This is a genomic window from Pseudomonas sp. CFBP 8771 (assembly GCF_014841695.1).
Taxonomy (GTDB): Bacteria; Pseudomonadota; Gammaproteobacteria; order Pseudomonadales; family Pseudomonadaceae; genus Aquipseudomonas; species Aquipseudomonas baltica.
Genome location: NZ_JACYUJ010000002.1, coordinates 56,954 through 114,624 on the forward strand (window position 1 = coordinate 56,954; position 57,671 = coordinate 114,624).

The 57,671-nt window shown below is 62.8% G+C and carries 50 protein-coding genes and 1 pseudogene (2 of these 51 running past the window's edge); 24 read left to right on the forward strand and 27 right to left on the reverse strand.

What is annotated here, in order from left to right; translation table 11 throughout:
* Both IFT80_RS04805 and IFT80_RS04810 read right to left on the reverse strand, forming a co-directional pair.
* Positions 1-771 carry the 5' portion of a hypothetical protein gene (locus IFT80_RS04805; protein ID WP_192136891.1) on the reverse strand. 126 nt of this gene lie to the left of the window's left edge, so the window shows 771 of its 897 coding nt (coding positions 1-771); it begins with the start codon at positions 769-771; its stop codon lies beyond the left edge, outside the window.
* A gap of 162 nt (positions 772-933) precedes the next feature.
* On the reverse strand, positions 934-1,419 hold the full coding sequence (locus tag IFT80_RS04810; RefSeq protein ID WP_192136892.1) for a TlpA disulfide reductase family protein: 486 nt from the start codon (positions 1,417-1,419) through the stop codon (positions 934-936).
* A 101-nt stretch (positions 1,420-1,520) separates the two neighbouring features.
* Here IFT80_RS04810 and arsC point away from each other — a divergent pair, with 101 nt between their 5' ends.
* From arsC to IFT80_RS04855, 9 genes are all read left to right on the forward strand, one after another.
* Positions 1,521-1,874 (forward strand): arsenate reductase (glutaredoxin), encoded by a 354-nt coding sequence (gene arsC, locus IFT80_RS04815; RefSeq protein ID WP_122479196.1) that lies wholly within the window; start codon positions 1,521-1,523, stop codon positions 1,872-1,874.
* Positions 1,871-2,476 (forward strand): NAD(P)H:quinone oxidoreductase, encoded by a 606-nt coding sequence (wrbA, locus tag IFT80_RS04820; protein ID WP_185793874.1) that lies wholly within the window; start codon positions 1,871-1,873, stop codon positions 2,474-2,476. Before arsC ends, wrbA begins: the two co-directional genes overlap by 4 nt.
* Before the next feature lie 51 nt (positions 2,477-2,527).
* Positions 2,528-3,268, forward strand: coding sequence for a type I pantothenate kinase (locus IFT80_RS04825; protein WP_192136893.1), 741 nt, complete (start codon positions 2,528-2,530; stop codon positions 3,266-3,268).
* Positions 3,269-3,281: 13 nt separating this feature from the next.
* On the forward strand, positions 3,282-3,953 hold the full coding sequence (locus tag IFT80_RS04830; protein ID WP_122479199.1) for a DNA-3-methyladenine glycosylase I: 672 nt from the start codon (positions 3,282-3,284) through the stop codon (positions 3,951-3,953).
* A gap of 314 nt (positions 3,954-4,267) precedes the next feature.
* The gene (locus tag IFT80_RS04835; RefSeq protein ID WP_122479200.1) at positions 4,268-5,332 is read left to right on the forward strand and encodes an ABC transporter substrate-binding protein; all 1,065 of its coding nucleotides are present in this window, start codon (positions 4,268-4,270) and stop codon (positions 5,330-5,332) included.
* Between the two features lie 205 nt (positions 5,333-5,537).
* A complete protein-coding gene (locus IFT80_RS04840) occupies positions 5,538-6,380 on the forward strand; it encodes an ABC transporter permease subunit (RefSeq protein WP_122479201.1) in 843 nt (280 codons plus the stop codon).
* On the forward strand, positions 6,367-7,164 hold the full coding sequence (locus IFT80_RS04845; RefSeq protein WP_122479202.1) for an ABC transporter permease: 798 nt from the start codon (positions 6,367-6,369) through the stop codon (positions 7,162-7,164). Before IFT80_RS04840 ends, IFT80_RS04845 begins: the two co-directional genes overlap by 14 nt.
* A 1-nt stretch (position 7,165) precedes the next feature.
* The gene (locus IFT80_RS04850; RefSeq protein WP_192053882.1) at positions 7,166-8,155 is read left to right on the forward strand and encodes an ABC transporter ATP-binding protein; all 990 of its coding nucleotides are present in this window, start codon (positions 7,166-7,168) and stop codon (positions 8,153-8,155) included.
* A gap of 24 nt (positions 8,156-8,179) precedes the next feature.
* Positions 8,180-8,833, forward strand: a complete 654-nt coding sequence (locus IFT80_RS04855) for an HAD family hydrolase (protein WP_192136894.1) — start codon at positions 8,180-8,182, stop codon at positions 8,831-8,833.
* On the opposite strand, the gene IFT80_RS04860 is transcribed toward IFT80_RS04855, so the two are convergent.
* Positions 8,821-9,417: a tRNA-uridine aminocarboxypropyltransferase gene (locus IFT80_RS04860; RefSeq protein ID WP_192136895.1), complete on the reverse strand. Its 597-nt coding sequence runs from the start codon at positions 9,415-9,417 to the stop codon at positions 8,821-8,823. The genes IFT80_RS04855 and IFT80_RS04860 overlap by 13 nt on opposite strands.
* A 147-nt stretch (positions 9,418-9,564) precedes the next feature.
* Here IFT80_RS04860 and IFT80_RS04865 point away from each other — a divergent pair, with 147 nt between their 5' ends.
* On the forward strand, positions 9,565-10,023 hold the full coding sequence (locus IFT80_RS04865) for an FAD/FMN-containing dehydrogenase (RefSeq protein WP_192136896.1): 459 nt from the start codon (positions 9,565-9,567) through the stop codon (positions 10,021-10,023).
* An 11-nt stretch (positions 10,024-10,034) separates the two neighbouring features.
* Here the strand turns inward: IFT80_RS04865 and IFT80_RS04870 are convergent, their stop codons facing one another.
* Both IFT80_RS04870 and IFT80_RS04875 read right to left on the reverse strand, forming a co-directional pair.
* Positions 10,035-11,360 (reverse strand): ATP-binding protein, encoded by a 1,326-nt coding sequence (locus tag IFT80_RS04870; protein WP_192136897.1) that lies wholly within the window; start codon positions 11,358-11,360, stop codon positions 10,035-10,037.
* A complete protein-coding gene (locus IFT80_RS04875) occupies positions 11,357-12,040 on the reverse strand; it encodes a response regulator (protein WP_122479207.1) in 684 nt (227 codons plus the stop codon). Before IFT80_RS04875 ends, IFT80_RS04870 begins: the two co-directional genes overlap by 4 nt.
* 483 nt (positions 12,041-12,523) lie before the next feature.
* Between IFT80_RS04875 and IFT80_RS04880 the strand changes: the two genes are divergently transcribed.
* Entirely contained in the window at positions 12,524-13,339 is an 816-nt protein-coding gene (locus IFT80_RS04880; protein ID WP_192136898.1) for a TlpA disulfide reductase family protein, read from the forward strand.
* A gap of 385 nt (positions 13,340-13,724) precedes the next feature.
* Here IFT80_RS04880 and asd read toward each other — a convergent pair whose 3' ends face one another.
* From asd to leuC, 5 genes are all read right to left on the reverse strand, one after another.
* Positions 13,725-14,837: an aspartate-semialdehyde dehydrogenase gene (gene asd, locus IFT80_RS04885; RefSeq protein ID WP_122479209.1), complete on the reverse strand. Its 1,113-nt coding sequence runs from the start codon at positions 14,835-14,837 to the stop codon at positions 13,725-13,727.
* 66 nt (positions 14,838-14,903) lie between these two features.
* Positions 14,904-15,986, reverse strand: a complete 1,083-nt coding sequence (gene leuB / locus IFT80_RS04890) for a 3-isopropylmalate dehydrogenase (protein ID WP_192136899.1) — start codon at positions 15,984-15,986, stop codon at positions 14,904-14,906.
* A gap of 58 nt (positions 15,987-16,044) precedes the next feature.
* The gene (locus tag IFT80_RS04895) at positions 16,045-16,803 is read right to left on the reverse strand and encodes a class I SAM-dependent methyltransferase (RefSeq protein ID WP_192136900.1); all 759 of its coding nucleotides are present in this window, start codon (positions 16,801-16,803) and stop codon (positions 16,045-16,047) included.
* 121 nt (positions 16,804-16,924) lie between these two features.
* The gene (gene leuD, locus IFT80_RS04900) at positions 16,925-17,566 is read right to left on the reverse strand and encodes a 3-isopropylmalate dehydratase small subunit (RefSeq protein ID WP_192136901.1); all 642 of its coding nucleotides are present in this window, start codon (positions 17,564-17,566) and stop codon (positions 16,925-16,927) included.
* Positions 17,563-18,996, reverse strand: a complete 1,434-nt coding sequence (gene leuC, locus IFT80_RS04905) for a 3-isopropylmalate dehydratase large subunit (protein WP_192053873.1) — start codon at positions 18,994-18,996, stop codon at positions 17,563-17,565. Before leuC ends, leuD begins: the two co-directional genes overlap by 4 nt.
* Positions 18,997-19,132: 136 nt before the next feature.
* Here leuC and IFT80_RS04910 point away from each other — a divergent pair, with 136 nt between their 5' ends.
* Positions 19,133-20,044 (forward strand): LysR family transcriptional regulator, encoded by a 912-nt coding sequence (locus IFT80_RS04910; protein WP_122479214.1) that lies wholly within the window; start codon positions 19,133-19,135, stop codon positions 20,042-20,044.
* On the opposite strand, the gene IFT80_RS04915 is transcribed toward IFT80_RS04910, so the two are convergent.
* Both IFT80_RS04915 and ybaK read right to left on the reverse strand, forming a co-directional pair.
* Positions 20,021-20,815: a PhzF family phenazine biosynthesis protein gene (locus IFT80_RS04915; RefSeq protein ID WP_192136902.1), complete on the reverse strand. Its 795-nt coding sequence runs from the start codon at positions 20,813-20,815 to the stop codon at positions 20,021-20,023. The genes IFT80_RS04910 and IFT80_RS04915 overlap by 24 nt on opposite strands.
* A gap of 93 nt (positions 20,816-20,908) precedes the next feature.
* Positions 20,909-21,379 (reverse strand): Cys-tRNA(Pro) deacylase, encoded by a 471-nt coding sequence (gene ybaK / locus IFT80_RS04920; protein WP_185793884.1) that lies wholly within the window; start codon positions 21,377-21,379, stop codon positions 20,909-20,911.
* A 296-nt stretch (positions 21,380-21,675) separates the two neighbouring features.
* Between ybaK and IFT80_RS04925 the strand changes: the two genes are divergently transcribed.
* The 4 genes from IFT80_RS04925 to glpD all read left to right on the forward strand — a co-directional run bounded on the left by IFT80_RS04925 (position 21,676) and on the right by glpD (position 26,734).
* Positions 21,676-22,515 (forward strand): MIP/aquaporin family protein, encoded by an 840-nt coding sequence (locus tag IFT80_RS04925; RefSeq protein ID WP_185793885.1) that lies wholly within the window; start codon positions 21,676-21,678, stop codon positions 22,513-22,515.
* 55 nt (positions 22,516-22,570) lie between these two features.
* Entirely contained in the window at positions 22,571-24,073 is a 1,503-nt protein-coding gene (gene glpK / locus IFT80_RS04930; RefSeq protein WP_122479712.1) for a glycerol kinase GlpK, read from the forward strand.
* Between the two features lie 125 nt (positions 24,074-24,198).
* On the forward strand, positions 24,199-24,954 hold the full coding sequence (locus tag IFT80_RS04935) for a DeoR/GlpR family transcriptional regulator (RefSeq protein WP_043187404.1): 756 nt from the start codon (positions 24,199-24,201) through the stop codon (positions 24,952-24,954).
* A 241-nt stretch (positions 24,955-25,195) separates the two neighbouring features.
* Positions 25,196-26,734, forward strand: coding sequence for a glycerol-3-phosphate dehydrogenase (gene glpD / locus IFT80_RS04940; RefSeq protein WP_192136903.1), 1,539 nt, complete (start codon positions 25,196-25,198; stop codon positions 26,732-26,734).
* 67 nt (positions 26,735-26,801) lie between these two features.
* Here glpD and IFT80_RS21755 read toward each other — a convergent pair whose 3' ends face one another.
* The 4 genes from IFT80_RS21755 to IFT80_RS04955 form a co-directional block, all read right to left on the reverse strand.
* On the reverse strand, positions 26,802-26,927 hold the full coding sequence (locus IFT80_RS21755) for a PA1414 family protein (protein WP_286916280.1): 126 nt from the start codon (positions 26,925-26,927) through the stop codon (positions 26,802-26,804).
* A gap of 149 nt (positions 26,928-27,076) precedes the next feature.
* Entirely contained in the window at positions 27,077-28,003 is a 927-nt protein-coding gene (locus tag IFT80_RS04945; RefSeq protein ID WP_192136904.1) for a DMT family transporter, read from the reverse strand.
* Between the two features lie 229 nt (positions 28,004-28,232).
* A complete protein-coding gene (locus IFT80_RS04950; protein ID WP_185793888.1) occupies positions 28,233-28,625 on the reverse strand; it encodes a transcriptional regulator in 393 nt (130 codons plus the stop codon).
* 141 nt (positions 28,626-28,766) lie between these two features.
* Positions 28,767-30,110 carry a DEAD/DEAH box helicase gene (locus IFT80_RS04955; RefSeq protein WP_163007604.1) on the reverse strand — a complete coding sequence of 448 codons (1,344 nt, stop codon included), beginning with the start codon at positions 30,108-30,110 and terminating at the stop codon, positions 28,767-28,769.
* Between the two features lie 183 nt (positions 30,111-30,293).
* Between IFT80_RS04955 and IFT80_RS04960 the strand changes: the two genes are divergently transcribed.
* The 3 genes and pseudogenes from IFT80_RS04960 to IFT80_RS21845 all read left to right on the forward strand — a co-directional run bounded on the left by IFT80_RS04960 (position 30,294) and on the right by IFT80_RS21845 (position 33,866).
* Positions 30,294-31,559 (forward strand): mechanosensitive ion channel family protein, encoded by a 1,266-nt coding sequence (locus IFT80_RS04960; RefSeq protein WP_192136905.1) that lies wholly within the window; start codon positions 30,294-30,296, stop codon positions 31,557-31,559.
* 426 nt (positions 31,560-31,985) lie between these two features.
* Positions 31,986-33,011, forward strand: a pseudogene (locus IFT80_RS21840) (HAMP domain-containing protein); the annotation flags it as partial.
* A gap of 69 nt (positions 33,012-33,080) precedes the next feature.
* The gene (locus tag IFT80_RS21845; RefSeq protein ID WP_425311994.1) at positions 33,081-33,866 is read left to right on the forward strand and encodes a methyl-accepting chemotaxis protein; all 786 of its coding nucleotides are present in this window, start codon (positions 33,081-33,083) and stop codon (positions 33,864-33,866) included.
* A 59-nt stretch (positions 33,867-33,925) separates the two neighbouring features.
* On the opposite strand, the gene IFT80_RS04970 is transcribed toward IFT80_RS21845, so the two are convergent.
* On the reverse strand, positions 33,926-34,207 hold the full coding sequence (locus IFT80_RS04970) for a hypothetical protein (protein WP_122479223.1): 282 nt from the start codon (positions 34,205-34,207) through the stop codon (positions 33,926-33,928).
* Positions 34,208-34,370: 163 nt separating this feature from the next.
* Complete coding sequence (locus IFT80_RS04975; protein WP_244652329.1) at positions 34,371-35,255, reverse strand: hypothetical protein; 885 nt, start codon at positions 35,253-35,255, stop codon at positions 34,371-34,373.
* Between the two features lie 252 nt (positions 35,256-35,507).
* Between IFT80_RS04975 and IFT80_RS04980 the strand changes: the two genes are divergently transcribed.
* Positions 35,508-37,451 (forward strand): methyl-accepting chemotaxis protein, encoded by a 1,944-nt coding sequence (locus IFT80_RS04980; protein WP_192136907.1) that lies wholly within the window; start codon positions 35,508-35,510, stop codon positions 37,449-37,451.
* 155 nt (positions 37,452-37,606) lie between these two features.
* Here IFT80_RS04980 and IFT80_RS04985 read toward each other — a convergent pair whose 3' ends face one another.
* The 5 genes from IFT80_RS04985 to IFT80_RS05005 form a co-directional block, all read right to left on the reverse strand.
* On the reverse strand, positions 37,607-39,937 hold the full coding sequence (locus IFT80_RS04985; RefSeq protein WP_244652339.1) for a TonB-dependent receptor: 2,331 nt from the start codon (positions 39,935-39,937) through the stop codon (positions 37,607-37,609).
* 167 nt (positions 39,938-40,104) lie between these two features.
* Positions 40,105-41,052: a FecR domain-containing protein gene (locus tag IFT80_RS04990; protein ID WP_197975767.1), complete on the reverse strand. Its 948-nt coding sequence runs from the start codon at positions 41,050-41,052 to the stop codon at positions 40,105-40,107.
* Positions 41,049-41,561 (reverse strand): sigma-70 family RNA polymerase sigma factor, encoded by a 513-nt coding sequence (locus IFT80_RS04995; RefSeq protein ID WP_122479226.1) that lies wholly within the window; start codon positions 41,559-41,561, stop codon positions 41,049-41,051. The genes IFT80_RS04990 and IFT80_RS04995 overlap by 4 nt, the downstream gene beginning before the upstream one ends.
* Positions 41,562-41,912: 351 nt before the next feature.
* Positions 41,913-43,103 (reverse strand): sugar transporter, encoded by a 1,191-nt coding sequence (locus tag IFT80_RS05000; RefSeq protein WP_122479227.1) that lies wholly within the window; start codon positions 43,101-43,103, stop codon positions 41,913-41,915.
* On the reverse strand, positions 43,103-43,969 hold the full coding sequence (locus tag IFT80_RS05005) for a carboxylate/amino acid/amine transporter (protein WP_192057546.1): 867 nt from the start codon (positions 43,967-43,969) through the stop codon (positions 43,103-43,105). Before IFT80_RS05005 ends, IFT80_RS05000 begins: the two co-directional genes overlap by 1 nt.
* Positions 43,970-44,181: 212 nt before the next feature.
* Here IFT80_RS05005 and IFT80_RS05010 point away from each other — a divergent pair, with 212 nt between their 5' ends.
* From IFT80_RS05010 to IFT80_RS05020, 3 genes are all read left to right on the forward strand, one after another.
* Complete coding sequence (locus IFT80_RS05010) at positions 44,182-45,123, forward strand: LysR family transcriptional regulator (RefSeq protein WP_122479229.1); 942 nt, start codon at positions 44,182-44,184, stop codon at positions 45,121-45,123.
* 154 nt (positions 45,124-45,277) lie between these two features.
* Positions 45,278-45,841, forward strand: coding sequence for a peptidylprolyl isomerase (locus IFT80_RS05015; protein ID WP_122479230.1), 564 nt, complete (start codon positions 45,278-45,280; stop codon positions 45,839-45,841).
* 61 nt (positions 45,842-45,902) lie between these two features.
* A complete protein-coding gene (locus IFT80_RS05020; RefSeq protein ID WP_122479715.1) occupies positions 45,903-47,732 on the forward strand; it encodes an ABC transporter ATP-binding protein in 1,830 nt (609 codons plus the stop codon).
* Between the two features lie 317 nt (positions 47,733-48,049).
* Here IFT80_RS05020 and IFT80_RS05025 read toward each other — a convergent pair whose 3' ends face one another.
* Positions 48,050-49,174, reverse strand: a complete 1,125-nt coding sequence (locus IFT80_RS05025; protein ID WP_192136910.1) for a GNAT family N-acetyltransferase — start codon at positions 49,172-49,174, stop codon at positions 48,050-48,052.
* 278 nt (positions 49,175-49,452) lie between these two features.
* Here IFT80_RS05025 and IFT80_RS05030 point away from each other — a divergent pair, with 278 nt between their 5' ends.
* Entirely contained in the window at positions 49,453-50,736 is a 1,284-nt protein-coding gene (locus tag IFT80_RS05030; protein ID WP_122479232.1) for a putative porin, read from the forward strand.
* Between the two features lie 82 nt (positions 50,737-50,818).
* Here IFT80_RS05030 and IFT80_RS05035 read toward each other — a convergent pair whose 3' ends face one another.
* The 3 genes from IFT80_RS05035 to fadD1 form a co-directional block, all read right to left on the reverse strand.
* On the reverse strand, positions 50,819-51,940 hold the full coding sequence (locus IFT80_RS05035) for a beta-ketoacyl-ACP synthase III (protein WP_192136911.1): 1,122 nt from the start codon (positions 51,938-51,940) through the stop codon (positions 50,819-50,821).
* 76 nt (positions 51,941-52,016) lie between these two features.
* Positions 52,017-55,928, reverse strand: a complete 3,912-nt coding sequence (hrpA, locus tag IFT80_RS05040; protein WP_192136912.1) for an ATP-dependent RNA helicase HrpA — start codon at positions 55,926-55,928, stop codon at positions 52,017-52,019.
* 101 nt (positions 55,929-56,029) lie between these two features.
* A protein-coding gene (gene fadD1 / locus IFT80_RS05045; protein ID WP_122479235.1) for a long-chain-fatty-acid--CoA ligase FadD1 crosses the window boundary here: on the reverse strand, positions 56,030-57,671 show its 3' portion. It continues 56 nt past the right edge of the window; only the last 1,642 of its 1,698 coding nucleotides appear in the window; its start codon lies beyond the right edge, outside the window — the gene reads right to left on this strand; the stop codon is at positions 56,030-56,032.

Consider the following 57,671-nt stretch of genomic DNA (forward strand, 5'->3'; position numbering starts at 1 on the left):
CAACCTCATTGCAAGCACGGCATTTTCGAGAATTATAGTCCTTTTTTCCAAATCTGCTATCTGATCACGTCCCAGACCTGCAAGGAGCTGACCTTTCAACGAAGAGATCTCATCTCCTACATAGCTATCCCTGATAGACAGGCTTTTTCTGGGAGACGATGTATCCATATCAAAGACAACGAACAGCAAGCTTGCCAACACGAGAGGTATGCACGCGATCAGGAAGGCTGCAACCGATTTGAAGACCCATCTTGAACGTTGCTCGTTGACCAATGCGTTATGAGTTGCGCACCGTACGTAGGTTTCGGAAATATAAGACTCCGTTTCATGTATGGGGTCTACCAGATCAAGTTGTTCGGCATGGCCGACCTGGCAATTATATTTCTTGACCTCACTGTTATAGCCTACTTGATCGTCATGGTATTTTTTGACTTCAGCGGCATACGGCATTCGATTGAACTCCGACCCACTGAATGCCCTGCAATTGAAGTAAACAGAAACCGAGATAATGACAATCACCAATAGAATCAAAGAAGCGATCACATAAGCAACGACAGGACTTTCAGTGAAGTCCAGAAATCTAGCCAAATACGCAGATACGGACAAGAGCGCGAAGATGGCAGTGAATATCAACTGGGTCTTGATGGAAATACTGTTCTTTATGTCCTCTTCATAGGCATACATTTTCTCATAAGTAACTTCTATGCTTCGATCCTTCAAAATGATTATCCCTAATCGGTCATTGCATCCATGGACGGACTCGATCTTCATGATCGATTTCCCCTCGCGGGGGCATCTGTGAATACTAGCACCCGCATGCCTGGGCTCAAGGCACGCAGGCAGCATCCATCAGCTGTGCGAAGCCGCGCATGAGTCATGCCAACCCCTTACAGCCGGATTGCAACATCAGATAAATCCCCTACCTGCGGCTTCTCAGCCTTCGCCGCGTTGCAGGCTCGTCAGGCGCGCCTTGATGCCGGCGGCGGTTTGCTCACCCAGCAATTGTTCGCGCACCTTCCCTTGGGCATCGATGAGGTAGGTGACGGGCAAGGCCTGGCTGCGGGGCAGCTCGAAGCGCGGTGCCGGATCCTGGGCCAGCACCGTGAAGTCGATTCCCAGGGTCTTCGCGGCGGCGCTCAATTCGTCGCCCTGCAGGTTGTCGAAATTCACCCCGATCACGCGCACGCCCTGCCCTTCCAGGCTCTGCGACAGCGCATTGAGTTCGGGGATCTCGCGGCGGCACGGCCCGCACCATACGGCCCAGTAGTTGATCACCAGCCATTGCTTGTCCAGCGTCTTGGCGCCGACCTGCGTGCCATGCTGATCGGGCCCGTAGTCGCCGCCGCAACCGCCCAGCAGCAGGGCGGCCAGCAACAGGCCAGCCAACGGCGCGAGGTGGGTCTTGATACGCCAGTTCATGGGTCTATCCTTCCTTATTCCCGAGGCCATGCGAAAAAGGCGACCGAATACCGCCACGTGGTTAGAATACCCGCCACTGGATGCCGGAGGCGACTTTTCCCATGACCCAACTGACCCTTTACCACAATCCGCGCTGCTCCAAATCACGCGCGGCGCTGGAGCTGCTGCACGCCCGCGGGCTTGCGCCCGTCGTGGTGCTCTATCTGGAAACGCCTCCCGATGCGGCCACCTTGCACGCCCTGCTGGGCAAGCTGGGCGTCAGCGCCCGAGCCTTGCTGCGCACCGGCGAAGAGGAATACAAGACCCTGGACCTGGCCGACGCGACGCTGGGCGAAGAACAACTGGTGCAAGCCATGGCCAGCCACCCGAAACTCATCGAGCGTCCGATTCTGGTCAACGGTGAGCGCGCGGTGATTGGCCGGCCACCGGAAAACGTCCTGGAGATTCTTGCGTGAACACACCTTACATCCTGGTGCTCTATTACAGCCGCCACGGCGCGACCGCCGAGATGGCCCGACAGATCGCCCGCGGCGTCGAGGCCAGCGGTCTTGAGGCACGTCTGCGCTGCGTGCCGGCGATCTCCACCGAGTGCGAGGCCGTCGCACCGTCAATTCCCGAGCAAGGCGCGGTATACGCCAGCCTCGACGACCTGAAGAACTGCGCCGGCCTGGCCTTGGGCAGCCCGACGCGCTTCGGCAACATGGCCGCGCCGCTCAAGTACTTCCTCGACGGTACCAGCAGCCTGTGGCTCAGTGGCGATCTGGTCGGCAAGCCGGCCGGGGTATTCACTTCCACCGCGAGCCTGCACGGCGGCCAGGAAACCACCCTGCTGTCCATGCTGCTGCCCTTGCTGCACCACGGCATGCTCGTCACCGGGCTGCCCTATAGCGAGTCGGCACTGGTGGAAACCCAGGGCGGCGGCACCCCGTATGGCGCCAGCCACCACGCCGGTGCCGACGGCAAGCGCCTGCTCGACGAGCACGAAAAGACCCTTTGCCGGGCGCTGGGCAAGCGTCTGGGCCAGACCGCACAACTGTTGAGCACACCGCGTGGCTAAGTTGAATCTCGGGTTGAATCGCAGGTTGAATCGCACGATGGCGGGTCACGCTTGAGTATCCACACCTACACCAAGTACCCCGCCACAGCCCTCGGCGACGAGTCGCCGCTGGCCTGGATCAGCGAACACATCCGCAAGCATTATCAAGGCCATCGGCACACCTTCGTAGTGGCCATCGCCGGCAGCGTCGCCGTGGGCAAGAGCACCCTGTCCACGCTGCTCAAGGAGCGGTTCGAGTGCTGGCCGCAAGCACCGCGGGTCGAGGTGGTCAGCACCGATGGTTTTCTGTATCCCAACCGGATTCTGGAACAGCGCCAGTTGATGCCACGCAAGGGCTTCCCGGAAAGCTATCGCACCGACGACTTGAAGGCGTTTCTGCATGACCTCAGGCAAGGTGCGCGCGGTTTGCAGGTGCCGGTCTATTCCCAGGTGCTCAAGGACATCGATACGCACTTCCACCTGATCGACCAGCCCGACATTCTCATTCTGGAAGGCCTGAACATCCTGCAGCTGGACCACGCCCACGACTTTTCCATCTACCTGGATGCGCCTACTGCGGACATTCGTCACTGGTACATGGAACGCTTCATGAGCCTGACCACTCTATCGGGCGACGCTGCACAGGCGCGCGCCGACTATTTGTGGGAAGAGGTCAACCTGAAGAACCTCACGGAAAACATCCTGGTGACCCGCGATCGGGCGCAGATGATTCTGCACAAGGCACCGGACCACCGCATCGACGAGGTCTGGCTGCGCGAAGGCGACCTGCCCGTGCATTCATCCAGCAGTTGAGGACACCGGTTCCATGCATGACTACAAGTGGCTGAACGAGTACTGCCTGAATCGCTTCGGCTCGCAGAAAGCGCTGGAAGCGCGTTTGCCGACGGCCAAGTCTGCGGCGCAGCTGCGCAAGATCAGCGCCGACCGCTACCTGTCCACCATGGCCCTGAGGGTCTTCCGCGCAGGCTTGAAGCACAGCCTGGTCGACTCGAAATGGCCTGCCTTCGAAGAGGTGTTCTTCGGCTTCGATCCGGAGAAAATCGTGCTGATGGGCGCCGAGCGCCTGGAACGGCTGATGCAGGACACGCGCATCATCCGCCATTTCGGCAAACTCAAGAGCGTGCCGCGCAACGCCCAGATGATTCTCGACGTGGCCATGGAACACGGCAGTTTCGGTGACTTCATCGCCGATTGGCCGGTAGAGGACATCACCGGGCTGTGGCAGTACATCGCCAAGCATGGCAATCAGATGGGCGGGTTGTCGGCGCCACGCTTCCTGCGCATGGTGGGCAAGGACACCTTCATTCCCAGTTGGGACGTGGTAGCGGCGCTGAGCGCCCAGGAGATCGTCGACAAGGTGCCCAGTTCCAAACGCGATCAGGCGGCGGTCCAGGCGGCATTCAATCAGTGGCATGCCGAAAGCGGTCGACCGATGTGCCAGCTCTCGGCGATGCTCGCCTTTACCGTGAACCACTGATGCACTGATGCATCCGTTTGGTTGCAGGGCCCGGCTCGCGGTCCTGCTCTGCTGCTGTCCCGCGACAGCGTGTCCGTGCATACCCTTGTGTACATGTCCGCTTGCAACTGCCTTTCCTTAGCACCGATCGAAGCGGCAAATCTCGTCTACGCTTAGCCTCCAAGGGCACGACTGCCCTGGGCATGCCTGTGGCCGACGTGCTCGACGTCAAAATGTCATGAGCGTCACCTACGTTGGCTCGGGTATTGCTGAATCCAGATCAATCCAGTCGTCGACAGTCCCCTCGTTTTGATAGGCGCCCATAGGAGCACCGGATGAAAAAGCTTTTCCTGGCCACACTGTTAGGTTCGAGCATCGCGTTGTGCAACCTTGCTTCGGCCGCAGATACCGATCTGCAAACCCTTGAAGCCGCGGCCAAGACCGAAGGCATGGTCAACAGCGTCGGCATGCCCGACGCCTGGGCCAACTGGAAGGGCACCTGGGACGACCTGGCCAGCAAGTACGGCCTCAAGCACATGGACACCGACATGAGCTCGGCGCAAGAGGTGGCCAAGTTCGCCGCCGAGAAAGACAACGCCAGTGCCGATATCGGCGATGTCGGTGCAGCATTCGGCCCCATCGCCACGAAACAGGGCGTGACCCAGGCCTACAAGCCTTCCACCTGGGCGCAGATCCCCGACTGGGCCAAGGATGCCGATGGCCACTGGATGCTAGCGTACACCGGCACCATCGCGTTCATCGTCAACAAGCAACTGGTCAAACCCGAAGATGCCCCGAAAAGCTGGGCAGACCTGAAGAACGGCAAGTACAAGGTGGCCATCGGTGATGTCAGCACCGCGGCCCAGGCAGCCAATGGCGTGCTGGCGGCGGCAATCGCGTTCAAGGGCGATGAAAGCAACCTGGCGCCGGGCCTGCAACTGTTCACCGAACTGGCCAAGCAGAAACGCCTGTCCCTGGCCAACCCGACCATCCAGACTCTGGAAAAAGGCGAGATCGAAGTGGGTGTGGTCTGGGACTTCAATGGCCTGAGCTATCGCGACCAGATCGATCCGAAACGCTTCGATGTGCTGATCCCTTCGGATGGGTCGGTGATTTCCGGCTACACCACCATCATCAACAAGTACGCCAAGCACCCGAATGCCGCGAAGCTGGCCCGCGAGTACATCCTCAGCGATGCCGGGCAGATCAATCTGGCGCGCGGCTACGCCCGGCCGATCCGTGCCGACCACATCAAGCTGCCGGATGATGTCGCGGCCAAGCTGCTGCCGGCCGAGCAGTATCGCCATGTCACACCGATCAAGAATCCGGACGTCTGGGAGGCAAGCTCCAAGGCCCTGCCACAGCAGTGGCAGGAGCAGGTGATCTTCGAGATGCAGTGATCGCCTGAGGTGCATCAGGTAGGGCCTCTTCGCGGGCAGAGCCCCACTCCCACAGGGGCAGGAGCGTAATCCCTGTGGGAGCGGGGCTCTGCCCGCGAAGAGGCCAACACCGATCACCTCCGATACCCCGCAACATCTGTAGGAGCGGTCAGCGGCCGCGAAGCCGCCAACGCCGACATCCCTGACACCCCGGAGCCATGCAACAGTGACCACCCCCACCCGCGGCAGAACCCTGGCCCTGCTACTGCTGGTGCCCTTCGCCCTGTTCTTCTTCGTCTTCCAGATCGCTCCACTGGCCTGGGTGGCCATCCACAGCGTGCAGACCGACGCCGGTTGGAGCCTGGACAACTTCAGCAAAGCCTTCGGCTCGCGGTTCTATCGCCAGGCCATCCAGTTCAGCCTGGAAATCAGTTTCTGGTCGAGCCTGTTCGGCATCGTCATCGCCGTCATCGGCGCCAGTTCACTGCGCCGGGTCGACTCACGGCTACGGGATTTCGTCAGCGCCTTCGCCAACATGACCAGCAACTTTTCCGGCGTACCGCTGGCGTTCGCCTTCATCATCCTGCTGGGTTTCAATGGCGCGATTACCATGATGCTCAAGCAAAGCGGCCTGATCGACGATTTCAACCTGTACTCCAAGACTGGCCTGATCATCACCTACACCTATTTCCAGATCCCGCTGGGCGTACTGCTGCTCTACCCCGCTTTCGACGCGTTGCGCGAAGACTGGCGCGAGTCCGCTGCCCTGCTCGGGGCCAACGGCTGGGCCTACTGGCGCCACATCGGCCTGCCGGTGCTGACCCCTGCGCTGCTGGGCACCTTCGTCATCCTGCTGGCCAATGCCCTGGGTGCCTACGCCACGGTGTACGCGCTGACCACCGGCAATTTCAACGTGCTGCCGATCCGCATCGCCGCCATGGTGGCCGGCGACATCAGTCTGGACCCCAACCTGGCCAGCGCCCTGGCCATGATTCTGGTGGGGCTGATGACCCTGGTCACCCTTGTCCATCAATGGCTGTTGCGCAGGAGCTACCATGTCGCGCGCTGAACTCGACGCACCCGGCCTCTACCACCGGGCCGTGGTCTGGCTGCTGTTCCTGATTCTGCTGCTGCCGTTGGCCGGTACCCTGCTGTACTCGGTCGCCACCAGCTGGTCGGCATCGATCCTGCCCAGCGGGCTGACCTTCAAGTGGTACCTGCAGCTGTGGGGCGACCCGCGATTCCTCCAGGCCTTTGGCCAGTCGCTGGTGGTCTGCGTCGGTGCGCTGGTGCTGTCGGTGCTGGTGATCCTGCCGCTGCTGTTCGTGGTGCACTACCACTTTCCGCGGCTGGATGCGCTGATGAACATTCTCATCCTGTTGCCCTTCGCCGTGCCCCCGGTAGTGTCCTCGGTGGGCCTGTTGAACCTGTACGGCTCGGGACCGCTGGCCATGGTCGGCACACCCTGGATCCTGATCGGCTGCTATTTCACCGTGGCCCTGCCGTTCATGTACCGCGCCATCACCAACAACCTGCAGGCGATCAACCTGCGCGACCTGATGGACGCAGCGCAGCTGTTGGGCGCCAGCACGTTCCAGGCGGCTGTTCTGGTGGTGCTGCCCAACCTGCGCAAGGGCCTGATGATCGCCCTGCTGCTCTCGTTCTCGTTCCTGTTCGGCGAGTTCGTGTTCGCCAACCTGCTGGTGGGCACCCGCTACGAAACCCTGCAGGTCTACCTGAACAACATGCGCAACAGCAGCGGCCACTTCAACAGTGCGCTGGTGATCTCCTATTTTCTTTTCGTGTTGCTGCTCACCTGGGGTGCCAATCGCTTGAACAAGGACAAAGACTGATATGAGCTTCGTCAGCGTCGAAAGACTGGATAAGCGCTACGGCACTACCGAAGTATTCAGCGATATCAGCTTCACCGTCGAGCGAGGCGAATTCATCACCCTGCTCGGGCCCTCCGGCTGCGGCAAGTCGACCCTATTGCGCGCCATTGCCGGGCTGACCCCGATCAATGCCGGCACAATCCTGCTCGATGGCCAAAACCTTGCTCCGCTTGGCCCGCAGAAGCGCGATATCGGCATGGTCTTCCAGAGCTATGCCCTGTTTCCCAACATGAACGTGGAACAGAACGTCGCGTTCGGCTTGCGCATGCAAAAGGTCAAGGGCGCCGAAAGCACACGCCGCGTGGCCGAGGTACTGGCGCTGGTGGAGCTGGGTGAGTTTGCCGGGCGCTATCCCCATCAGTTGTCCGGCGGCCAGTGCCAACGGGTCGCCCTGGCCCGCTCGCTGGTCACCCGCCCGCGCCTGTTGCTGCTCGACGAGCCCCTGTCGGCCCTGGATGCACGTATCCGCAAGCATCTGCGCGAGCAGATCCGGCAGATCCAGCGGGAACTGGGCCTGACCACGATTTTCGTCACCCACGACCAGGAAGAGGCGTTGACCATGAGCGACCGCATCTTCCTGATGAACAAGGGTCGTATCGTCCAGAGCGGCGATGCGCAAAGTCTGTACACGGCGCCGGTCGATGCGTTCGCTGCCGGTTTCATCGGCAACTACAACCTGCTCGATGCCGCCCAGGCCAGCGCCCTGCTGCAGCGGCCGATCCACACCCGCGTGGCGATTCGCCCGGAAGCCATCGAACTGGGGATTGACGGTGCCCTGGACGGCGAGATCCGCAGCCATAGCCTGCTGGGCAACGTAATCCGCTACCGGGTGCAGGCCCACGGCGTGCAGTTGCTGGTGGACGTGCTCAACCGTACCGCCGCCGACCTGCTGCCCGACGGCCAAAGGGTGTCCCTGACGATTGGGCCCGACGCACTTTGTGAGGTAGCCTGAGCGTCTTTCCACGGGAGGTTCCACATGGCTCTAGCGATTTTCGATCTCGACGAAACCCTGATCCACGGCGATTGTGCTTCGCTCTGGAGCGAACAGATGGGTCGCCTCGGCTGGGTCGATCCCGAGTCCTTCATGCGCCGCGACCACGAGCTGATGCAGGCCTACAACGACGGTCGGCTGGCCATGGAAGACTACATGGCGTTCAGCCTGGAGCCGATGCTCGGGCGCACGCCGGAAGAGGTCGAACACCTGGTCGAGCCGTGGGTGGAAGATTTCATCGAGCCGATCATTTTCAGCGACGCCACCCGCACCATCGCCGCCCACCGCGCGGCCGGTGACCGCATCCTGATCATTTCCGCCTCGGGCATTCACCTGGTCGGGCCCATCGCGGCGCGGCTGGGCGTCGACGATGTGCTGGCCATCGAGCTCGAGCTCAAGCACGGCACCTACAGTGGCAATACGGTGGGCGTACTGACCTACCGCGAGGGCAAGATCAAGCGCCTGCGCGAATGGATGCACGACGAGGGTGAAACCCTGCAAGGCGCAAGCTTCTATTCGGACTCACGCAACGACCTGCCGCTGCTGCTGGAAGTACCGTCGCCTCATGCGGTCAACCCCGACCCGGTGCTGCGCGAGCATGCCGAAAAGGCCGGCTGGCCGATCCATCAATGGCGCTGATGGTTGCGCCGATAGACCTCTTCGCCCATGGCAGCGATCTGCCCGTCGATGAGCGCGTCGAAAGGCTTGAGCAATGCCTGGAAGGATGCCGGTGATTCGAGCACTTCCAGCGCCTGGGTGATGGCTTCGAGGGTCGATAATGCGCCGGGGCCGGGTGCCTTGCGCAAGCGATAGCGCGAAGGCTCGGCGGTTGCCAACTGAACCCTGGGCAATGCGGCCAGTAACGGATTGAGGTGCAGCAGTTTGCGTGCCTTGCGCCAGGTACCATCCGGTACCACCAGTAGCCTGGGCTGGGCGCAGGGCTGGTAAGCGCTCAATGCTTCGCTGTGTTCCCCGGGAAACAGCAGGCAGGGCTGATAGCCCGGCTGGGCCAGCCACCGGGACAGGTCTTCGAAGATTTCGCCGACTCTGATTTCGCACTGCTGCAGGCCCAACGCAGCCAGGCGCGCGGTGTTGAGGGCGTGATCGACCTCGCTGGGGTGCTGCAGGATCAGCACCCGCGTATGGCTGGGCAGGTTCGGGATCAGGGCGCACAGGCAGTGGGCCAGGGGGCGGTGGCAGCGCGGGCATTGGGGTCTGGACATGCGCAATTGTGCCACGGCGCGGCGAACAGGCAACACCTTGCTCGATCGACCAGCACGGAAAAAGTCACCCATGGTGCCGCTAAACCTTTGTACCCACGTGGCCGATCCGCTCTAATGTAAACCCCACTGTCCCAGGACCTTGCCGCAATGAAATACTGCTGCGCATTACTTCTCAGCTTGCTGTCCCTTACTGCCCAGGCCACGGAGATCGGTGAACGCCTGGGTCCGTGGACCCTGCTCGACCAATTCGAACAACCCTACTCGCTCAGCGACCAGACCCAGTTGATCATCGTCGCACGCAGCATGGACGCCGCCCAGTTGATGGGGACTGCCATGGAGAAGCGGCCCAAGGAATTTCTCGAATCACGGCATGCGGCCTACATCGCGGATATCGAGCACATGCCTTCGGTGGCCAAGTGGATCGCCATCCCGGGCATGAAGAAACTCAACTACCGCATCCTGCTGGACGAAGAAGGCCGGGTGGCGCCGCGCTACAACGGTGATCGGGAAACCGTGCAGTGGTTGGAACTCAAGGATGGCGTAGTGGTGGACATCAAGACCTTCAATGACCCGCAGCAACTGGCCAGCGCGCTCTCGGCGCGCTGAGCCACTGCCGCTCACACCGGCCGGACCGGAATCCTGAAAATGGCGCGCAGGCCGTCTTCGCCACTGTCGAAGTCCAGGCTACACCCGCAACGCTGGGCGATGGCCTGAACGATCGCCAGGCCCAGCCCGCAGCCGGCACTGGCGCGGCTGCGCCAGAAACGCTGGGTAAGGTGTTGCAAATCTTCGGCACCGATGCCAGGGCCGAAGTCGCGCACCGTGAAGCAGACCCAGCCAGGCTCGGTGGCCAGCGTCAGCCACACCGGCGCCCGCTCGGGGCTGTGCCGCAGGGCGTTGTCGATCAGGTTGCGCAGCGCCTGTACCGCGAGGGTCGACGGCATGCCCAACGCAATCGACGGCAACTGCGGCGGCATGTGCAACTCGACCCGCCAACGATCCGTCTGACTGGCATCGCCGATGGCCAGGCGCGCCACATGTTCGGCACTGCACGGTGCGCCATCGTCGAACGACAGACTGCCCTCGACTCGCGCCAGCAGCAGCAACTGCTCGAGCGTGCGCTGCAGCCGGTCGGCGCCTTCCTCGGCGTGCGCCAGAGCCTGCTCATGGGCAAGGCCGGTGGTCATGCGGGCCACCTGCAAGTGGGTCTTGATCGCGGTCAGCGGGCTGCGCAACTCATGCGCCGCATCGCCTGTCAGTTGTCGTTCGCGCTCGAGGGTGCGACCGATGCGCAGAAACAGCTGGTTCTGGGTGTCCAGCAACGGCTGCAGTTCGCTGGGCAGCGACTTCAGCACCAGCGGGTCGAGGGCATCGACATCGCGCTTGCGCAGCGCCTCGCACATCCGGTTGAGAGGCGCCAGGCCCTTGCCGATACCCAGCCAGAGCATCGCGATGCTGCCGAGCAGGGCCATGAGCACCGGCGCGGAGGCAGCCAGCATGACCGAACGGTTCAAGGCTTCGCGTTCCAGTTCGCGGTCGGCGGTGGTGATTCGCACATCGTCACGGGCCAGGGTAAAACTGCGCCAGTGCTCGCCATCGATGGCCTGATCGTGAAAACCGGTGCGCTGATCGTCCAGCACCTGGTCGGCATTGCTGTGGCTGCGGGCAAGGATTTCGCCGCGCAACGAGCTGATCTGGCAGGCGATGCCATCAGGAATGCTCCATTGGTCGGCACTGAAGCGGGTGCCTTCGCCCTGTGCCGCAAGCGGTTGCGGCAAACGGTCTACCATGCCGGCGACCATGCGTGCCGAGGCCACCAGACGCTGGTCCAGAGAGAACATCATCTGGCTGCGCAGATCGCGGAACATCCAGGTGGCGGCGAGTGCCCAGATGACCACGAAGGCCGCGCCGAGGATCAGGCTCAAACGCAGACGCAGGCTCATGGGGCCTCTTTTGGTTCGGTGTGGGCCGGGCCCAGGCGGTAGCCCAGCCCGCGGACGGTTTCGACGATGCCGTTACCCAGCTTTCGGCGCAGGTGGTGAATGTGCACGTTCAATGCATTGCTTTCCACTTCGTCACTGAAGCCGTAGACGCTGTCCTTGAGCTGTTCGCCGGAGAGGACGCGGCCGCGGTTCTGCAGCAGGGCGTACAGCAGCGCCTGTTCGCGGCGGGACAGGTCGATGGCCTGGCCGGCCAGCCAGGTCTGCCGGGTGCTGGGATCATGCTGCAGCGGGCCATGTTCGATCATGTTCAAGGTGCGGCCAGCCACGCGGCGCTGCAGGGTGTGCAGCCGCGCGCACAGTTCGCGCAGGTCGAAGGGTTTGAGCAGGTAGTCGTCGGCGCCTGCCTGCAACCCGGCGACCCGGTCGCTGACGCTGTCGCGGGCGGTCAATACCAGCACCGGCAGAGCCACCCCACGCTGGCGCAGGCGGTGGAGCAGTTTGATACCGTCTTCGTCGGGCAGACCCAGATCCAGCACCAGCACATCGAAGCTGGCTGCCTGCAGCATGGCCTGCGCGGCCGAGGCGGTGGCCACCCGGTCGACGTTCAGCCCCTGGGCATTGAGCCCGGCGACGATGCCGCTGGCGATCAGGTCGTCGTCTTCGCAAAGCAATACGTGCATGACAGCGCTCGAAGAATAAAGGCCGCACAGTGACGGGCCGTGATTAACACAACATTATGCCCCTGATACAGGGTAGGAGCGGTCATTGGCCGCGAAAAACGCACCGCGGTGCATCTGTGCGAACTGCACTGGCCCTTCGCGGCCACGGACCGCTCCTACAATGCGCTGAACAGCGCCCCCCTGTAGGAGCGGCCATCGGCCGCGAAGCTGGCGCTGCGGTCTGTCTGATATACCGTGCCGCCCTTTCGCGGCCACGGACCGCTCCCACAATGCGCTGAACAGCGCCCCCCTGTAGGAGCGGCCATCGGCCGCGAAGCTGGCGCTGCGGTCTGTCTGATATACCGCGCCGCCCTTTCGCGGCCACGGACCGCTCCTACAGGGAGATATCGAGTGCACACAGTGACAGTGGCCTGGAGCTGGTTAACCATCGGTTAACCTTGATGCAGCCATACTTGTCGGATCACTTCATCAGGATCTGTTGTCATGCTGAGCCTTGCCGTAGGGCCTTTCGCCCTTTCCCTGCATCACCTGCTGATATTGCTGGCGCTGGGCTTGGCCAGCCTCGTGGGCTGGCAGCTGGCGCGCAAGGGGTTTGGCAGCAATCCAGAAGCGCTGATATTTCGCCTGTTCCTGCTGTGCCTGGTGGTCGCGCGCGGGGCTTTCGTGCTGCGCTATTGGGCGCAGTATCGGCAGGATCTCTGGCAGATTCCCGATATCCGCGACGGTGGCTTCCTGCTGTGGCCCGGGCTGGCGGTCAGCGGTCTGACGGCGTTGGTGTATGCCTGGCGGCGCCCGTTAATACGCCGCACGCTGGGCTGGAGCCTGGCCAGCGGCCTGTTGTTCTGGACGCTCGCCAGCGTCGGCAGCCACGGGTATCAGCAGGCGCGGCACTCGCAGTTGCCCGAGGTCACCTTGCACACCGCCACAGGCCAACCCGTAGCGCTGCGCAGCTACGATGGCAAACCTATGGTAATCAACCTCTGGGCAAGCTGGTGCCCACCCTGCAGACGAGAAATGCCTGTGCTGCTGGAAATGCAGAAACTTCACCCCGAGGTGCGTTTTCTGTTCGTGAACCATGGCGAAACCGCGCAGATCGTGGCGAGCTTCGCCGGGACGACGGGGCTGGATTTGACTCAGGTGCTATTCGACAGCCAAGGCGAACTGGGCCGCGCGCTGGGTTCGGTCGCGCTGCCGACCACGCTGTTCTACAGCAGCGAAGGAAAGCTGCTGGGCAGCCATCTCGGCGAATTGTCGAAAGCCAGCCTGCAGCATGCGCTGGAAACCTTTCCAGCCCAATAAGCACACCACCCCACCACAACCCCCGTAGCAGCGGCGCAAGCCGCGTCGGCGGTGGATGCGGCAATCCTGGACGAACGCGTTGGATCCGGACGCGGCTCGCGCCGCTGCTACAGAGATCCAACCCCCCGTAGCAGCGGCGCAAGCCGCGTCGGCGGTGGATGCGGTAATCCTGGACGAACGCGTTGGACCCGGACGCGGCTCGCGCCGCTGCGACAGAGATCTAACCCCCCGTAGCAGCGGCGCAAGCCGCGTCGGCGGTGGATGCGGTGATCCTGGACGAACGCCGTTGGACCCGGACGCGGCTCGCGCCGCTGCTACAGAGATCTAACCCCCTGTAGCAGCGGCGCAAGCCGCGTCGGCGGTGGATGCGGTCACGCTGGAGGAATCAGCGCTCCAGCAGGATCCGCAGCATGCGACGCAGCGGCTCGGCGGCGCCCCACAGCAGTTGGTCGCCGACGGTGAACGCGCCCAGGTACTGCGAGCCCATGTTCAACTTGCGCAGGCGCCCGACCGGGATGTTCAGCGTGCCGGTAACCTGTGTAGGCGTGAGTTCCTGCATGCTCGCTTCGCGGCTGTTCTGCACCAGCTTGACCCATGGGTTGTGCTGGCTGATCAGCCCTTCGATGTCCGCCATCGGCACGTCCTTGTTCAGCTTGATGGTCAGCGCCTGGCTGTGGCAGCGCATCGCACCGATACGCACGCAGATACCATCCACCGGGATCGGGCTCTTGAACCGTCCAAGAATCTTGTTCGTCTCGGCCTGGGCTTTCCACTCTTCACGGCTCTGCCCATTCGGCAGTTCCTTGTCGATGTAGGGGATCAGGCTGCCAGCCAGTGGCACACCGAAGTTCTCGGTCGGGTAACCCTCGCCACGCATGGCTTCGGCGACCTTGCGATCGATGTCGAGAATGGCGCTGGCCGGGTTGGCCAGGTCATCGGCAACCGAGGCATGGGTGCTGCCCATCTGCCTGATCAGCTCGCGCATGTTCTGTGCGCCGGCGCCCGAAGCCGCCTGGTAGGTCATGGCACTCATCCACTCCACCAGACCGGCCTCGAACAGCCCGCCCAGGCCCATCAGCATCAGACTCACGGTGCAGTTGCCACCGATGTAGTTCTTGGTGCCGGCATCCAGTTGCTGGTCGATCACCCGGCGGTTGACCGGGTCGAGCACGATCACTGCGTCATCCTGCATGCGCAGGCTGGAAGCCGCGTCGATCCAGTAACCCTGCCAGCCGGCCTCGCGCAGCTTGGGGAATACCTCGCTGGTGTAGTCGCCACCCTGGCAGGTCAGAATCACGTCGAGTGTCTTCAGCTCTTCAATGCTGTAGGCATCCTTGAGCGGGGCAATGTCCTTGCCGACCGCCGGGCCCTGGCCGCCGACATTGGAAGTGGTGAAAAACACCGGCTCGATCAGATCGAAGTCCTGCTCTTCCAGCATCCGCTGCATAAGCACGGAACCGACCATACCGCGCCAACCGATCAGACCTACACGTTTCATCGCAACTACACCTTCTTGAAAAGTGGGCCGCTGCTGTCGATGGAAAGTCGCAGCGGGCCCAAGAGATTACAGATTCCGCAGCGCGGCGACTACTGCATCGCCCATTTCCTGCGTACCGACCCGTGTGGTGCCCTCAGACCAGATGTCGCCGGTGCGCAAGCCCTGATCCAGCACCAGGCTGACCGCCTGCTCGATGGCAGCGGCAGCATCGTGCTGGTTGAAGCTGTAACGCAGCATCATCGACACCGACAGAATGGTCGCCAGCGGGTTGGCGATGCCTTGCCCGGCGATGTCCGGCGCCGAACCGTGGCAGGGCTCGTACATGCCCTTGTTGTGGGCGTCCAGCGAGGCCGAAGGCAACATGCCGATGGAGCCGGTAAGCATCGACGCCTCATCGGAAAGAATGTCGCCGAACAGGTTGTCGGTGACCATCACGTCGAACTGTTTCGGCGCGCGCACCAACTGCATCGCGGCGTTGTCGACGTACATGTGGCTCAACTCGACATCGGGGTAATCCTTGCCGATCTCCTCGGCTACTTCACGCCACAGCTGGCTCGACGCCAATACGTTGGCCTTGTCCACCGAGCACAGCTTCTTGCCGCGCACCTGGGCCATGTCGAAGCCGACGCGCACGATGCGGCGGATTTCGCTCTCGCTGTACGGCAGGGTGTCGTAGGCCTGGCGCTCGCCGCCTTCCAGCTCGCGCATACCACGCGGCGCGCCGAAGTAGATGCCGCCGGTCAGCTCACGGACGATGAGGATGTCCAACCCGGCAACGATTTCCGGCTTCAGGCTGGAAGCATCGGCCAGTTGCGGGTAGAGAATGGCAGGACGCAGGTTGGCGAACAGGCCCAACTGCGAGCGAATCTTCAGCAGACCGCGTTCCGGGCGAATATCGCGCTCGATCTTGTCCCATTTCGGCCCGCCCACCGCGCCCAGCAGCACCGCGTCGGCGGCACGGGCACGTGCCAGGGTCTCGTCGGCCAGCGGCACGCCATGCTTGTCGATGGCAGCGCCGCCGATCACGTCGTGGGCCAGTTCGAAGCCCAGCTGGAACTTGGCGTTGGCCAGTTCCAGCACCTTGACCGCTTCGGCCATGATTTCCGGGCCGATGCCGTCGCCTGGGAGAATCAGAATCTGCTTGCTCATGCGTTCCTCGTTAATTCCGGTAATACGGCATGCCCTCGGGCGGGCCGTGAATGAATGCTCAACGCTGGGCCCACAACACCAGCACGTCGGTACTGAACGAGCCATTGTCGTCGATCTGGTAATACTCGCGCACCTCGGCGCCCACGGCTTGCTGCAAGGCGCGGATGGCCGCGCGCATGACCTCGGGCGTGCGCATGCGCTCGACCCACGAGGCGTATTCAAGGCGCAGGCGCTGGCGAGTGTGCCCGCGTACCTGCAGGCCCGCTTCATTGACCTGGCTCAGCCATTCGCCGGCACTGTAGTCGCGCACATGGCTGGTGTCGCGCAGCACTTCGACACTTTGCAGATGGGTATCGAGCAGCGGGCTGCCCGGCGACATCACGTCGATGAAGCAGGCCACGCCACCGGGTTTGAGCACACGGCGCACTTCGCGCAGGGCCAGGCCGAGGTCGCTCCAGTGATGCGCCGAATAGCGGCTGAACACATAGTCGAAGGCGGCGTCGGCGAACGGCAGCCGCTCGGCCGGGCCGAGTTCGGTGCTGACATTGCCCAGCCCCCGCTCGCTGGCAGCGCTGGCGACCACGTCGAGCATCTGTTGCGACAGATCATAGGCCACCACCTGCTTGACCAGTGGCGCGCAATGAAAACTGACGTGGCCGGCGCCACACCCCAGGTCCAACAGCCGAGCCTGGGACTGGCCCGCCAGCTCCGCCTGAAGCAGCGCAAATTCCGCGCCCTGGGCGTGAACGGTGCTGCTCAGGTAGGCCGAAGCCTGTTCACCGAACTGTTTCTGCACGACTTGGGTGTGCTGGGTCATGGGCTAGGCTTCCTTGTGCCTGGGTTTTCGGTGGCCTTGCGGGCCTCTTCGCTCGTAGAGGACTCGCCGCCCATGTGGGAGCGGGCTCTGCCCGCGAAGAGGCCAAACCTGCCTACATCAATCAATCACGAAACAACCAAGGCTGGCTGGCCCGATGCTTGGCCTCGAACGTCGCAATCGCCTCACCGTCCTGCAAGGTCAGGCCGATATCGTCCAACCCATTCAACAGGCAGTGCTTGCGAAACTCGTCGATCTCGAAGCTGTAGACCTTGCCGCTCGGGCTGGTCACGCTCTGGGTCGCCAGGTCCACGGTCAACTGGTAACCCGGCGCGGCCTCGACTTCCTTGAACAGCTCATCGACTTGCTCATCACTGAGGATGATCGGCAGCAAGCCGTTCTTGAAGCTGTTGTTGAAGAAGATATCTGCATAGCTCGGCGCGATCACGGCGCGAAAGCCATACTCATCCAACGCCCACGGCGCATGCTCGCGGCTGGAACCGCAACCGAAGTTCTCCCGCGCCAGCAGCACGCTGGCACCTTGGTAGCGCTGGTGATTGAGGACAAAATCCTTGTTCAATGGACGCTTGGAATTGTCCTGGTAAGGCTGACCGACATCCAGGTAGCGCCATTCGTCGAACAGGTTCGGGCCAAAGCCGGTGCGCTTGATCGACTTCAAGAACTGCTTGGGAATGATCTGGTCGGTGTCGACGTTGGCACGATCCAACGGAGCGACCAGGCCGGTGTGTCGAGTGAAGGCTTTCATGCTGCGTCCCCCTGGATCAATTCACGAACGTCGACGAAACGACCGACGACGGCGGCTGCGGCGGCCATGGCCGGGCTGACCAGATGGGTACGCCCACCGGCGCCCTGGCGGCCCTCGAAGTTGCGGTTGGAGGTCGATGCGCAGTGCTCGCCCGACTCCAGCCGGTCCGGGTTCATCGCCAGGCACATGGAGCAGCCCGGCTCACGCCATTCGAAGCCCGCCTCGAGGAAAATCTTGTCCAGGCCTTCGCGCTCCGCTTGCGCCTTGACCAGGCCCGAGCCTGGCACGACGATGGCCTGCTTGATGGTCGAGGCCACCTTGCGGCCCTTGGCGATCACTGCGGCGGCGCGCAAGTCTTCGATGCGTGAATTGGTGCACGAGCCGATGAACACGCGGTCGAGCTGAATGTCGGTGATCGCCTGATTGGCGGTCAGGCCCATGTATTTCAGCGCGCGCTCGATGGAACCGCGCTTGACCAGATCCGACTCGCGCGCCGGGTCCGGCACGTTCTGGTCAACGGCCAGGACCATTTCCGGCGAGGTCCCCCAGCTGACCTGCGGCTTGATCTGCGCGGCATCCAGGCGCACCACGGTGTCGAAGTGGGCATCGGCGTCGGACACCAGCCCTTTCCACGACTCCACCGCCTTGTCCCAATCGGCGCCGCTGGGCGCGAACGGCCGACCCTTGACGTAGGCGACGGTCTTTTCATCGGCAGCCACCAGCCCCACGCGGGCGCCGGCCTCGATGGACATGTTGCAGATTGTCATGCGGCCTTCCACCGACAGGTCGCGAATGGCGCTGCCGGCAAACTCGATGGCATGGCCATTGCCGCCGGCGGTGCCGATCTTGCCGATCACGGCCAGCACGATGTCCTTGGCGGTCACGCCAAACGGCAAGGTACCTTCGACCAACACCTGCATGTTCTTCATTTTCTTGGCCACCAGGCACTGCGTGGCGAGCACGTGCTCGACCTCCGAGGTACCGATGCCATGGGCCAGGGCACCGAAGGCACCGTGGGTCGAGGTATGCGAATCGCCGCAGACCACGGTCATGCCGGGCAAGGTCGCGCCCTGCTCCGGGCCGATGACATGGACGATACCCTGGCGTACGTCGTTCATCTTGAATTCGGTGATGCCGTACTCGTCGCAGTTGTCGTCCAGGGTCTGCACCTGCAGACGCGACACCTGGTCGGCGATCGCGCCGATGCCGCCCTTGCGTTCCGGGGTAGTCGGCACGTTGTGGTCGGGCGTGGCAATGTTGGCGTCGATGCGCCACGGTTTGCGGCCGGCCAGGCGCAAGCCTTCGAACGCCTGGGGCGAAGTCACTTCGTGGATGATGTGACGGTCGATGTAGATCAGCGCCGAGCCATCGTCGCGCTGCTTGACCAAATGCGAATCCCAGAGCTTGTCGTAGAGCGTTTTGCCGGCCATCAGACGTTTCCTCATCAGTCTTGCTGTCTTTTCTATGCCTATAACCGCTTGGCTTGTAGGGGTGATGCTATGAGGTTATCTTGAATAACTCAAATTCATAATTTTCATACTTTGGATAACCAAAAGGAATTCGCGCATGGACCTGGCCAGTCTCAATGCCTTTATAGCCATCGCCGAAGTGGGCAGTTTTTCCAGGGCCGGGGATCGGCTGCACCTGACTCAGCCGGCGATCAGCAAACGCATCGCCGGGCTGGAATCGCAGCTGGGCGTGCGTTTGTTCGATCGCCTGGGCCGCGAAGTCAATCTGACCGAGGCCGGCCGGGCCCTGCTGCCCCGCGCCTACCAGATTCTCGATGTGCTGGAAGACACCCGCCGCGCCCTGACCAACCTGAGCGGCGACGTGACGGGCCGCCTGACCCTCGCCACCAGCCACCACATCGGTCTGCACCGATTGCCCTCGCTGCTGCGCACCTACACGCGGATGTACCCCAAGGTCGCCCTGGACATCCAGTTTCTCGATTCGGAAGTGGCCTATGAGGAGATCCTGCACGGACGTGCGGAGCTGGCGGTGATCACCCTGGCGCCAGAGCCCCATCACCTGGTGCGCTCGGTCCCGGTGTGGCATGACCCGCTGGATTTCGTCGCCGCCCCGGAACATCCACTGGCCCTGCAGGCGGTGGTAAAGCTGAGCGATATCGCCGAACATCCGGCGGTGTTTCCGGGCGGCAATACCTTCACTCACCACATCGTCAGCCGCCTGTTCGAGGCGCAAGGCCTGAGCCCGAACATCGCCATGAGCACCAACTACCTGGAAACCATCAAGATGATGGTGTCGATCGGCCTGGCGTGGAGTGTGCTGCCGCGCACCATGCTCGACGAGCAAGTGGCGCGCTTCCAGCTACCCGGTGTGCAGCTGAGCCGCCAGCTGGGTTATATCCTGCACACCGAACGGACCCTGTCGAATGCGGCGCGGGCCTTCATGGCGCTGCTCGACGACCAGGCCGGCACACTGGCTTCGGCGCAATCAGGGCTGGGCACCGAGCAGTAGCCGGCCGCTGCTGATCAACGTGGCGTAGCCGCCGATCTTGACTCGTTCGCCTTCCATCCGGCAAAACAGCTCGCCACCCCGCGCCGAGCACTGGTAGGCAGTGAGGCTGGTCTTGACCAGACGCCTCGACCAGTACGGGATGAGGCTGCAATGGGTGGAGCCGGTTACCGCGTCCTCGTCGATGCCGATGGCAGGTGCGAAGTAGCGCGAAACGAAGTCCTGATGGTCACCCCGGGCGGTAATGATCACCCCAGGCCAGGGCAAGCGTGCCAGTGCCGCCATGTTCGGGCGGCACTGGCGTACCGCCTGCTCCGACTCCAGCAGGACGAACAGCGACGCCGCCGCCATTACGTCGACCGCTTCGCAACCCAAGGCACGCTCAACCTCCAGGGTCAGACCCAACTGCTCCTCGGGCATCATCGCCGGGAAGTCCAGCCACAGCCGGTCGCCCTCGCGGCTGACGGTAAGGTTGCCCGAGCGGCTGGCGAATGACAGGCTCGACGCTGTCTCCCCATAGACATGAAACAGCACGTAGGCGCTGGCCAGGGTGGCATGGCCACACAAGGGCACCTCGGTGCGCGGGGTGAACCAGCGGATGTGCCAGCCCTGCGCTTCGCGAACCAAAAACGCGGTCTCCGCCAGATTGTGCTCGGCGGCGATCTTCTGCATCAGCTCGTCGGCCAGCCAGCTGTCGAGGCGGTAGACCATTGCCGGGTTGCCAGCAAAAGGCTGTTGGGTAAACGCATCGACCTGATGGAAATCCAGTTGCATGGCAATCCTCGCTGTTGCGGAAAGGGGTGGCGGCCAAGCCTTCTGGCTATCGGCGTTCGACTCGTCGAGTCGATGAATAATTTCCTTGGTGCATCAAGGGCGGCCGATATCGGCGAAGCGACCCTGGGTGTGCTCGGCCAGCAGCTGCGGCGCCAGCTCGACTTCCAGCCCGCGCCTGCCGGCGCTGACGAACATGCTGGGCAATGCCTCGGCGGTTTGGTCGATGAAGGTCCGCAAGCGCTTCTTCTGCCCCAGCGGGCTGATCCCGCCCAGCAGATACCCCGTGGCTCGCTGCGCAGCCTGCGGATCTGCCATCTCGCATTTCTTCACGCCGGCCGCATGCGCGAGCGCCTTGAGATCCAGGGTGCCGGTCACCGGCACCACTGCCACCAGCAGCTCGCTTCTTTCGCTCGCCGCCAGCAGGGTCTTGAACACCCGCGCGGCGGTCAGACCGAGCTTTTCCACCGCTTCCAGCCCATAGGAAGCTGCCTTGGGATCGTGTTCATAGGCATGCACTCGATGCTCGGCGCGGTGCTTCTTCAAGAGGTCCAGGGCGGGGGTCATGCAGGGACTCCAGACAAATAAAAAACATGCCCGGCATTAGGACACAGGCGGGCAAGCCACGCCAACCGTGGCTTTGCCGGAAATGCGCGGAAAAGTTCGCAGGCAATGAACGAACTCGTTCGCTTTCGACCTTTGACAGCGGCGTTTCTTGTCTATATTTTTTCGTTTGTGAAGATAGGCACGATAGTACAATGTGCTCGAAGGCTGTACTGCGACGTGCGATGGGGATCGTACGACGACAGATTCCAGGCGCCGAAAACGGCGTCAGACAAAAAAAACAATTGGGGTAATACACGATGACCGCACAGCAACAACCGACCCTGTCGGGCCAGTGCACTGCCGAGTTTCTCGGCACCGCACTGCTTATCTTCTTCGGCACAGGCTGCGTCGCGGCGCTCAAGGTCGCAGGTGCCAGCCTCGGCCTGTGGGAAATCAGCATCATCTGGGGCGTCGGCGTGAGCATGGCGATCTACCTGACGGCGGGCGTGTCCGGTGCCCATCTGAACCCTGCGGTCAGCATCGCCCTGTGCCTGTTCGGCGGCTTCGAGAAACGCAAGCTGCCCTTCTACATTCTGGCTCAGGTGGCAGGCGCGTTCTGTTCCGCAGCACTGGTCTATACCCTCTACAGCAGCCTGTTCTTCGATTACGAACAAACCCACGGCATCGTCAGGGGCACGCAAGCGAGCCTCGAAACGGCGAGCATCTTCTCCACCTACCCCCATGCGGCGCTGTCTATCGGTCAGGCCTTTTTAGTCGAGATGGTCATCACCGCCATCCTGATGGCGGTGATCATGGCCCTGGGCGACGAGCACAATGGTCTTCCGCGCGGGGCCATGGCGCCCCTGCTGGTGGGCTTGCTGATCGCCGTGATCGGCAGTGCCATGGGGCCGCTGACCGGCTTTGCCATGAACCCGGCCAGGGATTTCGGTCCAAAGCTGATGACGTTCATCGCCGGCTGGGGTGAAATAGCCTTCACCGGTGGCCGCACGATTCCCTATTTCATCGTTCCCATCGTGGCGCCGATCGTAGGTGCCTGCCTGGGCGCCGGCGCGTACCGGGTACTGATCGCACGCCATTTGCCAAACTCGAACAACGGGTCGGCCGAAGCGTCCGCATCGAAGGTGCAGGCCTCCTGAGCCTGCACAAACACCACATTCCGCATTTATTGCACACTTGCGCAAGGCCATCGACATGACCGATACCGACAACAAGAACTACATCATTGCCCTGGACCAAGGTACCACCAGCTCCCGGGCGATCATTTTCGACCGCGACGCCAATGTCGTCGGCACCTCGCAGCGCGAATTCGTCCAGCACTATCCGCAGGCCGGCTGGGTCGAGCACGACCCGATGGAAATCTTCGCCACCCAGAGCGCGACCATGGTCGAGGCCTTGGCCCAGGCCGGGCTGAGCCACGCCCAGGTTGCGGCCATCGGCATCACCAACCAGCGTGAAACCACCGTGGTGTGGGACAAGAACAGCGGTCGCCCGATCTACAATGCCGTGGTCTGGCAGTGCCGACGCAGCACCGAGATCTGCCAGCAGCTCAAGCGCGACGGCCTGGAAGACTACATCAAGCAGACCACCGGCCTGGTGGTCGACCCGTACTTTTCCGGCACCAAGCTGAAATGGATCCTCGACAACGTCGAAGGCAGCCGCGAGCGCGCACGCAACGGCGAGCTGCTGTTCGGCACCGTCGATAGCTGGCTGATCTGGAAATTCACCGGCGGCAAGGTGCACGTCACCGACTACACCAACGCCTCGCGCACCATGCTCTTCAACATCCACACCCTGGAGTGGGACGAGAAGATGCTGCAGACCCTGGACATCCCGCGCGAGATGCTTCCAGAGGTCAAGTCGTCGTCGGAAATCTACGGCCATACCAAGAGCGGCATCGCCATTGCCGGGATCGCCGGCGACCAGCAGGCCGCCTTGTTCGGCCAGATGTGCGTCGAGCCTGGCCAGGCCAAGAACACCTATGGCACCGGCTGCTTCCTGCTGATGAACACCGGCAAGAAGGCCGTGACGTCGCAGCACGGGATGCTCACCACCATCGGCTGCGGCCCGCGTGGCGAGGTGGCCTATGCCCTGGAAGGCGCCGTGTTCAACGGCGGCTCGACCGTGCAGTGGCTGCGCGACGAACTGAAAATCGTCAACGACGCCTACGACACCGAATATTTCGCCAGCAAGGTGAAGAACACCAACGGTGTCTACCTGGTCCCGGCGTTCACCGGCCTGGGCGCGCCCTACTGGGACCCCTATGCCCGTGGCGCACTGTTCGGCCTGACCCGCGGCGTACGCGTCGACCACATCATTCGCGCGGCGCTTGAGTCGATTGCCTACCAGACCCGCGACGTGCTCGACGCCATGCAACAGGATTCCGGCGAGCGCCTGAGCGCCCTGCGCGTGGACGGCGGCGCGGTGGCCAACAACTTCCTCATGCAGTTCCAGGCCGACATTCTCGGCACTCCGGTGGAGCGTCCGCAGATGCGCGAAACCACGGCCTTGGGTGCCGCCTACCTGGCGGGCCTGGCGTGCGGCTTCTGGGGCAGCCTGGATGAGTTGCGCGGCAAGGCCGTGATCGAGCGTACCTTTGAGCCTCTGCTCGACGAAACCGGCAAGGAAAAACTCTACGCAGGCTGGAAAAAGGCCGTTGAACGCACCCGTGACTGGGAACCGCACGAAGAGCAGTGACCGAGTGAACGCGCAGACCGGCCAGTTCCGGCCTGCGCAAGTGCGGTCCATGGAATCACTTCTGGCGATGGGGCCCGTTCCTGCGGCATCATGCATGCTTTTGCATGGCAGCCAAAGGAAGCCCCATGAACCTGCCTCCCCGCCAACAGCAGATCCTCGAACTGGTACGCGAACGCGGCTATGTCAGCATCGAGGAAATGGCCCAACTGTTCGTCGTGACGCCGCAAACCATCCGGCGTGACATCAACCAGCTGGCCGAGGTCAATCTGCTGCGTCGCTATCACGGTGGCGCCGCCTACGATTCGAGCATCGAAAACACGGCCTACGCCATGCGTGCCGACCAGATGCGCGACGAGAAACAGCGCATCGCCGAGGCGATTGCCGCCCAGATCCCCGACCACGCCTCGCTGTTCATCAATATCGGCACCACCACCGAATCCATCGCCCGCGCCCTGCTCAACCACAGCCACCTGAAGATCATCACCAACAACCTGCACGTGGCCTCGATCCTCAGCGGCAAGGACGACTTCGACGTACTGCTGGCCGGCGGCAACGTACGCCGTGACGGCGGCGTGGTGGGCCAGGCGAGTATCGACTTCATCACCCAGTTCAAGGTCGACTTCGCCTTGGTCGGCATCAGTGGTATCGACGAAGACGGCAGCCTGCTGGACTTCGACTATCAGGAGGTTCGCGTCAGCCAGGCGATCATTGCCAATGCGCGCCAGGTCATTCTGGCCGCCGACTCGAGCAAGTTCGGCCGCAATGCCATGGTCCGCCTGGGCCCGATCAGCCTGATCGACTGCCTGGTCACCGATCAGCCACCCGTGCCCGCCTTGCTGCAATTGCTGCAACAACACAAGATCCGCCTCGAGATCGTCTGACCCTGTGGCAGCGGCGCAAGCCGCCCTGCCCGTCCACAATCCCCACCTGGCAACGCCCACGGCGCATCAGCTTCGCTTCTGATGTTCGTATTTCTTCGCTTTGACCCCCTTCGATCAACAATTTCAATCATTTTCGACTGGCTAAGCCCTTCGTATTGGGCTAGTATTTTCGAAATTGAACATTGATGTTCGAATTCAAAGCACTCATTCGAACGCTCCTTGATAAACGCAGGAGGCTGCCATGCCCCATTCGACCTTGCCCCGCCAACCGCTGGCTGAAATCTACGACGTCGCCGTGATCGGTGGTGGCATTAATGGCGTGGGGATTGCCGCCGACGCTGCCGGGCGTGGGCTTTCCGTGTTTCTCTGCGAGAAGGACGACCTGGCCAGCCACACCTCTTCGGCCAGCAGCAAGCTGATCCACGGCGGCCTGCGTTATCTGGAACACCACGAATTTCGCCTGGTACGCGAAGCATTGGCCGAACGCGAAGTGTTGCTGGCCAAGGCTCCGCACATCGTCAAGCCCATGCGTTTCGTCCTGCCGCACCGGCCCCATCTGCGTCCTGCCTGGATGATCCGCGCCGGGCTGTTCCTCTACGACAACCTGGGCAAGCGAGAAAAGCTGCCTGGCTCGCGCAGCCTGCGCTTCGGCGCCGACAGTGCGTTGAAGCCGGAAATCACCCGCGGTTTCGAATATTCCGACTGCTGGGTCGACGACGCTCGCCTGGTGGTACTGAACGCCATGGCAGCGCGAGAAAAAGGCGCACACATCCATACCCGCACCCGCTGTGTCGACGCGAAGCGTGTAGACGGTGTGTGGCAGGTCAATCTGCAGTGCGAGGACGGCAGCACGTTCACCCTCAAGGCGCGCGCGCTGGTCAATGCGGCCGGACCCTGGGTAGCGAAGTTCATTCGTGACGACCTGCAGTTGCAATCCCCATACGGCATCCGCCTGATCCAGGGTAGCCACCTGATCGTGCCACGCCTGTACGAAGGCGAGCAGGCGCACATCCTGCAGAACGAAGACCAGCGCATCGTCTTCACCATCCCGTACCTGGATCGCTTCACCATCCTGGGCACCACCGACCGTGAATACACGGGCGACCCGTCCAAGGTGGAGATCACCGACGCCGAGGCCGACTACATTCTCAAAGTGGTGAACGCCCACTTCAAGAAACAGGTCAGCCGCAGCGATGTGGTGCGCACCTATTCGGGCGTTCGCCCGCTGTGCAACGACGAGTCGGACAACCCATCGGCCATCACCCGCGACTACACCCTGTCGCTCAGCGGCGGCCAGGGCGAGGCGCCGATCCTTTCGGTGTTCGGCGGCAAGTTGACCACTTACCGCAAGCTGGCCGAGTCGGCCATGGCACAGTTGAAGCCATTCTTCGCGCAGATGCGCGGTAGCTGGACGGCGACCAGTGCCCTGCCCGGTGGCGAAGACATGAGCACGCCGCAGGCCCTGGCTCAGGACATGCGGGTGAAAGCTCCCTGGCTGCCAAACGGCCTGGCCGAGCGTTGGGCGGTCAGCTACGGCAGCCGCAGCTGGCGCTTGATCGAAGGTGCACAGTCGGTAGCCGATCTTGGCGAGGAATTGGGCATGGGGCTGTTCAGCCGCGAAGTCGATTACCTGTACGAGCAGGAATGGGCCACCCGCAGCGAAGACGTGCTGTGGCGTCGCAGCAAGCTGGGGCTGTTCGTCGATGATGCGGCCGCGCTTCGCCTGGATGCTTACCTGGCGAAAGTCGACGCCAGCCGGGCCAATACCCAGGCGGCTTGAGCGCTGTCAGCAACGAAAAACGCCCCGTAAGGGGCGTTTTGCATGGCGCGCGACGGGCCCGGAGGGCTCAGCGCCGAGGGCGCTGCCGAGGCCGGTGGTTGTCGGCCGGGATAGGCACAGGCTGTGGTGGCGGCGGCACCAGCCCCAGTGCGACAGCCAGATCGTGGAGCCAGTTGTACAAGTTACCGTTCATATCGCCCCCCTTCAGGGAAAAGCCCGAACGACGGTCATGGTCCGTCGCTTCTGTTCGATCATAGCGCTAAGCGACGTAGGATGCATTCACGCACTTGTGTCGAAAAGTCGCAGTCCTACGTATTGATCATCTGCCAGGCAAGTAATTCATTACCTTATCCACGTTCGTAATCGTCGGCGCACCCACTGCTCGGCGCTGACCAAGGTGATGCCCAGCAGTACGAACAGCGCGCCCAGAATGAAATTCACGCTCAGCGGTTCGCCCAGCAGCAGCACACCGAACGTCACGCCGAACAGCGGGGTCATGAACGAGAACACGGCCAGATTGGACGCCAGGTAGCGTCGCAGCAGCCAAAACCAGATCAGGAAGCTGGCGAAAGACACCACCACCCCTTGGAACAATACGCTGGCGATGCCGACCGGGGTAAAACTGACCTGCGTGAACTGCCCCGTGGCCAGGGCGATGAGCAACAATCCGATCACGCAGACGATCAGCTGGTAGAACAGCGTCAGCGTCACGGGTGCTTCGGAGAGGCGCGAGGTGCGCACCACCACCGTGGTCGCGCCCCAGCACAAGCCTGCCATCACGCCCAGTGCATCACCCAGCAGTATGCGTCGGTCCAGATGTTGCCAGGAAATTCCGCCGGCGAAAGCGAAGGCGATACCGCTGAACGCCAGGGCAATGCCCAGCCATTGCAGGGGCCGCAGGCGCTCTCCGGGTAGCAGGGCGTGCAAGCCAAGCGCCGTGAACACCGGGGCGGTGTAGAGAAAGACCGACATGTGCGCTGCCGAGGTCAGCTTCAGGCCTTCGGCGATGAACAAGAATTCCAGCCCGAACAGTGAACCGGCCAGCAGCCCGGCGCGCCAGGTGTAGGGCATGTGCGCCCAGCCCCCGCGCCAGCACATCAGTGCGGCCACCAGGACCGCGGAAATGCCCGAGCGCATGGCCGCCTGCATCACCGGGGCGATATCGGGTGCGGCCCACTTTATGGTGACCTGCTGGATACCCCAGATCAGGCACAACCCGAGCATGACCTTGAGCGCGAATCCATCGGGTTGACGGCGTTCGATGCTCATCGGCGAATTGACCACGACATGACGATGGCTTCAGGCAATGAGGAATCGCCAGTGTAACAAGCCACGCGTCACAAGGCTTTCGCGGCGGAAGGTTGCGCTCACACAGGCACACCATGTCGCCTGCTTCGCGGCCGCGGACCGCTCCTACATCGGCACACCGTATTCCGCCCTTGTAGGAGCGGTCAGCGGCCGCGAAGAGAGCAACACGGTTTCAATCCATGCCAAAGGCTCAGACAATCTGCGGCTTACTGGCCAACTCATCGAAGGTGGCCGGGTCCAGCGCATCGTCCTGCTCGTCGAGCACTTCCAGCCCGTGATCGTTGTCGGGGATGCTGCTGTCGAGCAGGCTCAGCAGGCTGGAGCCACGCATCGTCAACTGGAAATTGCGGCCCGTGCCACCTTCGCTGTCAGGACGCTGCTCAATGAACCCGCGCTCCAGCAACAGCTTCTCATAGTCGCGGGCCTGGGTTTGCAACTGGTCGACAGCAGCAGGCGTGTCACCCTGAGCGGTGGCTGCATCGGCGTGGTCCTGGGCATAGCGGTGCGGGGTGAAATCCTGATTGGCGCCGTTCTGCACTTCGTGCAACAGCCGTTCGATCAACTGCCAGTCGTAAGTGGTCATCCGGAAGAACCTCCAACACATGAGTGAAAGGGCTTGCCAGGTATGGGACCGGGTGGGTGCGGGGGAGTTGCGCGAAGACAGCTTTGCGGGGTGTTTTGGCAGGTCTGGCCTCCGCCGGGAAGCCAGCCTGCCTGGCGCAGTTTACTCGCTGACAGCCGGCTTGCGACGCTTGAGCGGTGCCAGTCCGTCCTGGCTTACCAACGCCGGTGCATCGGCCTTGGGACGGTTGACGCTCTTGCGCTTGGTCGGGCCCTTGGCAACGCTTTTCTTGTCGCCTTTTTTGTCTTTGTCGGTCTTTTTCTTCTTCACGCCGACCGCCTTGCCCGACGCCTTGACCTTCTTCGGTCCGCCGTAGGTACCTTTGACTTCCTTGATCACCCGGCGCTCGAAGGTCTGCTTGAGGTAGCGCTCGATGCTGGACATCAAGTTCCAGTCACCGTGGCAGATCAGCGAGATCGCCAGGCCTTCGTTGCCGGCGCGGCCAGTCCGGCCGATGCGGTGCACGTAGTCATCGCCGCTGCGCGGCATGTCGAAGTTGACCACCAGGTCCAGGCCGTCGACGTCCAGACCGCGCGCCGCCACATCGGTAGCCACGAGGATTTTCACGCCGCCCTGCTTGAGGCGATCGATGGCCAGCTTGCGGTCCTTCTGGTCCTTGTCGCCGTGCAGCACGAACGCCTTGTATTCCTGCGCCACGAGGCGCCCATAGATACGGTCGGCCATGGCCCGGGTGTTGGTGAAGACGATTGCCTTCTGGTACGTCTCGTTGGCCAGCAGCCAGTTGAGGATCTGCTCTTTGTGGACGTTGTGGTCGGCGGTGACGATCTGCTGGCGAGTGCCCTCGGCCAGTTGGCTGACGTTGTTGATCAGCAGGTGCTCGGGATCCTTCAACACCTTGCCGATCATGTCGCGCAGCCCGGCACCGCCGGTGGTGGCCGAGAACAGCAGGGTCTGTTCACGCTGGCCGCACTCGTCGCTCAGGCGCGTCACGTCTTCGGAGAAGCCCATGTCGAGCATGCGGTCGGCTTCGTCGAGCACCAGCACCTCGACCTTCTTGAGGTCCAGGTTGCCGGCGTTGAGCTGTTCCAGCAGGCGGCCAGGGGTGCCGATGAGGATATCCGGTACCTTGCGCAGCATGGCTGCCTGCACCTTGAAGTCTTCACCGCCGGTGATCAGGCCCGCCTTGATGAAAGTGAACTGGCTGAAGCGCTCCACTTCCTTCAAGGTTTGCTGGGCCAGTTCGCGGGTCGGCAACAGGATCACCACGCGAATGTCGACGCGCACCTTGGCCGGGCCCATCAGGCGGTTGAGAATCGGCAGGACGAATGCGGCAGTCTTGCCGCTGCCGGTTTGCGCCGTCACCCGCAGGTCGCGCCCTTGCAATGCCAGGGGAATGGCGGCCAGCTGCACCGGCGTCGGCTCGACAAATTTCAGCTCGGCGACGGCTTTGAGCAGGCGTTCATGCAGGGCGAATTGGGAAAACACGGGTGTTACCTCGACGGAGTACATAAATTCGACTGCATAGGGTACCGGTTTGCGCACGATTAGCCGAATTTCTTTACCCGTAAGTCGGTAAATTGCGTGCAAATCTTTCCAGGCGTGGCGATTGCCCCACTCGATGGGCTTTAATCCCCGCCCCTTTTCAATCCGGGAGCTGCACGCCACCCCATGAACATCGAATCGCTCTGGCACCAAACCGTCACGTTCATCACTGGCCTGGACGACCAGCCGGTCCTGCAGGCCGGTGTGTCGCTGTTCCTGCTGCTGATCGCCGCCTTCGCCCTGGGCCGATTGGCGCGCTTCCTTACCCTGCACGCGGTCAAGCTGCTCAGTCGCCGGCCATCGCTGCACTGGCTCAACGACTTTTTGCACAACAAGGTCTTCCATCGCCTGGCGCAAATGACGCCGTCGCTGGTGGTGCAGTTCAGTCTGGGCTTGATCCCGGTGCTGAGCGACAACAGCAAGCACGTGATCGGCAACATCGCGCTGGGCTTCACCATCCTGTTCCTGGTGCTGGCCCTGGGGGCCCTGCTCAATGCACTGATCGACATCTATGCGCGCACCGAGCACGCCCGCACCCGCTCGATCAAGGGCTACGTGCAACTGGCCAAGATGATCCTGTACATCTTTGGTGCCATCATCATCGTCGCCACGTTGATCGACCGCTCGCCGCTGTTGCTGCTGTCCGGGCTGGGCGCCATGTCGGCGGTCATCCTGCTGGTCTACAAGGACACCCTGCTGTCGTTCGTGGCCAGCGTGCAGTTGACCAGCAACGACATGCTGCGCGTCGGCGACTGGATCGAGATGCCCCAGGTGGGCGCCGACGGCGACGTCGTCGACATCACCCTGCACACCGTGAAGATCCAGAATTTCGACAAGACCATCGTCTCCATCCCCACCTGGCGGCTGATGAGCGAGTCGTTCAAGAACTGGCGCGGCATGCAGCAGTCCGGCGGACGGCGCATCAAGCGCAGCCTGCACATCGACGCCAGCGGCATACGCTTTCTCGACGAACAGGAGCAATTGCGCCTGACCCAGATTCGCCTGCTCAGCGGCTACGTCAGCAGCAAGCAGGCCGAACTCAAGGCGTGGAACGCGGCGCAGGGCGAGGTCGCGGAACTGTCGGCCAACCAGCGGCGCATGACCAACCTGGGGACTTTCCGCGCCTACGCGCTGGCGTATCTCAACGCCCACCCGGACATCCAGCCGAACATGACCTGCATGGTCCGTCAGATGGAAGCCACCGCCGAGGGCGTGCCGCTGGAAATCTACTGCTTCACCCGCACCACGGCGTGGGCGGAGTACGAACGGATTCAGGGCGATATCTTCGATTACCTGCTGGCCGTGCTGCCGGAGTTTGGCCTGAGCGTCTACCAGAAGCCCAGCGGCGCCGATCTGCGCGGCGGGTTGGTGGCGGTGACCGGTCCGCACTGAACGCAACCCCGTTCGTAGGAGCGGTCCGTGGCCGCGAAGGGCGCACCGCGGTGTGTCAGGTACCACACGGTGCGCCCTTCGCGGCCGATGACCGCTCCTACGGGATGCCGCAGCCCCTGTGGGAGCGGGCTCTGCCCGCGAATGAGCCGCCGCGGTGAATCAGGGACTGCGCGGTGTGCCCTTCGCGGTGTGTCAGGCACTGCGCGGCACGCCCTCCTCGGCCGATGACCATGTGGCGGAAAACCACGATCAGTTCTCATGTTCGCGCGCCCGCAGCCGAAACGCTTGAGACCACCGTTATCGGCGCAACTCGATGGCCGCCATCCGGTGCTCGCCCCCAGTCCGACCTGCTGCCTGACAGCGCTGCCGCATCCCCAGCACGGCGCCTGGCTTTCGCCCCCTCATGCCCCGGAACCTCTAGCGTCCATGAACTTGAAATTCAGCCATAAAATCCTGATCGCCGGGTGCAGCATCGTCATCCTGGCGTTCGCACTGTTCACGCTCTACAACGACTACCTGCAGCGCAGCGCCATCCAGCAGAACCTCAGCGCATCGGTCAAGCAGTCGGGCGAGCTGACCGCCAGCAGCGTCAAGAACTGGCTCAGCGGCCGGATGCTGGTGATTGAAAACCTGCGCCAGAACATTGCCTATCAAGGCGATAAGGCGGACTACCCGGGCCTGCTGGACCAGCCCGTGATCACGACCAACTTTCAATTCACCTACATGGGTGTGGCCGACGGCACCTTCATCCAGCGGCCCGACACCAAGATGCCTGACGGGTACGATCCGCGTCAGCGGCCCTGGTACAAAGCTGCAGTGACAGCGGATCAAGTCATGCTGACGCCGCCCTATCTGGCATCGGTGGGTGGCCTGGTCGTCACGGTGGCAGCGCCCGTCAAACGCCAAGGTCAGTTGATGGGCGTAGTCGGCGGCGACTTGAGCCTCGACACATTGGTGCAGATCATCAATTCGGTGGATTTTGGCGGGATCGGCCAGGCGTTTCTCGTCAGCGCAGACGGTCAAGTGTTGGTGTCGCCGGACAAGGATCAGGTCATGAAAAACCTGAAAGACATCTACCCCGGCAGCACGCCGCGAATCGAGAAGAATCTGCAGGAGGTCACCCTCGATGGTCAGGCGAGACTGCTGTCGTTCACGCCGGTCACAGGGTTGCCTTCGGCGGATTGGTACGTGGGTCTGTCGATCGACAAGGACAAAGCCTACGCCCCACTGCGCCAGTTCCGTACGTCGGCCGTGATCGCCATGGTCGTTGCCGTTCTCGCCATTGCCTTGTTGCTGACCTTGCTCATCAAATTCTTAATGCGTCCACTGGTCACCATGGGCCGGGCAATGCGTGACATCGCGCAGGGCGAAGGCGATCTGACGCGTCGCCTGGTCGTTGAAAGCCGTGATGAATTCGGTGAACTCGGTACCTCGTTCAACCAGTTCGTCGAGCGCATCCATGCCTCCATCGGCGAGGTGTCGTCGGCTACCCGGGAAGTGCATGCATTGGCCCAACGGGTCATGCACTCTTCCAACCAGTCCATCGCAGGCTCCGACGAGCAAAGCGCCCGTACCGAAAGCGTTGCAGCTGCAATCAACGAGCTGGGTGCTGCCGCCCAAGAGATTGCCCGCAACGCCGCGCAAGCGTCGCGTCAGGCCAGCGATGCCAGCGGTCAGGCCGACGACGGTCGCCAAGTGATGACGCGGACCATCGAGGCAATAAGCACGTTATCCGAGAAAATCAGCCTGTCGTGCGAGCAGATTGAAACCTTGAACGCGGGCACCGACAACATTGGCCACATCCTCGACGTGATCAAGGGTATATCCCAGCAAACCAATCTGTTGGCCTTGAACGCTGCCATCGAGGCGGCGCGGGCCGGTGAAGCGGGCCGTGGTTTTGCAGTCGTGGCCGATGAGGTGCGAAACCTGGCGCATCGCACCCAGGAGTCTGCAGAAGAGATTCACAAGATGATCACGGCGCTTCAGGTGGGTTCGCGCGAAGCGGTGGTGACCATGAATACCAGCCAGGCTTCCAGTCAGCAAAGCATGACGGTGGCCAACCAGGCCGGCGATCGTCTGGCCATCGTGACCCAGCGAATCGGCGAGATCGACGGCATGAACCAATCCGTTGCTGCCGCTACCGAGGAGCAGACTTCGGTGGTGGAGGCGCTGAATGTGGATATCAGTCAAATCAACATGCTGAATCAGCAGGGCGTGACCAACCTCACCGAAACCCTGCGAAATTGCGATGCGCTCTCCCAGCAGGCCAACCGTTTGAAGCAGTTGGTGGACAGCTTCAAGATCTAGTCATGCCCGCTGTGGCATTCAGGCCTGATGCTTGATAAATTGTGAAGAGGCGGAAAGGCTTACCCTTCCGACTTTTCCTTAGCTTCCTGCTCGGCTGCAGAGTGTCGGGTTTCGGATTTCTCGTCACCCTCCGTCATCCACGGCTTGGCGCTCTGCTGCGCCTTGTCGATCGTCTCGTTGATCTGCTTGGCCGATTCGCTGAAGGTGTCACGCGCTGCTTCGACCAGTTGCGTCTTGGAGGTTTCGATGACCTTGTTCGCCGCGGTTTCGGCCGCGTCACAGCCGGCAAGAAGGACGGTCAGCGCGACCATGGCCGGGTAAGCGATGAGTCTGGACTGCATGGAAACCTCTGGGAGGGATGGGAATGCGCCAGATCATACCGTTACAGGTTTTTGCCGAAGCAGGGATTCTGAATCAAGGTGTGTCCTGGTAGAGGCACCAGGCCCTGGCCCCGAAGCAGATTCATCTGTAGGAGCGGTCCGTGCCCGCTCCTACAGGTAATGGTCAGTACGCCATGGACAGGCTCATGGTCACCTGAGGCACCACGCTGTCGGTTTCGCCGTCAGGGCCGCTGAGTTCGCGCAGGGTGCCATCGCGGTAGATTGCCAGGGCCTCGGCGCGGGCGCTCCAACGGGTTTCCCCCCATTTGAAAGGCTGCTCGAGCGCCAGCCCGCTGCGGGCGTAGAGACGGTCGCCGGAATCGGGACCATAGAATCCATTCCAGCCGATGCCGACCGTGCTGGGAAAACTCAAGCGCAGACCGGCATCGCTCAGGTCCACGCCCGGCTCCACGCTGCCCTGGGTATACAGGCCACTGTCCCCCTGCGTACGGCTGGTGATCGCCAAACCCGGGCGCCATGCGCCAAACCCCGAATCAGCCTGGTAGGCCAGGGTGAAGCTCGCCTCCTGAGTGGTGTCGGCGACATCGTTCGGACTGGTCTTGACCGTGTAGACAAACCCCAGCCTCAGCCCTTCGACCGGCGATACCACCAGGCCCAGCAGGTTGTTGCTTTCGTACCAGCGCCGCGGGCTTACCGTTTCATCGCTCGATGGATCATGGAAACCGTTGCTCGTGCTGAACACCAGCCAGGCGTTGGCACGACCGTCGACAGCCTGGTGCAGGTCCAGGGCGAAACCGGCCTGGGCATGCAACGGCACGCGACCCAGGCTTGCCGCGTCATCGTCGTAGTTGCCGCGGGCGAAGTCGCCATTGCGGACATCCACACTCAGTTGCGGGTGAAAGCGGCCTGATGCCTCGCCGATCTCGACACTGCCCAGTGCGGCATCTTCGGTATCGATGGAAGGCACGCTGCGCGGCGCCGCCAGGCTTGGTTGGATGACCACGGCCAGCGCGAAGGCGAACAGTGGAAGACGAGATACGGTGGGCATGCGCGAACGCTCTGTCAGAAAAGTCACTGAGTAGACTCTGCACGACTGAAAAAGTACCGCGAGCTGCCTGCCAGCCCATCACCGTTTTGCGTGCCGATGCGACCGCCTGTCCGGCGCGCGATGGACGCGGTTCAGCTTGACCTTTCGTCGCCGATAGGTTGAAAGCGATGCGAAGAACAATTCCCGAGACTGCACGCAGCACGCTGCCTTTCCTTCTGCCGACCAACACCTATAAAACCAGCGGAATACACCATGAACATCAAGCAAAAATTGACCTGGGGGTTCGCGATCATCGCCTGCCTGCCAGTGATCGTGGTCGCCGTGCTCGTCGTCTTCAACTTGCGCGAAGCTGCCAGGGCCGACTTCGTCGACAGCAGCGGGCGGGAGATCCGTCAGATCGACAATGGCATGAAGCAGTTCTTCGATGGCATCAGCCAGAACGTGGAGTACCTGGCCAAGGACCCACGTATCGTCGCCGCCACGGGTCTGAAGGATTACTCGGGCGCAGACGCCCCACAGATTCCCCTGACCGAAAACAACCAGCGTTTGCTGGAGATTTTCGACGGTTTCGCCAAAACCCATCCGAGCACCGCCTACCTGTCCCTGGGGCTCAGCGATGGCGGCTACGCCAGTTGGCCCAACGATCCGAAGATCGCCAACTACGACCCGCGCCAGCGCCCCTGGTACAAGGCGGCGATGGCCGCACCCGGCACCACTGTGCGCACGGACGCCTACTATTGGGCGGCCGATGATGTGTCGTTGATCGGTACGGTGCACAGTGTCACCGACGCTGCCGGCAAGGTGGTCGGCGTGGTGGGCCTGGATGTTTCGCTCAAGCAGATGACCGAACTGGTGAAAAACATCAAGCTGGGCAACAGTGGCTACCTGATGCTGATCGAAGCCAACGGCAACGTGTTGGTGGACCCCAGCGATGCACAGCACAACTTCAAGCCGCTGGCCGACCTGGGCGCCAACTACGCCGGGCTGGCCAGGCACGGCGACGGTTCGACCCAGGTCGAGATCGACGGCAAGGTGTACATGGCCAACATCGTCAGCTCGTCCGGGCTTGGCTGGCGCTTCATCGGCCTGATCGAGCGTGAAGAGGTGATGGCCCGGGCATCGAACCTGACCTGGCTGATCGCAGCCATCGCCGCAGCCCTTGCCGTGGTATTCGCCATCGTCGGTGCAAGCTTCGCCGGGGTCATCGTGCGGCCGATCCGGGGCGTCGCCAACGGCCTGCAGGAAATTGCCGAAGGCGAAGGCGACCTGACGCGTCAGCTGACGGTTCAGGGCAAGGACGAGACGGCGGCGTTGGCCGGGTGGTTCAACCAGTTCATCGGGATGATTTCGCAGCTGGTGCAACGTATCGGCACCGCATCGTCCGACCTGCAGGTGGCCGCCGCCGACACGCACGAGGTCGCGCGCAATATGGATGAAGTGGCTGGGCGCCAGCGCGAAGCGGTGGAGCTGGTCAGCACGGCGTTCAACGAAATGGTCGCGACGGCCAACGAAGTGGCGCGTTCCTGCGGCGAAGCGGCCACCAGCGCCGACAATGGCTACCAACAGGTCAGCGACGGTCAGCAGCGTATTGGCGAGGCAACCACCTGCGTGCTCAAACTGAGTTCGGAGCTGCAACAGTCGACTGAAACCATGCAGCTGCTGCAGCAGGACAGCAAGAACATCAACAGCATTCTGGACACCATTCGCTCCATCGCCGAGCAGACCAATCTGCTGGCGCTAAACGCCGCCATCGAGGCGGCGCGGGCCGGAGACCAGGGGCGTGGTTTTGCCGTGGTCGCCGACGAGGTGCGGGCGCTGGCCCGTCGTACCGCCGACTCGACCGGGGAAATCGACGGCCTGTTGGGCAATCTCGCTCGCCGTACCCAGGTCATCACCCAGCAGATGCAGGGGAGCCTGCAGGTGTCCCAGGACAGCGTCGAATGCATCCAGCAGGCGCGGGATAGCTTCGACAAGATTCGTACTTCGGTTGATTCGATCCGTGACCAGAACAACCAGATCGCCACGGCGGCAGAGGAGCAGCACCAGGTGGCCGAAGAAATCAACCGGCACATCGCGCAGATCCATGCCGATGCTCAGTTGGTCGAAAAGTACGCGCACACGGCACAATCGGGATCGGGGCGGCTGACAGACATTTCCGGACATCTGAAAGGGTTGGTCGGACGCTTCAAGGTTTAAGCCGATACACCGCAGTGTCTTTTTCGCGGGCAGAGCCCGCTCCCACAGGGTCCGCGTCCAACCTGTGGGAGCGGGCTCTGCCCGCGAAGGCTTCACCGCATACCGTCTGACACACCGGAGCGCCCGCTCCCACAGATGGCTGGTCCCACGGACAGTCAGAAGCCAACCGTGGCGGAGACCAGGTAGGTTCTCGGGGTGGCCAAGGTCAACCCCGGTTCGCTATCGTCCGAAGCGCCAGCCGACGCCCAGTAGCGCTTGTCCAGTACGTTCTCGACATTGGCGCGCAGCGTGACGGCCTTGCCCTGCACCTTGAACGCGTACCGCGCCCCCACGTCGAATCGCTCCCAACTGTCGATTTCCTTGCTGTTGGCTTGATCCAGGTACTGCGCGCTGGAGTAGATCCCGCGTCCACTGAGCGTCAACCCTGGCAAGGCCGGCACGTCCCACTCTGCACCCAGGTTGACATTCAGCTCGGGCGTGGCGGGTGCACGGTTGCCATCGAAGGCGCCTGCAGTGGTACCGCTCAGCTCACTGTCGATGTACATCACCCCACCCAGCAGGCGCACGCCAGCGAGCGGCTCACCAAACACACTCAACTCCACGCCGTTGTTTTCGCGCTTGCCATTGGGCCCGAAGGTGCGGGTGACGGTGTTGGTTTCGTACGCCGGCTGCTTGATACGAAACGCGGCCGCGGTGATAGCCAGGCTGCCCAGATCGTACTTGGCACCCACCTCCACCTGGCGGCTGATGAAAGGCGGGAAAATCTCGTCCTCGTTGATCGAGGTGGAAGGCGCGATCTTGCCCTGGCTCAGGCCTTCCAGATAGTTGGCATACAGCGACAGCTCGTCGGTGAGTTTGTAGAGCACGCCTGCCGAAGGCGAAAACTTCTCCTCGTCGTAGCCCGTATCGCCTTTCACCCCATCGCTCCAGTCATCGACCTTGACCCGCTGCCAGCGCCCGCCCAGGGTCAGCAGCAAGCGGTCGTCGAAGAAGCCGAGGGTGTCGGACAGCGCCACGCCGTCGAACCTGTTCTCGGTATAGACCTTCGCGTCCTGCCGCGTGGGGTTGGTCGGCGTTGGTGTGGCTATCGGGTTGTAAAGGTTGCTGCGCCCCCTGGCGTACCGCGCGCCGCCATTGGTGAAGTCCATGTAGAAATGACTGGCGGCCAGATTCACTTCATGACTGACCGGGCCGGTCTGGAACCAGTTGCGCACGCCCACCGTGGCCGTGCGCACGCTCTCGTCGCGGGTGAAGTCGCGGGGCAGTACCTCGAAGTCACCGGCATCGTTGGTGACGGACACGTTGTGCCGGAGGAAATCGTGGTTGCTTTCCCGTGCACCGATGCTGCCGTACAGCAGGGTCGAATCATTCAAATCGTATTCGCCATTGAACGCCCCGAACGTATCCTCGGTACGCGCCTTGCTCCAGCGTTGCGCGTAGTTGTCGCGCACATGGTTGGCACCCGGCACGCGCGCGTTGACACCGACCTGGACGCGCTCCTGCGGCGCATCGGTATCACGTTCGGTATGCCCCAGGTCGGTGGAAAGCCGCAGGCGCTCGCCGCGAAAATCCAACCCGATCACGGCCATCTCGCGGTCCACGCTCTGCTGGTCCCACGTGGTATCACCTGCTTGCTTCACCGCATTGAGGCGGACACCAAAGCGCTGATCTTCACCAAAGCGGCGGCCGACATCCACCGCGCCGCCGGCCTGGCTGTCGGAAGCGTAACTGGCGGTGAACTCGTTGATCGGCGTATCGGTGGCACGCTTGGGCACCACGTTGATGCCGCCACCGACACTGCCCCGCGGGGAAATGCCATTGATCAACTGACTGGGCCCGCGGAGGATGTCCACTCGGTCGGCCATTTCCATGTCGATGGAATACGTGGGCAGTATTCCGTACAACCCGTTGTAGGACACATCGCTGTTGAACAGGCTGAAGCCACGAATGGTGAACTGTTCGAAACGCCCGCCTGCCGGGTTGGTGGTACGCACTGCCGGGTCGCTGGCGACCAGATCGCCCAGGGTGCGGGCCTGCTGGTTCTTGCTGGTCTCGCTGGTGTAGGTGGTCATGCTGAACGGCGTGTCCATGAAGTCTCGCGCACCCAAAAGGCCTTGCGAGCCACGCCGCGCCACCTGCCCACCGGCATACGGCTCGCCTGCAAGGCTGCCTTGCGCGGCACCGGTCACCGTGGTGGGGGTGATTTCCACGACGTCTGCCCCTTGGGGCGCAGCTACCAGGATATAGGCATTCTGCCCCACCGCCTGCAGACGCAGACCGCTACCGGCCAGCAACTGGGCGAAACCGCTTTCGACGCTGTACTCACCGGCCAGCCCGGCGCTGCGCCGACCATCGACCAACGCGGGGGCGACCGACAGGCTGACACCGGCCTGGCTGGCAAAGCGTGTCAACGAAGCGGCGAGATCGCCCTGCGGCACGCTGTAGACGCGAGCGCCGCCATCGGCAAGGGCCATTTGCAACGGCATCGGCGCCAGGCCGAGCACCACGCTGAGGTGCAACGCACGAGCATAGTAGGTCGGTGGCTTGCGGGTGGACCGGGGAAACGAACGAGGGGGCCGTGCGGGCATGGCTGAAGGCTCTTTGAGTGTGCTTACCTTTCCATGACAAGCGAGCGCGCAAAAGGGGACAGGCGCTACGCGGATTTTTCCTGCGGCACCAAGGTGGCCCAATAGCGCGTGCGCCACTGCACGCGCAGCGGCAGGCTGACCGCCAACAGATTCAATACCTGATCCGGCTCGTCCAGGCGAAAACTGCCGGTCACGCGCAAGGCGTCCAGTTCGGGCTGCCAGCGCAGAATGCCGGGGCGATAACGGTCCAGCTCGCGCAGAAACTCCCCCAGGGGCTGGTTGAGGGCAACGATCACGCCTTCGCGCCAACCCGGTTGGCGAGGATCGAAACCGGTGATCGGACCAGGCCCTGCGTTGGATAACTGTATTTGTTGCCCTGTGCGCAAGGTAAGCGGGGCGAAGCCTGTGGGGCGAACCTCTGCCTGCCCGGCAAGCACCGACAGCCGACAGACGCCGCTGCCCTCGCGGACGTTGATCTCACCCTGGTCGAGCCTCACGTCGGTGAGCGCCGTGCGGATGTGGAACGGCGTGGCGTCGGCCAGGCGCAACATGATTTCTCCGCGCCGCAGCGTGAGTTGCCGTTTTTCGGTATCGATATCGACCGCCGTCGAGGTATTGATATGCAACACGCTGCCATCGGCCAGTGTCAGTCGGCGCCGCTCGCCAGTCCCGGTGGCCTCATCGGCGCGCCAGGCGTCGAGGGGCAGCTCGCGCGCGAGCCACCAGCCGGCGGGGGCCACTACGGCTACGCCCAGCAAGCCCTTGAGCATGTCGCGACGGCCTGGCGCCGGACGATCCAGGCTGGCCATGGCCAGCGCTGGCGGCAGGATCTGAAAGCGGCCCTTGAGCGCCGATACCCGCCGCCAGGCCGACTCGTGGGCGTCGCTGGCTTCACGCCAGCGTTGCAGGCGGGCAAGATCCTGCTCGCTGACCGCGCCGGACTCGATGCACACCCACCAGCGTGCCGCCGACCGGGCAACCCGACGTGCTTCGTCGCTCGGCTCGGGGCTCAGCACAGCTCGGCCAGCAGGCAGTGCTCGTAGGCCTGCGCCATGTAGCGCTTGACGCTGCGCTCGCTGACCTGCAACCGTTCGGCGATTTCCCGGTACCCCAGCCCCTCCAGCTGGCTGAGCAGAAAGGCGCGGCGAACTGCGGTGGGCAAGCCATCGAGCAGCTGATCCAGGGCGTGCAGGGTTTCCAGCACCTGCCAGCGCTGTTCCGGCGAAGGCGCGACGTCTGCAGGCAGCGTGGCGAGCGCATCCAGATAAGCTTGCTCCAGGCTGCGCCGTTTGTAGAAGTTCACCAGCAGACGTTTGCCGACGGTCTTGAGATAGGCGCGGGGCTCCTGCAGGTCAGCCACCGACTGAGGGCTGGCCAGCACCCGGACGAACGTATCCTGGCTGAGGTCCGCCGCATCCCAGGCACTGCCCAGCCGGCGGCTGAGCCACTGCTCCAGCCAGCTGCGATTGTCGCGGTAGAGCGTTTCGAACGCCCGAACGTCCGCCCCCGCAAGATCGACCATCATCGGCACCTGTCAGATGTAAATGAGATCGATTGTATTTTAAAAAGGGTTGCAAGCGGAACCGTTAGTTACGCCCTCGATGCTGCATCCGACCAGCACGCGGTCACCCAGGCAAACCGCATGCGCCGCCGACGCGGCTCGCGCCGCTGCTACAGGGACCGCGTTGCCCTGTATCAGGCCTCAACGCGTTACCCCAGAAACACCGCATTCCCCTGCATCCGGCCTTAACGCGTTCCCCCGACCCCCCGCATTCCCCTGTATCGCGCCTCAACGCGTTACCCCAGAAACACCGCATTCCCCTGTAGCAGCGGCGCAAGCCGCGTCCGGGATCGGCGCGGTGTTGCAGACCGGTCAACCCGAGGCGGGGGCCGAATGACCACGCCGATACGTGGTGTGCCAGCACAGCAACAAGCCCGCCCCCGCCATCAGCGCACCGACGCTGCCGATGTTCGCCACCCCCAACTGGGTGATCACCACACTACCCAGCAGCGCCCCACCGCCAATGCCGACATTATAGATGCCCGAATGCAGCGCCATGGCCACGTCCGTGGCATCCGGCGCCAGCTCGAGCACCTTGGACTGCATCGCCAGGCTGAAGCACATGATCGATATGCCCCAGACCACGCTCACCACACTCAGGTAGGTGGCGTGGCGCGCCAGCGGCAACAGCAGCATCAGGCACAGGCCCAGCAGGGCGATCGACACCACCATGAAGCTACGCGGATAACGGCCGCTGTAGCGGCTGAATACCAGGGAGCCGATCACCCCCGCGCCGCCGAACAGCAGCAGCAAGGTCGTGGTCATCTCCCCGCTCATGCGTGCCGCCGCCTGCACGAACGGTTCGATGTAGCTGTAGGCCGTGTACTGCGCAGTGATCACCAGCGCCGTGGTTACATACAGCGCGACCAGCACCGGGCGCTTGAGCAACATGGGCAGGCTGCGCAGCGAACCGGAGTTCTGACTCGGCAGCGCCGGCAGGCTTTTCGCCAGCCACAGCCCCACCGCCGTCGCCACCACACCGATTCCGACGAACGTGGTGCGCCATCCCAGCGCCTCGCCCACCACCCGCCCCAGCGGTACGCCCAGCACCATGGCCAGGCACGTCCCGGTGGCCAACAACCCCAACGCCTGGGTGTGCTTGCCCGGTGGCGCCAGCCGCACCGCCAGCGATGCCGTGATCGACCAGAACAGGGCGTGGGCAAAGGCGATACCGATGCGACTGGCCAGCAACACTGCGTAGCTCCAGGCGACACTGGACACCACATGGCTGACCACGAACAGCATGAACACCCCGATCAGCAACCGGCGACGTTCGACGTTGCGCGTCAGCAACATGATCGGCAACGACATCAGCGACACCACCCAGGCATACACCGTCAACATCAGCCCTACTTGCGCCGTTGGCATGGCGAAGCTCTGACCGATGGACGTCAGCAGCCCGACCGGCGCGAACTCCGTGGTATTGAAGATGAACGCCGCCAGTGCCAGCGCGATGACGCTGGACCAGTTGCGTGTGGACGTTTCTGTGGATCCTGTTTTCATCATGCTCGCACCTTGCTGTCTCGCACGCCCAGACGGCTCAACCACACCGAGAAAAGGATCACCCCGCCCCCCAGGAACAGCCGTCCCAGTGGTTCGTCCTGGTTCCAGATCAGCAGGTTGAGCAGCAGACCGACCGGTACGTGGAGGTTGTTCATCACCGCCAGCGTCGCCCCCGGCACAAGGCTTGCACCCTTGTTCCACCAGTACATGCCGAGCGCCGTCGACACCAGCCCGAGAAACGCCAGCACGCCCCATTGCAAGGGCGCCTGCGGCAGGTGGTCGGGGTTGCCGAACAGCAGGAATGCCGGAAGCACCACCAGCAAGGCGCCGACATAGAAATAGCCGAAGCGGCGGTATTGCGGCTGATCGCTGGGGTGGCGCGCGAGCAGATGCTTGTACAGCACCTGACCGGCAGCATAGGTGAAGTTGGCCACCTGCAACAGCAGGAAACCGATGAAGAAGTCCGGGCTGACGCGGTCGAAGCGGATCACGGCGGCACCTGCCACCGCGACCAGGGCCGCTACCAGCGCCCAACGGTTGAAACGGCGATTCAGCGCATCCTCGATCAAGGTCACGTGCACCGGCGTCAGAATGGTGAACAGCAGCACTTCCGGCACGCTCAGCACGCGAAAACTGAGGTACAGGCACACGTAGGTAATGCCGAACTGCAGCGCGCCGATCAGCAGCATGGCGCGCACAAAGCGCGGTTCGACCTGGCGCCAGCGGGTGAGCGGCAGGAACACCAGCCCGGCGAGCAGGACCCGGGCGAGGACGGCAAAATAGCTGTCGACATGACCGGCGAGGTATTCGCCGATGAGGCTGAAAGAGAAGGCCTGGATGAGGGTGACGATCAGAAGGTATTGCATGGTGCGCCCCGAATTTGCGAGGCGCGGACCTTAGCGCATCTGGGGCAGGTCAGGCCAGTGAAGCCAGCGTGGGATCGATGGAAGACCCCTGGATACCTGCCACGACCCATCAAATAAGTTGTCTTGTCCGATCATTCCTCTACCCTGTGGCGCATCGAGACGGATCGCTGCACCCTCGGGCGGGCGGTGCGCACAAGACACAGGAGTCGAAGATGAAAGCGCCGCGCGTCACCCTTGATCAATGGCGAACCCTGCAGGCCGTGGTCGACCATGGCGGCTTCGCCCAGGCAGCCGAAGCCCTGCACCGCTCGCAGTCTTCGATCAGCTACACCGTGGCCCGCATGCAGGACCAGCTCGGGGTACCGCTGCTGCGCATCGACGGGCGCAAGGCGGTGCTCACCGACGCCGGGGGCGTGCTGCTGCGCCGCTCCCGGCAACTGGTCAAGCAGGCCAGCCAGCTGGAAGACCTTGCGCACCACATGGAACAGGGCTGGGAAGCCGAAGTCCGCCTGGTGGTCGACGCGGCCTACCCCAACGCGCGGCTGATTCGTGCCCTGACCGCGTTCATGCCGCAGAGCCGCGGCTGCCGAGTGCGGCTGCGCGAGGAAGTGCTGTCGGGGGTCGAGGAAGTGCTGCAGGAAGGCGTCGCCGACCTGGCGATCAGCAGCTACAGCATTCCGGGCTACCTGGGCGCCGAAATGAGCGCCATCGAATTCATTGCCGTCGCGCACCCCGAACATGCCCTGCTGGCCATGGGCCGGGCGCTGAGCGTGCAGGACCTGCACGGCCACATGCAGGTGGTGATCCGTGACTCGGGCCGCCAGCAACCGCGCGACGTCGGCTGGCTGGGCGCAGAGCAGCGCTGGACCGTCGGCAGCCTGGCCACCGCCGCCAGCTTCGTCGGCAGTGGCCTGGGCTTCGCCTGGTTGCCCCGGCACATGATCGAACGCGAGCTGCGCGAGGGCACCCTCGCCGCCTTGCCCCTGGAACAGGGCGGCAGTCGGCACCCCACGTTCTATCTGTATTCGAACAAGGACAAGCCGCTGGGTCCGGCCACGCAGATTCTCGTCGAACTGCTGCGCACTTTCGATACCGCCCCGCTGGACGTGCCGATCCTGGCGCTGGAGCAGGTGGTGCTGGATCAGGGCGCCTGACCCCCTCGTTCTGCGAACATTCGGTAACATTGATTTTGCCCCTGCGGCTCGCCGTGGCCGTCCTTTGGCGGCACGCTTGCCACACATTGCCCCGAACGCTTGCGCCGCTTTTGGCTCAAAGCATTTGCCTCCCCTTTTCAAGGACTTCACACCCATGCTGAAAAAAATCCTTCTGGCCGCCTGTTCCCTGTCCCTGGCGGGCCACCTGATGGCCGCCGACGCCCAGCACCCTCACGTGTTGCTCGACACCAGCATGGGCCCGATCGAAGTCGAGCTGGACGCAGCCAAGGCACCGATCAGCACCGCCAACTTCCTTGCCTACGTCGACAAGGGCCACTACAACAACACCGTGTTCCACCGCGTGATTCCGGGTTTCATGGTCCAGGCTGGCGGCTTCACCGCAGACATGCGTGAGAAGGCAACCCAGGGTCCGATCAAGAACGAAGCCGACAACGGTTTGCACAACGTCCGGGGAACCCTCGCGATGGCTCGCACTCAAGTAAAGGACTCGGCCACCAGCCAGTTCTTCATCAACCAGAAGGACAACGACTTCCTCGACCATGGTGGCCGTGATTTTGGCTATGCAGTCTTCGGCAAGGTGGTCAAGGGCATGGAAGTGGTCGACCAGATCGCCAACGTGCCGACCACGACCTCACGCGGCATGCAGAACGTGCCCAGTGATCCGGTGATGATCAAGTCGGCGAAACGCGTGGACTGATTCGCACGCCACGTCGGCCCCGGCCAGGACCGTCAACCCGCATAGGAGAGCACGCTTGAGCATTTATCGCCGCTTCGAACAATGGATCGATATCTTCCGCGAAGCGCCTACGGAAACGCCCCCCAACAAAGTCCTGGCCTTCTACATCTACTACCTCAAGCAGGTGTGGCCCAGCTTCGCCACCCTGTTGGTGGTGGGCTTGATCGGTGCATTGATCGAAGTCGCACTGTTCCGCTACCTCAGTCGCATCATCGACATGGCCCAAGGCACGCCCAACGTGCACTTCTTCAGCGACAACGCGCTGGAGCTGACCTGGATGGTGGTGGTGGCGCTGGTGTTCAGGCCTATTTTCATCGGCCTGCATGATCTTCTGGTGCACCAGGCGATCAGTCCCGGCATGACCAGCCTGATTCGCTGGCAGAACCACAACTATGTGCTCAAGCAGAGCATGAATTTCTTCCACAGCGACTTCGCCGGGCGCATTGCCCAACGCATCATGCAGACCGGCAACTCGTTGCGCGATTCGGCGGTCGCCGCAGTCGACGCCCTGTGGCACGTACTGATCTACGCGATCAGCGCCCTGGTGCTGTTCGCCGAGGCCGACTGGCGGCTGATGATCCCGCTGATCCTGTGGATCGTCGCCTACGTGATCGCGCTTTATTACTTCGTTCCAAGGGTCAAGGAACGCTCGGTAGTGTCTTCGGACGCGCGCTCGAAACTGATGGGCCGCATCGTCGACGGTTACTCCAACATTGCCACGCTCAAGCTGTTCGCCCATACCAGCATGGAGCAGCAGTACGCGCGTGATGCGATCAGCGAGCAGACCGAGAAGACCCAACTGGCAAGCCGCGTGATCACCGCCATGGACTTCGCCATCACCACCATAAACGGCCTGTTGATCGTCGCCACCACGGGGTTGGCGCTGTGGCTGTGGACGCAGTCGCTTATCTCGGTGGGCGCGATTGCTCTGGCCACCGGCCTGGTCATCCGTATCGTCAACATGTCCGGTTGGATCATGTGGGTGGTCAACGGTATCTTCGAAAACATCGGCATGGTGCAGGATGGCCTGCAGACCATCGCCCAGCCCGTCAGCGTGACCGACAAGAAAGGGGCTCCACGGCTCAAGGTCGACCGCGGCAACGTGCGCTTCGAAGACGTGCACTTCCATTACCCCAAGGGCGACAGCATCATCGAGGGTCTGACCCTGGATATCCGTCCGGGTGAAAAGATCGGCCTGATCGGCCCCTCAGGGGCGGGTAAATCCACGTTGGTCAACCTGCTGCTGCGGCTGTACGACCTACCCAGCGGCCGCATCCTGATCGACGGCCAGGACATTGCCGAGGTGACCCAGGAGAGCCTGCGTGAGCAGATCGGCCTGATCACTCAGGACACCTCGCTGCTGCACCGCTCGATCCTCGACAACCTGCGTTATGGCAAGCCCAATGCTACCGAGGAGCAGGTCTGGGAAGCGGTACGCAAAGCCCGCGCCGATGACTTCCTGCCGCTGCTGTCCGACAGCGAAGGCCGCCGTGGTTTCGACGCCCATGTGGGTGAACGCGGCGTGAAGCTCTCCGGCGGCCAGCGCCAGCGCATCTCGATCGCCCGTGTCCTGCTGAAGAATGCGCCGATCCTGATCATGGACGAAGCGACTTCGGCGCTCGATTCCGAAGTCGAAGCAGCGATTCAGGAAAGCCTGGAAACCTTGATGAAAGGCAAGACCGTGATTGCAATTGCTCACCGCCTGTCCACCATCGCCAAGATGGATCGCCTGGTGGTGCTGCAGAAAGGCAAGGTGGTCGAAATCGGCAGCCATACCGAGCTACTGGCGCAGCGCGGCCTGTACGCAAGGCTGTGGCATCACCAGACCGGCGGTTTCGTAGGCATGGACTAAAATCCCCCCGTGGGAGCGGGCTCTGCCCGCGAAGGCAGCACTGCGGTCTGCCAGACACACCTCAGTGCACCCTTCGCGGCCACTGACCGCTCCCACAGTTGATCGCATGACCGCATGTCCCCCCCCCCCCTGTAGGAGCGGGCTCTGCCCGCGAAGGCAACGCTGCGGTCTGCCAGACACACCTCATTGCACCCTTCGCGGCCACTGACCGCTCCTACAGTTGATCGCATGACCGCATGTCACACCCACCCCCTTGTAGGAGCGGTCATCGGCCGCGAAAGGCGCGCCGCGATGCATCAGGCATACCCATGGAATGTTCAGGCCTGCCGATACGGCAAGGCTTCCCGTGCCTGATCGGCGTAGGCCAGCACCCCTGCCCGCTCGGCCTGCAGAAAATTCTCCACCGCATCGCGTAGCCCTGGGTGGCGCAGGTAGTGCCATGAGCGGGTGATCACCGGCTCGAACCCGCGAATCAACTTGTGCTCGCCCTGCGCCCCGGCATCGAACCGCTCGATGCCGTGGGCGATTGCATAGTCCATGCCTTGATAGAAACAGGTTTCGAAGTGCAGCCGGTCATACTCGGCCAGGCAGCCCCAATAACGGCCGTAGAAACTGCCCCCACCCACCAGGCTGAAAGCCATGGCCACCGGACGCCGCTCATGAGTCGCCAGCACCAAACGTATCGCCTCGGGCATCCGTTCGGCCAACAGGCTGAAGAAATCACGGGTCAGGTAAGGCGAGCGCCCGCGTACCTGGTACGTATTGGCATAGCATGCATAAACGAAATCCCATTCGGCTTCGCTCACCTGGCTGCCTTCGCGCCATTCGAACTCGATACCCTGGGCTCGCACCTGCTCCCGCTCCTTGCGCATCTGCTTGCGCTTGCGCGAGCTCAGTGCGTCGAGAAAATCATCGAAGTCCCGATAGCCTCTGTTGTGCCAGTGATACTGGCAGCCCAACCGCTCCATCCAACCCTGCTCGGCCCTCAACAGTTCATCGAGGGCGGGGTCGGTGAAATTGACGTGGGCACCACTGAGCCCTTCCATCTCCAGATAGCCTGGCACACAGCGCAGTAGCTCGACCCCGTCCCCAGGGAGACGCGCAAGCAGTCGCGGGCCACTGACCGGACTGAAGGGCACCGCGCCAAGCAGCTTGGGGTAATAGTCGATACCGGCGCGCTCGCAAGCGTCGGCCCAACCGTGATCGAACACGTACTCCCCGTAGGAATGCCACTTGCGGTAGCTGGGCAACGCCGCCACCAGCCGCCCGTCTTCGATCTGCACCAGGTGCTCGGGCGCCCAGCCCGAGCGCTCGCCCAGGCTGCCGCTGTCCTCCAGCGCGCTGAGAAAAGCATGCCGCAGGAACGGCTGCGGTTCGGGCAGCAGCGCGTCCCACTGCGCGGCGTCGATGGCGGACAAGCTGGCAGCTACATGCAGCGGCATCGGTAGGGCTCCAATTGACGGGACGTGCCGCCCAGTATCGCGCAGGCTCTCGTCGCGGTCACCCGCGAATACGGTGCCATCACTCGGCAAAGGCTCTGGCTCAAGCTATTCAGTCATTTCAGTGTCATCGCTAAGCCATTGTTCTGACATTATTTTGTCATCACCCCTCGCAATACTTGCGCCAGTTTTCCGGGGTCAGCCACGCCGTCTGCCAGGCGCGTCCGGAAGTACTTTCAGGCTCGGCGCTTGCCGGCCTTTTTTGCGATAGGGAGAATGTCATGCGTCGTGTTTCAACACTCACCAAGGTCAGCCTGAGCGCCACCGTCCTCATGGCCATCAGCACCCAGGCCAGTGCCGCGGTCGATGCCAAGCTGCTCGACATGCTGCGCGCCAATGGCTCGATCAACGCTGCGCAATACGCCGAATTGAAGACCGAGCTCGACGGTGAGAAACAGGCCCAGCAAGTGGCCGCCGCCGAACAATCGAAGAAGATGAGCGCGTTCGACCAGAAAGTCGCCTGGGCCGCAAAGACACAGATCAAGGGCGACGTACGCCTGCGCCACGAAAGCATCAACGTCGATGGCGAGCGCGATGGTTCCAGCGGCGACCGCAACCAGGACCGCCAGCGCATCCGCGCCCGCATCGGCGTCTACAGTGAAATCAACCCGCAGGTCGATGCCGGCATCCGCGTCGCCACCGGCAGCAGCGCCGACGCCCGCTCCACCAACCAGAGCCTGGACGGCGCCTTCAGCAAGAAATCCATCTGGCTCGACCAGGCTTACCTGGACTGGCACCCTACCGCCATCAAGGACCTGCACCTGATCGGCGGCAAGATGGCCCAGCCTTGGGTCAGCATGGGTGACGTGATCTGGGACGGCGACATCAACCCCGAGGGCGTAGCCGCCACCTACAAGCTGCCTCTGGGCGGCGCTGAACTGTTCGGCAGCACGGGCTACTACGTACTGACCGACAACATCGACGGCGAAGGTCGCCAGTTCGAGCACGACCTGCGCATGTACACCGGCCAGGCCGGCGCGCGCTTTGCGCTGGGCGACAACGTCAAGATGACCCTGGGCGGCAGCGTCTATTCCTACGACAATGACAACGCCACCAACGCCGCCGCCGTGCTGGCCGTCAACGGCAACGCCTCCACCGAATTCACCCTGTACGAAGGCTTTGGTCAACTGGACATCACCGGCCTGCCGTTGCCGCTGTCGGTCTATGGTCAGTACGTGGTCAACGGTGATGCCGAAGCCACCGCTCTGGTCGGCAAGCAGGACACTGCCTGGCTGGCCGGCTTCAAGACCAAGTTTGCCGGCTTCGGCCTGGACTACAACTACCGCGACGTGCAGCGCAACGCCGTGGTGGGGGCTTTCACCGACTCCGACTTCGCCAACGGCTTCACCGGCTCGCGCGGCCACAAGGTCAAGCTGGGCTACGAAATCGACAAGAACTTCGCCGTGGGTGCCACCTACTTCCTGGCCGAATCCGACGTTGCCAGCCGGACCCGCACCGATGCCGACGTGAACACCCTGCAACTGGACCTGGAAGCCAAGTTCTAACTCCACATCGCCCTACTGAAAAAGGCGCAACGTGCGAGTTCATCGCAGGTTGCGCCTTTTTCATTGGTGTTGCGGCAGTCGATCAGCGCTTGCGCAGAATCACGCTGCCGATGGAGTAGCCTGCGCCGAAGGAGCTCAACACCCCGAGCGAGCCTGGCGCCAGATCATCCTGATGGGTGTGCAAGGCAATCACCGATCCCGCCGAACTGGTATTGGCATACCGGTCGAGAATCACCGGCGCCTCGTCGACGCTGGCGTCGCGGCCAAGCAGCTTCTTCACGATCAAGTGATTCATGCTCAGGTTGGCCTGATGCAGCCAAAAGCGCCTGACGCTTTGCACGGCAATGTCGTTCTGCGCCAAATGGGCGCTGATCAGTTCGGCAACCATCGGGCAGACTTCCTTGAACACCTTGCGGCCTTCCTGCACGAACAGCTTGTCGTCGCCTCCTGCCCCCAACGCTTCGGCCCGATTGAGGAAACCGAAGTTGTTGCGGATATTGTTGGAGAACTGCGTCTGCAGACGGGTGCTGACGATGTCGAACTGGTTAGTCGAAGTGGCCAGGTCTGCCCGTTCCACCAATACGGCCGTTGCTGCATCGCCGAAGATGAAGTGGCTGTCGCGGTCGCGGAAATTCAGGTGCCCGGTGCAGATCTCAGGGCTCACCACCAGTACTGCGCGCGCCTGCCCCAACTGAACGCTGTTACTGGCCTGCTGAATGCCGAAGGTGGCCGAGGAACAGGCCACGTTCATGTCGAAGCCGAAACCCTGGATGCCCAGCGCCTGCTGCACTTCGATGGCCACTGCCGGATAGGGACGCTGCAGGTTGGAACAGGCGACGATCACCGCGTCGACATCGGCGGCCGTGCGAGCGGCCCGTTGCAGCGCCTGCTCCGCCGCAGCGACCGCCATCTGGCACAGAATGGACTGCTCGTCATTGCTGCGCTCGGGCAGGTGCGGTTTCATCCGCTGCGGATCGAGAATCCCGGCCTTGTCCATGACGAAGCGGCTCTTGATGCCACTGGCCTTCTCGATGAAAGCCGCGCTGGACGGCGCCAGCGCCTGTGCATCGCCACGCTCGATGGCGGCGGCGTTGTCTGCATTGAACGCTTCGACGTAGTGGTTGAAAGACTCGACCAGCTCTTCGTTGGAGATGCTCTGGGCCGGCGTATACAGGCCGGTGCCGCTGATGACGACGTTATGCACGCTCGTTCCTCTATTGTTAGGGGCAACTCATTCACATGGACGCCACGCAGGCCCAGGTCAATCGACCCGGGCAGATTCAGGCGTCCACTGCGCTCCACTGCTTGCTCAAGCGCTTGTCCGATACCGGCACCTTGGTGCCCAACTGCTGCGCGAACAGCGACACTCGATACTCCTCCAGCAGCCAGCGGTAGGCCGCCAGCTGTGGATCACGCTTGCCTTCCTGGCCATGCTTGTTCAGGCGTGCCTGATACTGGCTCCAGAGATTGGACAGCTCACCGCTCCAGACCCGGTCTTTCTGCACCTGGCTGGGCAGTTTCTCCAAGCGTAGCTCGACAGCCCTGAGCAGGCGCGGCATTTCCTTCAACCACGCCGCGGGGGTGTCGCGCACAAAACCGGGATAGACCAGATTGCCCAGTTGCTGCTTGATATCGTTCAACGCCACGGCATGGGTCAGATCGATCTTGCCCTTGAAGCGCTTCTGCAGGCCGTGCCAGAGCTTGAGAATATCCAGGGTCAGGCGCGCCAGACGCTCGGCATGCTCCGCCCAGGCACCGCGCTTGCGCTCGGCCAGCGTTGCCAGTGCCACGCCATCGCGCGGCAGGCTGGCCTCGCCCTCGAGCACGCAGCTGTCGAGGCTGGCCAGCAGAATATCCTCGACCAAGGCTTCGACACGGCCCAGTTCGCGGTACAACAGGCCCAGCTCGGTCTGGCCCGGCAACTTGCCGCGCAGGAACTTGGCAGGCTCGGCCAACTGCTGCAGCAACAGGCGCTGCAGAGCGCGGCGATGCTGGTATTCGGCTTCGGCCGCTGTCGAGAAGCGCCCTTCCTTGACCGTACCACCCTCTTCGACCAATGCGGGATACACCGTCATCGACAGTCCGGCGATGTTCTGCTGGGTAGTCTGCTCGACCTTGGCGAACGCCTTGGCCTGCACCGGTTGCTGGCTCTTGGCCGTGCTCGGCACGGCCAACGCCGCGCTGCTGGCCTCGGCGAAGCGCGCGGTCAGCTCGGCCAGGTCACGCCCTTCACCCAGAAACTTGCCCTGGCCGTCGAGCACTTCGATGTTCATGCGCAGATGGCTGTCGACCTGCTGGGCCGCCTCGGCCCACGCCTCGTCGCTGACTCGCGCGCCGGTCATGCGCAGCAATTCGCCCCCCAGCGCCTGCGGCAGCGAGCCTGCGCCGAACGTCAGGCGTGCGAGCGCTGCGCGAACGAAGTCCGGCACCGGCACGAAGTTCTTGCGCAAGGCCTTGGGCAGGTTGCGCACCAGCGAAATGCATTTGGCTTCCAGCAACCCCGGCACCAGCCACTCCAGACGCTCACCCGGCAAAGCGGGCAGCAGCGGCGCGGGCACGCACAACGTCACGCCATCGCGCGGATGATTGGGCTCGAAGTGGTAGCTCAGCTGCAGGCTCAGGTCGCCCAGCCGCAGGGTGTCCGGGTACTGCGCGGCAGTGACTTCGCTCGCCTCGCGGGCCAGTACGTCCTCTTCGCGCATGATCAGTAGATCGGGTTGTTTCTGACTGTTGACCTTGTACCAGCTGTCGAAGGTCGCGGTCTGGTGAATCTCGGCAGGAAGGCGTGCCTCATAGAAGCCGTAGAGGGTTTCTTCGTCGGCGAGAATGTCGCGGCGGCGGGCCTTGGCCTCCAGCTCGTCGAGTTGCTCGAGCAGCAGGCGATTGGCCGTCAGGCACTTGGCCCGCGACTGGATCTCGCCACGTACCAAGCCTTCGCGAATGAACAGCTCGCGTGACGTCACCGGATCAATGGGGCCGAAATGCACCGGGCGCCGGCCAACCACGATCATGCCGTAGAGCGTGATCTGCTCGAACGCCACCACCTGGCCGCGCTTCTTCTCCCAATGCGGTTCGAAATGGTTCTTCTTGATCAGATGCCCGGCCAGCGGTTCGATCCAGTCAGGTTCGATCTTGGCGACCATGCGCGCATACAGCTTGGTCGTTTCGACCAGCTCGGCGGCCATCAGCCACTGAGGCTTCTTGCGCCCCATGCCCGAGGACGGGTGGACCCAGAAGCGACGCTGGCGTGCGCCCAGGTAGTCGCCGTCTTCGGTCTTCTGGCCGATCTGACTGAGCAGGCCGGACAGCACCGCCTTGTGGAACCTGGGATAGTCCGCAGCGTCCTTGTTCACTTCCAGCTGCAGGTCACGGCAGATCAGGCTCAGTTGCCGATGCGCATCGCGCCATTCGCGCAGGCGCAGGTAATTGAGGAACTGTTTGCGGCACCAGTTGCGCAACGCGCTTGCGCCCAGCTCCTGGCGCTGGGTTTCGAAACCACGCCACAGATTGACCAGCGCGGCGAAGTCCGAATCGGCATCCTTCCATTGCGCATGCGCCTGGTCGGCAGCCTGCTGGCGCTCGGGCGGACGCTCGCGCGGGTCCTGCACCGAGAGCACGCTGGCAATGATCAAGACTTCCTGCAGGCTGCCCTTGCGCGCGCCCTCGAGCAGCATGCGGCCCAGCCGCGGGTCGATCGGCAACCGGGCCAACTGGCGGCCCATTGGCGTGAGCTGGTTCTCGCGGTTGACCGCGGACAACTCCTGCAAAAGATTGAAGCCATCGCTGATAGCCTTGCCATCAGGCGGCTCGATGAACGGAAACTGGTCGATTTCGCCCAGGCGCAGGTGCAGCATCTGCAGAATCACCGCCGCCAGGTTGGTGCGCAGGATTTCCGGATCGGTGAATTCGGGGCGCGAGAGAAAATCCTCTTCGCTGTACAGGCGGATGCAGATGCCCGGCTCGACCCGGCCACAGCGACCCTTGCGCTGGTTGGCGCTGGCCTGGGACACCGCCTCGATCGGCAGGCGCTGGACCTTGGCACGGTAGCTGTAGCGACTGATGCGTGCGGTGCCGCTGTCGATCACGTAGCGAATGCCTGGCACGGTCAGCGACGTTTCCGCCACGTTGGTGGCCAGAACCACACGGCGCCCGGGATGGGACTGAAAGATGCGCTGCTGCTCGGCCGGCGACAGGCGCGCGTACAGCGGCAAAATTTCCGTGTGCCGCAGCTGCGCCTTGCGCAGCATGTCGGCGGCATCGCGAATCTCGCGCTCGCCGGGCAGGAACACCAGCACGTCGCCCGGCGTCTTGCGCTCGCTGCGCTCGAAGGCGGCGATTTCGTCGAGCGTCGCCAGGATCGCCTGGTCGACGGTCAGGTCGTTCTCGATCTGATTGCCTTCCTCGTCCTGCTCGGCAGTGAGCGGCCGATACCAGGTGTCCACCGGGAAGGTCCGCCCGGACACCTCGATGATCGGCGCGTCGTCGAAGTGCTCGGAGAAACGCTGCAGATCGATGGTGGCCGAGGTGATGATGACCTTGAGGTCGGGCCGCCGTGGCAGCAGGGTCTTCAGGTAGCCCAGCAGAAAATCGATGTTGAGGCTGCGTTCGTGCGCTTCGTCGACGATGATGGTGTCGTAGCGTTCGAGGAAGCGGTCGTGCTGGGTCTCGGCCAGCAGGATGCCATCAGTCATCAGCTTGACCAGGGTATTGGCATCGCTCTGGTCTTCGAAGCGCACCTGATAGCCAACCAACCCGCCCAATGGCGTGGCCAATTCCTCGGCGACCCGACTGGCCACGCTGCGCGCGGCGATCCGGCGCGGTTGGGTATGAGCGATCAGACCATGCTGGCCGCGGCCCATTTCCAGGCAGATCTTGGGCAACTGGGTGGTCTTGCCCGAGCCGGTTTCACCGGCAATGATCAGCACCTGGTGCTCGGCGAGGATTTTCTTGATCTCGTCGCGCTTGGCGGCAATCGGTAGGCTGTCGTCGTAGCGCACGCTTGGCACGCTCAGCCGACGCGCCTGGACGCGGGCGAACGAGGCCTGGACTTTCTCGACCCACTGGCCAAGCTTCGCCTCGTCAGGACGCTTGCGCAGTTCGTGCAACTGTCTGCGCAGGCGGTGACGGTCGCCGATCATGGCCTGGTCGAGGTTTTTCAGAAGCTGGTCAATCGAAACGGTTTGGTCGGTCATCAGGTACGCAGAGATCTTGGTGGGGTACGTCGAAGGTTACACCCCGCGATTGTCGCAGATTTGCGGGGGTTGTGTCGGCAGCCCCCGGAGCTGGGCAGAGATCAGGCCGATTTCTTGATGCCCAGTTTCTTCAGTTCTTCGTCGCGCAGTTCACGCCGCAGGATCTTGCCCACGTTGGTGGTCGGCAGCACGTCGCGGAATTCCACCGTGCGCGGCACCTTGTAGCCGGTGACGTTGGCACGCATGTGCTCCATGACCTTCTCCTTGGTCAGGGTGACACCCGGCTTGGCCACGACGAAGATCTTGATCGACTCGCCGGACTTTTCGTCCGGTATGCCGATGGCGGCACACTGCAGCACGCCCGGCAGGGTCGCAAGGACATCCTCCAGCTCGTTGGGGTACACGTTGAAACCGGAGACCAGGATCATGTCCTTCTTGCGATCGACGATACGCATGTAGCCGTCGGGCTGTATCAGTGCGATGTCGCCGGTCTTCAGCCAGCCCTGGGCATCGAGGATCTCGGCGGTGGCGTCCTGGCGCTGCCAGTAGCCCTTCATGACCTGTGGACCCTTGATGCACAACTCGCCGATTTCGCCCAACGGCAGCTCTTCGCCCGCATCGTTGATGATCTTGGCCAGGGTGGACGGTACTGGAATGCCGATGGTGCCGATCTGGATGCGCTGGTTGGGGTTCACCGAGGCGACCGGGCTGGTTTCGGTCATGCCATAGCCCTCGCAGATGGCACAGCCCGTCACCTCTTTCCAGCGTTCGGCGGCCGCCAGCTGCAGGGCCATGCCCCCCGACAGGGTGACTTTCAATGCCGAGAAGTCGAGCTTGCGGAACGCATCGTTGTTGCACAGGGCCACGAACAGCGTGTTGAGCCCGACGAAGCCGCTGAACTTCCACTTGGAAAGCTCCTTGACCATCGCCTGCAGGTCGCGCGGATTGCTGATCAGCACGTTGTGGTTGCCGATCAGCATCATTGCCATGCAATGAAAAGTGAAGGCATAGATGTGGTAGAGCGGCAGCGGCGTGATCAGCACTTCGCAGCCTTCATCGAGGTTGGCGCCCATCAAGGCCTTGCACTGCAGCATGTTGGCGACCAGGTTGCGGTGGGTGAGCATCGCCCCCTTGGCCACCCCGGTGGTACCGCCGGTATATTGCAGCACCGCTACTTCCGAGCTGGCCGGATTGGCCTCGGTGACGGCCTGGCCGCGACCCTTGCTCAACACGTCGTTGAACTTCACCGCACGCGGCAGGTGATAGGCCGGGACCATTTTCTTCACGTACCTGATCACGCTGTTGACCAGCAGTCGCTTGAGCGGTGGCAGCAGGTCGGCGACTTCGGTGACGATGACGTGGCGCACGGCCGTTTTGGGCACGACCTTTTCTGCCAGGTGCGCCATGTTGGCCAGACAGACCAGGGCCTTGGCGCCGGAGTCCTTGAACTGGTGTTCCATTTCCCGCGCGGTGTACAGCGGGTTGGTATTGACCACCACCAGGCCTGCGCGAATGGCACCGAAGACCGCAACCGGATACTGCAGGACGTTGGGCAACTGCACCGCAATGCGATCACCCGGCACCAGGTCGGTGTGCTGCTGCAGGTACGCGGCAAAGGCACCGGACAGCTCATAGAGCTCGCCGTAGCTGAGGGTCTTGCCCAGATTGGTGAACGCCGGCTTGTCGGCGAAGCGCTGGCAGGACTGCTTGAGCACCGCCTGGATATTGGGGTACATGTCTGGA

Bases quoted from the DNA above. Each gene is read 5' to 3' on its own strand.
- IFT80_RS04810 (WP_192136892.1), bottom strand. From the start codon at position 1,419: ATGAACTGGCGTATCAAGACCCACCTCGCGCCGTTGGCTGGCCTGTTG.
- arsC (WP_122479196.1), top strand. From the start codon at position 1,521: ATGACCCAACTGACCCTTTACCACAATCCGCGCTGCTCCAAATCACGC.
- IFT80_RS04830 (WP_122479199.1), top strand. From the start codon at position 3,282: ATGCATGACTACAAGTGGCTGAACGAGTACTGCCTGAATCGCTTCGGC.
- IFT80_RS04835 (WP_122479200.1), top strand. From the start codon at position 4,268: ATGAAAAAGCTTTTCCTGGCCACACTGTTAGGTTCGAGCATCGCGTTG.
- IFT80_RS04845 (WP_122479202.1), top strand. From the start codon at position 6,367: ATGTCGCGCGCTGAACTCGACGCACCCGGCCTCTACCACCGGGCCGTG.
- IFT80_RS04850 (WP_192053882.1), top strand. From the start codon at position 7,166: ATGAGCTTCGTCAGCGTCGAAAGACTGGATAAGCGCTACGGCACTACC.
- IFT80_RS04855 (WP_192136894.1), top strand. From the start codon at position 8,180: ATGGCTCTAGCGATTTTCGATCTCGACGAAACCCTGATCCACGGCGAT.
- IFT80_RS04860 (WP_192136895.1), bottom strand. From the start codon at position 9,417: ATGTCCAGACCCCAATGCCCGCGCTGCCACCGCCCCCTGGCCCACTGC.
- IFT80_RS04865 (WP_192136896.1), top strand. From the start codon at position 9,565: ATGAAATACTGCTGCGCATTACTTCTCAGCTTGCTGTCCCTTACTGCC.
- IFT80_RS04870 (WP_192136897.1), bottom strand. From the start codon at position 11,360: ATGAGCCTGCGTCTGCGTTTGAGCCTGATCCTCGGCGCGGCCTTCGTG.
- IFT80_RS04875 (WP_122479207.1), bottom strand. From the start codon at position 12,040: ATGCACGTATTGCTTTGCGAAGACGACGACCTGATCGCCAGCGGCATC.
- IFT80_RS04880 (WP_192136898.1), top strand. From the start codon at position 12,524: ATGCTGAGCCTTGCCGTAGGGCCTTTCGCCCTTTCCCTGCATCACCTG.
- asd (WP_122479209.1), bottom strand. From the start codon at position 14,837: ATGAAACGTGTAGGTCTGATCGGTTGGCGCGGTATGGTCGGTTCCGTG.
- leuB (WP_192136899.1), bottom strand. From the start codon at position 15,986: ATGAGCAAGCAGATTCTGATTCTCCCAGGCGACGGCATCGGCCCGGAA.
- IFT80_RS04895 (WP_192136900.1), bottom strand. From the start codon at position 16,803: ATGACCCAGCACACCCAAGTCGTGCAGAAACAGTTCGGTGAACAGGCT.
- leuD (WP_192136901.1), bottom strand. From the start codon at position 17,566: ATGAAAGCCTTCACTCGACACACCGGCCTGGTCGCTCCGTTGGATCGT.
- leuC (WP_192053873.1), bottom strand. From the start codon at position 18,996: ATGGCCGGCAAAACGCTCTACGACAAGCTCTGGGATTCGCATTTGGTC.
- IFT80_RS04910 (WP_122479214.1), top strand. From the start codon at position 19,133: ATGGACCTGGCCAGTCTCAATGCCTTTATAGCCATCGCCGAAGTGGGC.
- IFT80_RS04915 (WP_192136902.1), bottom strand. From the start codon at position 20,815: ATGCAACTGGATTTCCATCAGGTCGATGCGTTTACCCAACAGCCTTTT.
- ybaK (WP_185793884.1), bottom strand. From the start codon at position 21,379: ATGACCCCCGCCCTGGACCTCTTGAAGAAGCACCGCGCCGAGCATCGA.
- IFT80_RS04925 (WP_185793885.1), top strand. From the start codon at position 21,676: ATGACCGCACAGCAACAACCGACCCTGTCGGGCCAGTGCACTGCCGAG.
- glpK (WP_122479712.1), top strand. From the start codon at position 22,571: ATGACCGATACCGACAACAAGAACTACATCATTGCCCTGGACCAAGGT.
- IFT80_RS04935 (WP_043187404.1), top strand. From the start codon at position 24,199: ATGAACCTGCCTCCCCGCCAACAGCAGATCCTCGAACTGGTACGCGAA.
- glpD (WP_192136903.1), top strand. From the start codon at position 25,196: ATGCCCCATTCGACCTTGCCCCGCCAACCGCTGGCTGAAATCTACGAC.
- IFT80_RS21755 (WP_286916280.1), bottom strand. From the start codon at position 26,927: ATGAACGGTAACTTGTACAACTGGCTCCACGATCTGGCTGTCGCACTG.
- IFT80_RS04945 (WP_192136904.1), bottom strand. From the start codon at position 28,003: ATGAGCATCGAACGCCGTCAACCCGATGGATTCGCGCTCAAGGTCATG.
- IFT80_RS04950 (WP_185793888.1), bottom strand. From the start codon at position 28,625: ATGACCACTTACGACTGGCAGTTGATCGAACGGCTGTTGCACGAAGTG.
- IFT80_RS04960 (WP_192136905.1), top strand. From the start codon at position 30,294: ATGAACATCGAATCGCTCTGGCACCAAACCGTCACGTTCATCACTGGC.
- IFT80_RS21845 (WP_425311994.1), top strand. From the start codon at position 33,081: ATGCACTCTTCCAACCAGTCCATCGCAGGCTCCGACGAGCAAAGCGCC.
- IFT80_RS04970 (WP_122479223.1), bottom strand. From the start codon at position 34,207: ATGCAGTCCAGACTCATCGCTTACCCGGCCATGGTCGCGCTGACCGTC.
- IFT80_RS04975 (WP_244652329.1), bottom strand. From the start codon at position 35,255: ATGCCCACCGTATCTCGTCTTCCACTGTTCGCCTTCGCGCTGGCCGTG.
- IFT80_RS04980 (WP_192136907.1), top strand. From the start codon at position 35,508: ATGAACATCAAGCAAAAATTGACCTGGGGGTTCGCGATCATCGCCTGC.
- IFT80_RS04985 (WP_244652339.1), bottom strand. From the start codon at position 39,937: ATGCCGTTGCAAATGGCCCTTGCCGATGGCGGCGCTCGCGTCTACAGC.
- IFT80_RS04995 (WP_122479226.1), bottom strand. From the start codon at position 41,561: ATGGTCGATCTTGCGGGGGCGGACGTTCGGGCGTTCGAAACGCTCTAC.
- IFT80_RS05000 (WP_122479227.1), bottom strand. From the start codon at position 43,103: ATGAAAACAGGATCCACAGAAACGTCCACACGCAACTGGTCCAGCGTC.
- IFT80_RS05005 (WP_192057546.1), bottom strand. From the start codon at position 43,969: ATGCAATACCTTCTGATCGTCACCCTCATCCAGGCCTTCTCTTTCAGC.
- IFT80_RS05010 (WP_122479229.1), top strand. From the start codon at position 44,182: ATGAAAGCGCCGCGCGTCACCCTTGATCAATGGCGAACCCTGCAGGCC.
- IFT80_RS05015 (WP_122479230.1), top strand. From the start codon at position 45,278: ATGCTGAAAAAAATCCTTCTGGCCGCCTGTTCCCTGTCCCTGGCGGGC.
- IFT80_RS05025 (WP_192136910.1), bottom strand. From the start codon at position 49,174: ATGCCGCTGCATGTAGCTGCCAGCTTGTCCGCCATCGACGCCGCGCAG.
- IFT80_RS05030 (WP_122479232.1), top strand. From the start codon at position 49,453: ATGCGTCGTGTTTCAACACTCACCAAGGTCAGCCTGAGCGCCACCGTC.
- hrpA (WP_192136912.1), bottom strand. From the start codon at position 55,928: ATGACCGACCAAACCGTTTCGATTGACCAGCTTCTGAAAAACCTCGAC.